We start from the raw sequence: 55676 nt of genomic DNA on the forward strand, positions 1-55676 counted from the left end.
ATTTTCAGCCCGGAACGGGCCGCCCGCCAGAGGCGACAGGGACTAGATCCGGCAGCTCGCCGCGCCGGCGTGCAGCCTGATGGCCGGACCTCCACCTCGAAAGCTCACCACAGACCTTTCGGGGTCGAGGTCTGAGTGGATCGCACAGCGTCCGCGCGCGCGTCGGATCAGCAGTGGATCGTGGTATGGAACCGCCCCAGCTCCATACCACGATCCACCGAAACTAGGTGCCGTCGAGCGCCCATGTGTCTCCTGCAGGGAAGCGGGAACCGCTCACAAGCGGGGCTTGAATCGTCTAGCGCGGGGCGCCGGGAGCGGGCAGGCGCGCTCGGTGGCATCCGCTACGTGTCGCGCCCTCCCGCCCGGCGCCGCAGGGCCTCCGGCTTGTGCACCGCCTCGCCACCGTTGTCGCTGCGCACCAGGTACTGCGGCGCCTCCGCCGAGGCCGCGACGGTACGCCCGGCCGCCTCCGTCCGAGACGTGATCTTCCGGATCACCTCACCGCGCGCCGTGCCGCCGTGGCTGCTCCACTCGACCCGGTCACCGCTACGAAACTCGTCACGCATCGCGCACCCCCGACGCCATCTACCCGCGATCCACGCGGGCACACCTCCACCAATGCGGAGCTGACGGCAGCGGCACATCACATCGCACGGCGCCGAGGCTGGCGGCGCCGTGCGGTACAGTGGCCTGGTGCATTTGTACTTCCTGTGACGGCTGACCAGGCCGCCCGCGCTCGTCGAGACCACTCCGAGCGTGCGGCGGTCGTGTTGTCCTGACCCCTGCCGGGTCGCCGTCATCTCACGCGCCCCGCCCCTCCCGGGCGGCGTTGGCGCGTACGCCTCGAAGGAGCCAAGTGCTCACACCAACAGTTCTGCCCGCGCGCGCACGCGCACAGATCGTTCTCTCCGGGGCCTCTGTCGCGCTGGGCGCGGTTCCCGTTCTCACCGCGGTGGATCTGACCGTGACCCCCGCCTCACGAATCGCGATCGTGGGCGAGAACGGTCGCGGCAAGTCGACCCTGCTGCACCTGCTCGCCGGCCGGCTGGCACCGGACGAAGGCTCCGTCTCTCGCATCGGCACGCTCGGGCTCGCCGAGCAGGAGATGTCGACGGCGGACGAACGCACGGTCGGCGAGGCCGTCGCCGACGCTGTGGCCGACTCGCTCGCCGCGCTCAGCGCACTCGACGCGGCGAGCATCGCCCTCGCGGACGGCGACGAGACCGCGGACGAGCGCTACGCCGCCGCACTGGAACGCGCCGAGATCCTCGACGCCTGGGACGCGGAACGCAGGGTCCGCGTCGCTCTCGACGCGCTGGAGGCCGAGTCCGACTGGTCGCGGCGCCTGTCGGAGCTGTCAGTGGGTCAGCGGTACCGGGTACGTCTGGCCTGCCTGCTCGGCGGTGACGCCGATTTCCTGCTGCTCGACGAGCCCACCAACCACCTGGACCGCAACGGGCTGGAGTTTCTGACCGAGCGCCTCCGCGCCCGTACCGGTGGAGTCGTGGTGGTGAGCCACGATCGAGCGCTGCTGGCGGACGTCGCGCAGACCATCGTCGACCTCGATCCGACGCCTGACGACCGGCCCCGCGTCCACAGTGGCGGGTACGACGGCTACCGGGAGGGCCGCCGCGCCGAGCGCGAGCGCTGGGAACAGGAATACGACCGGCAGCAGTCGGAGAGGGCTCGGCTGCGGGACGACCTCAGTGCCGCGCAGAACCGGCTGGTCACCGGATGGCGTCCCGACAAGGGCACCGGCAAGCACCAGCGAGCGACCCGGGCGGCCGGGCTCGTGCAGAGTGTCCATCGCAGGCGGGCGGCTCTGGAGGCGCACGCGGTGACGATGCCGGAGCCGCCGCAGCCGCTGCGTTTCCCCGAGCTCGCGACGCGAGCCGGAGCGACTCTGCTCACCGCCGAGAAGGTGACAGTGGACGGACGGCTCTCCTCGCCCACGTCGGTCACCCTGCGGGGCGGGTCCCGGCTCGTCGTGACCGGACCGAACGGCGCCGGCAAGTCCACATTGCTCGCCGTACTGGCCGGCGAGCTGCCGGCCACGGGAGGGCGGGTCCACCGGTCGCACACAGCGCGCATCGTGCTGCTCCACCAGGAGGTGGCGCTTCCGCTTCAGCGGCGCGCCAGCGACGTCTACGCGACGCACGTGGACAAGCTCGTCTCCGCGGGCCTGATCCCGCCCGGAGAAGCCATCGGGCTGTCGTCGCTCGGGCTCCTGCGCCCGCGCGAGGCGAGCAAGCGCGTCGGAACGCTGTCGGTGGGTCAGCAGCGACGGCTGGACCTCGCCCTGGCACTCGCCTCGCGACCGCACCTGCTCCTGCTGGACGAGCCGACGAACCATCTCTCGATCGCACTTGTCGACGAGCTCACGGAGGCGTTGCGCGGTACGCGGGCCGCGGTGGTGCTGTCGAGCCACGATCGCCAACTGCTCCGGGACGTCAAGGAGTGGCCGAGGCTCACGCTCTAGGGAATCGGCAAGGCTGCGTCGCGCCGCGCGATCCCGCCGGGTGACGGCAGCCGGTTCTCCCCGCCGGTGCGCGTGGTCGCGGCCCGTGGTGAGCGGGAGAGCCTGTACGCCGGCCGGACGGCGCGGAGCTGCGCCGGCACCGCCCCGCGTACGACGGACACGACTGGCGCCTGCTTCGGGAGACGGCCGCCCGCACCGGACGCCACGGTCGCGACCGCGAACGGCTCCACGCGTACCGGTCCGCGCAGCCCGTACGAGAATGTCCGCGTGCCGGCCGGCGCGTACATCTTCAACTGATCGGTTGGTTGGTTTCGGCTGCGTGTGCCCAACCTGGCGAGGCACACGCACCGGCCCGGACCGGGACAACCGGCGCGAGTGGCGGTCAGACGACGTCGGGCTCGGTCAGCTCGGCCAGCCACTCCGCCGGGGCGGAGCGCCACTCGTCGGCGACCGGCAGCGCGGAGCGGTCCAGCGCCCGCCACCACGACAGCGCCCGGCTCAACCGGGTCACCCGGCACGCCAGCGTCGCCGATCGCCGCAGCGCCGCCGCCCCGCCGGACCAGCCCGACAGGTACGCGTCGCGCAGCCGCAGGAGCTCCGCGTCGCCGGGAGCGAGCCCAAACCGGTACGTCGCCGACGACAGCGTCACCAGCAGCGTCCCGAAGGGATGCGCCACGCTCGCGTCGCCCCAGTCGAAGAAGCGGTACGGTCCGGCGAACACGTTGCCGTCGTGCAGGTCGTCGTGTTGCAGCGACGCGGCCACCCCGTCGGCGGCCAGCTCGGCGCACCACTCGGCCACGTCGGGCACCACGGCCTCGACGGCGGCCACCCGCTCGGTGCCGAGGCCGGCCCGCACCACGGGATCCTCCAGCAGCCCGCCGAGCAGCTCAGGCAGGAGCGAGGGGCGCTGATCGGGTACGCCCAGCGCGACCATCGCCTCCGCCTTGTGCGCCAGCGCCCGTTGCAGCTCGGCGTACTCCTCGACGAACGCCGCCCAGTCTTCGAGCCGGCCCGTCTCGCGCAGGATGGCGCCCGCGTCGGCGGTGAGCAGCCAGCCCCGCGCGGCGTGCACCGCGACCGGCGGCAGCACCGCCTCCGGCGCCCAGGCGGCCAGCGCCTCCGCGAGCGGCGCCTCGTACCGGCAGCCGAACGTGTTGGCCTTGAACCAGTGCCATCCGGCCGTGGTCGGCGCGCGGTGGGTCACCGACCACGGGCGCACCCGGTGCTGCTCGATCGGCCCGGTGACCGGCGTGCCCCGCGCGGCGAGGCGCTCGCTGACCCACTGGTCAGCCGCGGCCCGCCACGCCGGCGACGTCCAGTCATTGCCATCCACGATGGACTCTTCGGTCGGCGCTCGCACGCCGTGACCCTAGCGCCACGGCCAGGTCAGCCGCATCCAGGTTTACGGCAGGTGCCACCGCGAGCCGTGGCCGTGGGGGCGGAACCAACCGTCGCCCGCTCGGGGAAGGTGGCACCGCGCGGGTTTGCCGCCCCCGGCGGCGGGTAGCCGCCGCAGGGTGGAGAAGGAAGGGGGGTGAGCCCGGTGCGTGGGAGCTTCCGGGTCGGACGGATCGCCGGCGTCCCGATCCGCGTCAACTGGAGTGTCCTGGTCATTTTTGTGCTCATCACGGTGGGATTGGCCGCCGGAAGCCTTCCCGCGGGCTACCCCGGACATCCCCGGTGGGCGTACGCGGTCGCGGGTCTGTGCGCCGCCACGGTCTTCTTCGCCGGCCTGCTCGCCCACGAGCTGTCCCACGCGATCGTGGCGAAGCGAAACGGGCTGGAGGTCAAGCAGATCACGCTCTGGCTGCTCGGGGGCATAGCCGAGATACGCGGCGAGGCCCGCGATCCGGGCACCGAGGCACGAATCGCCGGCATCGGCCCGCTCGTGAGCCTGCTGATCGGTGTGGTGTTCGGGGCCGTCGCGATCGCCATACGGATGGGCGGCACGGGCCTGGTCGGCGGTGTGTTCGTCTGGCTGGCCGTCATCAACCTGGCCCTCGCGGTGTTCAACGTGCTGCCGGCGGCACCGCTCGACGGCGGCCGCCTGCTTCGCGCCGGCCTGTGGAAACTGTTGGGTGACAAGACCCGGGCGGCGATCGCCGCAGCGCGGGCCGGGCGGATCCTCGGGGCCGCACTGATCGCGTTGGGCTTCTTGGAGCTGTTTCTGCGCGGATACCTCGGTGGTCTGTGGCTGGCGTTGCTGGGCTGGTTCGTGCTGGGCGCGGCGGGCGCCGAAGAGGCCCAGACCCGGGTCACCGGGGCGCTGTCCGGGGTACGCGTCGGCGATGTGATGTCCGCGCGGCCGCAGACCGTGGCGCCCGACGTCTCGGTCGCCGAGTTCGTCGACGACGTCCTCATGCGTCACCGGCACACCGCCTTCCCGGTCACCGACCAGGGCCGGCCGGTCGGGATGGTGACGCTGGACCGGGTGCGGCAGGTGCCGCTGGAACAGCGTGGCTACACCAGGCTGTCCGACGTGTCCTGCCCGGCCGACCAACTCACGCTGACGACACCGCAGGAGCCGGTCAACGACCTGCTCCCGCGGCTGAACGGATGCGCCGACGGACGCGCCCTGGTGGTCGAGGACGACCGCCTTGTCGGGATCGTCTCTCCCCGTGACATCAGCCGCGCCGTGGAACACCTCAACCTGAGCGGGCGAGGGCGAGCGCGCGAATGGGAGACCGCTGGGCCGGTCGGTGAAGTCGGCAGGCCGGGCTGGCATGGCGGCGGCGAGCGCGGGTAACCACGCCGGATCGAAAGGGGACAAATGGGCGATCCGCGAACGGACGGCGAGAAGCCGATCGAGCCCGACGAACTCCAGAGACGTGTGGCGCGGCAGGAGGGCGCGGGCTACGAGCCCACGGACGCGGACGCCGCCGCACGACGCCACGACGAACACACTCGGCGGGTCGGGTCCGCTGGCGGCGGCCAGTACGGCGCCGGGCGCGAGGATGGCTAGCGCATGCCGGTCCGTGGCCGCGCGGACCGGTCGACGTTCCGCCTCCTCGCGGTCCTCGCCCTGGTCTGGGCCGCCATCAGCGGCTGTACCGGCCCGGTGGTGACCGAGGCCGGCTACCGCGAGAAGGTGGCCAGCACGGCCCGGCAGCTCTCCTCCGCCATCGCCTCGGCCGATCTCGCCGTGCGGCTGCGACTGGACGGCAAGGCGATCTTCGCGTTCACGGACGCGACGGTGAGCCAGGCCGAGTCGGACGCGGAATCCGCCACCACCGCCCTCTTCAGCCGCCAGCCGCCCAACCGGGAGGCGATCGCGCTGTACCAGCGGGTACGGCAACCCTTCCAGGACGCCGTCGACGCGTTGCGGGCCGTGCGGATCGCGGTCCGGCGCGAGGACCGTGCGGGCATGCGGACAGGGTTGGCCGGATTGGCGGGGCCGGCTCAGCAGGTCGCCGCGATCCAGTAGGCCCGCCAGATGAGTCGACTCTTCCGGCTGTCCCTGGGGATCATGACCTCGATCGGTGGCTTCGTCGACATCGGCAACCTGGTCACCAGCGGAATCTCCGGCGCGCGGTTCGGCATGTCACTGACCTGGGCGATCATCGCCGGCACGATCGCCATGACGCTGTACGGCGAAATGGCCGGCCGGGTGGCGTCGGTGGCCCGGCGACCGGTCTTCCACGTCATCCGCGAACGCCTCGGCGTGCGTACGGCGATGCTCAACCTGGTCGCGTTCGTGCTGCTCGCCGTGCTGACCCTGGCCGCGGAGATCGGTGGGCTGGCGCTCGTCCTCGAGTTGGTGACCGGTGTCAACTACCTCGTGTGGGTACCGTGGATCGGCGCGGCGATGTGGCTCGTCGTGTGGTGGTGGCGGATCTCCGTACTGGAAAACCTGTTCGGGATGCTCGGCCTCACCCTCCTCGTCTTCGTCGTGGCCCTGTTCGCGCTGCCCACCGACTGGGGCGCGATCGGGCACGGCGTGACGCATCCCTGGGTCCCCGCTCAGGAGGGCCATCCGATGTACCTCTTCTACGCGATATCGCTCTTCGGCGCCTGCGTCACCCCGTACCAGGTGGTGTTCTTCGCGTCAGGCGGCCGGGAGGAGCACTGGACCGCCAAGGACCTCCGCGAGATGCGGCTCAATGCCCTGATCGGCTTTCCGCTCGGCGGCCTGCTCTCCGTCGCGATCATGGCGGCCGCGGTCGTGGTGCTGCGACCGGCCCAGATCGACGTCAGCCACCTTGGTCAGGTGGCCCTGCCGGTCGTCGAGGCACTCGGGCCGGTCGGCCTGGTGCTCGCCCTCACCGGCTTCACCGCGGCGATCTTCGCGGCCGGGGTCGAGTGCACCCTCTCCATCGGCTACAGCGTCGCCCAGTTCTTCGGCTGGGGGTGGGGCAAGGACCGGCCGCCTCGCGACGCGCCCCGGTTTCACCTCGCCTGCCTGGTCGCGGTTGTCGTCGCGACGGCGTTCATCCTGACCAGCATCGATCCGATCACCCTCACCGTCGTCTCCGTCGTGCTCGGCGCCGCCGCCGTCCCGCTGACCTACTTCCCGGTCCTGACCGTGGCGAACGACCGTAGGTACATGGGCCGGTACGTCAATCGCCGCTGGGTGAACGGCCTCGCGGTGACCTTCCTGCTCGGCATGACGGTCGTCTCGGTCGTCGCGCTACCGTTGATCTTCATTACGAAAGCGGGCCAGTGATGCGGACGCCGCACCGGTTCACCGCCGATGAACTGCTGCTCGACCGGCAGATCTACGACGTCGACGGCGCGGCCGTCGGCAAGGTCGACGACCTGGAGCTGACCGAGCCGGACGACGGCGGCGAGCCCTACATCTCCGCGCTCCTGTGCGGACCGACCGCCCTGGGCCCGCGTATCGGCGGCCGCCTCGGCATCTGGTGGGCGGCGATCGGGCGGCGGATGCGGCCGAAGGACGACCCCTACCCGAACCGGATTCCCGCCGAGGACATCGACTACGCCGACCGCCTGCAGCTTCGGCTCAGGGTCTCCCGCGACCAGCTCGACGCCGACCGGTTCCGGGACTGGACCCGCGACCACATCATCGGCCGGCTCCCGGGAGCGGGCTCGTGAGGGCCACCGACCTGCTCGGAGCGACCGTGTACGACGTCGAGGGGAAGCCGGTCGGCGCGGTCCGCGACCTGCGATTCGAGGTCCAGCCGGCCAACGGGTCCGGCGCGGAGGTGCGGCATCGCCTCACCGCGCTGGAGTGCGGCCCCATCGGTCTCGCCCACCGCCTGGGGTATGACCACGGGGACCTGCTGGCCCCATGGCCGTTGACGCCACTGCTGCGCCGCCTGACCGGACGCTCGCTGATCGTCCGTTGGTCCGACGTCACCCGGATCAGCGACGCCCGGGTCGAGATCAGCCGGAAGCGTGCGGAGCTGTCCCACCCGCCGAAGCGGCATCGATGACCCAGACCGGTGGCTTCGCCTTCCTCATCGCGTGGGGCACGTTCTTCCTGCTCTGCGGTTTCCTGGTCTACCTCATCCTGCGCCGGCGAGAATCCGGAGGGCGGCCGCGGCGCGGGCGAGCGCTGTTTCGGCGGCGAGGGCGATCACGGCGATGACGGTGTGGCCGGTGTCCGGCGCGAGGCGCGGCATGCTGCGGCAGGCCCGCTCGGCAGCGCCCAGCCGGCCGGCGGTGCCGGCCCCGGGTCAGATGGCGACAGCCTCAGTCCGAGAGGAACCGGGTGATCCGTTCGTGGTAGACCCGTGGCTGGTCGCGGGCGATGTCGTGCCCGGCGTCGGGCACGTCGACGAGTGTGGTGTTGGGCAGCAGTTGGCCATACTCGGCGGCGACCGCAGGCGCGATGTAGTCGCACTCGCCGCGCAGCACCAGGACCGGTGTCTCCAGGCCGCGCAGGGCTGGGCGCGGGTCCGGAGCCTGTCCGGCGTCACGGACCGTCATCGCGTTGGCCCAGAAGCCGAAGCCGGCGGGCTCGGTGCCAGCGTCGTCGGCGCCGCCCGGTCCGGCGCAGCCGGGGCGCATGTCCAGTCCGCCGACCAGCGCCTCGTACTCGGCGTCCATCCCCCGCTCGGGCAGCAGGGTCCGCGCGGCGCGCGGGCCGGCGACGGCGAGCACGACGTGCGCGATCATGAAGCGGGGATGCGTGTCGACGACATCCTGCTGGTCGCGACGCCCGGCCGGGGTCAGCTGCGTGGAGCTGGGAAACGCCGGGGACCAGATCGTTCCCGGTGAGGTCAGGACGGCGCGGGCCACGCGCTCCGGATGGGCGGCCAGGTAGTTGGCGATGAGCTGGGCACCCCACGAGGCGCCGACGAGGGTGAGCCGCTCGACTCCGATGGCCGCGCGGACGGCGTCCAGGTCGGCGACGTGGCGAGCCACGGTGTACTCGGCGATGTCGGTGGCCCGGCTGGACAGCCCGGCGCCGAACTGGTGGTAGGCGTACACGTCGTATCCGGCGGCGGCCAGCCGAGCGGTGAGCCCCGGGTCGCCCAGCTCGGGCGCACCGGGTCCACCGTGGACGATCACGACCGGCGCGTCCCGGGGCGCGGCCTGCGCCGGCGTGTGGACGTAGGCCAACCGTGAACCGGTCGGCAGTTGCCAGTGGCGCACGCCGGGCGGCTCGGTGAGCACATTGGACGAACCGGAAGGCAGGACCAGCACCGCCGCCAGGGCGAGGAAAACGCTGGTGACCGCCCCGGTGACACCGACCGTCGTCCACCGCCGCGCACGATGCGGTGGCGGCTGTCCGGGCGTCAGCAACCTGGCCGCCGGCAGGGCGAGAGCGGCGGCGCCCGTAGCCGTGGCGAGCACGGCGAGGAGCACCGCCGCGACGCGGCTTCCAGTCAGCGCCGCGGCGGCCAGCAGCACCACCAGGCCGGCGACGACCCCGACGGGCAGGGCCGCCAGCACCAGCACCGCACCGCCCAGTCTCCGCATCACGGCTCCCTTCACGACGCCACGGGCGCGACGATCACGCGCGTACGGGCGAGGTACTCCATCACGCGGCGCCGGCGGCTGAGCAGAAGCGGCGTCCAGTCGAGCCAGGCGAGCGGCCCGACGAGGAAGCTGAGCCGCCGCAGGACGCCCACCGCCGGCCGGATCCGCAGCCCGTCCTCGGTGACCACGCGCAGGTTGAACAGCAGCTTGCCCGGCGACCCGCCCAGCCGGCTCTCCATGACCCCCAGTCCGAGGATCGACCAGGCCAGCGCGAGCGGGAGAGCGAGCGTGTACAGAAGGCCCGGGTCGTCGTAGACGCAGCCGCCGCCGGGCGTCAGCGCGACGCAGGCACCACCGGCCTCGAAGTAGACATGCGGCGGGAACGCCAGGACCGTCGTCGCCCCGGACAGCCCCCGCACCGCGAGCGCGACGCTGACCAGGACGAGCGGGAGATTGTCCAGCAACGCCGCCCCAAACCGCCGCGCGAGCGGGGCATCCGACGCCGACCGCTCCCGGGCGAACGCCGCCGCGGCCTGCTCAGCCGACCCAAGGCCGTGAAATGCCTCGTCGAGCGCCCCGGCGTCGGCCGCGTCGCGCAGGTGCTCCACCAGCTCTTGGCCGCGCGCCTCCGCCTCGGCCGGTGGGCAGGCCAGCTGGCGCCGCACCACGCCGGCGTACTGGACGATGCGCTCGTCGTCGGTCATCGACCACTCCCGTCGAGTGCCTCCAGCAGAGCCCGCATCCCGTCGACCACGCTGTTCCACTCCTTACGCAGCATCGCCAACCGGTCCCTTCCATCGGGCGTGATGGCGTAGTACTTCCGGGGCCGCACCCGGCCTGCCGCCTCCCACTCCGCGGTGATGTGACCGCCGTCCTCGAGCCGGTGCAGCAACGGATAGAGCGTGCCCTCCTTGACCTCCAGCACCCCGTCGGCGGTGCCTTGCAGCAGCTTCAGCAGCTCGTATCCGTAGCGGCGGCCGGTGTCGAGGACAGACAGGACGGCCAGCTCCGCCGTGCCCCGGGCCAGCTCCCGCCGGAGCCGGTCGAGCGCCCCCGGCTCCGGCTGCCCCAGGTCCCGTGTCACGGAAGCATGGTATGACCCGATGCCTCGGACGACAAGGCATGGAGGCGGCATGGCGAGGGCTTGATCAGGTCAACGTCCAAGGAGCCGTGCCGCCTGGCCGTCCTGGCCCCGCTGGCACTGGTACGGAGGCGGAGGCGAGATGGGCCATCGACTTCGCCCGTACCCCCGGGATGAACATCTACGTCCTCGGCTACTACCACGGCTGGCGGCTGCTGCGCCCCTGGCTCGACCACCCCGATCGGGCCGCGCGCGTGCGCCGCCTGCTCACCGAGCCGGTTCTCCCCGCCGATCTGGAAGGTCAGCCGAGTCCGATGTAGACGCTGGCTTCGGTCGCGTGTCGCGAACCGCCTTCGGCGGGCGCTTCGGCCAGACGGCGTCCATCTCGAGTATCCGCCGAGGGAGGATCAGCAGCGCCTCACCTTCGACGGTGAGATTGCCGTCGGCGTCCTCGCAGCGTGCCTTCACGACGCGCTTGCGGCCGTCCACCTTCTCGACCCAGGCGCTGACGCGGACCGTGCCGAGCGGCGTCGGCCGGCGGTACGTCAACGTCAGCCCGGCGGTCATCCCGGGATGGCCCGCGGCCGCGGCGGCCTCGGCGAACAACTGGTCCAGGACAAGGGCGATCACGCCGCCGTGTACACAGCCGGACGGCCCCTCGTAAACCGGCCCGAGCGCCAAGGTGGCGGAAGCGCCGTTGCCGTCCCAGAACATCGAATGTGGCCCGACCGCCATCGCGATGGGGTTTCGCAGGCCAAGGACGGCGTTGCCGTGCTCGCGCCCCCCGCCGTCGTGGTCCAGCTCCATTCCCAGCGCGCCCGGACGGGCGTCCGCGAGCAGCCGGCGCGTGAGTGCTTGGATCTCCTCGGTCACGGCACCGGCCTCGTCGAGGCTCACCCGCGTCCTCAGTTGGGCGTCGCACAGCTCCCGTACGGCCTCGGTGAGCGCGCCGTACGCGTCGTCGTGCCGTTGGAGATCCTCCGCGCTGAGTTGGGTCCTCGAAAACGACACCGAGGTCGCGAGCGGATCCGGCGCCATTCCGCCTCCCTTTGTCCGGTGGGACCCCGCCGGGCAGGGCGAGGACGCACCCTCAGCATAACCAACCATCTGGTTGGCTATCGTGTGACGGGAGCCACGGGAAACCGGTGCTGGCGGAACGGACCTGGTGATGTCTTCGGGGGCGGGCTCGTCGCCGAGCCCGCCCCCGATGGTGCTTTGCTACTCGACTGTCAGGTGGACGCGCCGGCGTCGGGCGAGCAGGAACACCCCGACCCCGACGGCGAGCAGGCCGACACCGGCACCGGCGACGACGGCGGCGTTGGCGCCGGTCACCGGCAACGTGCCGCCGCCCTGGCCACTACCGGGCTCCTCGGTCGGCGGCTCGACCGGAGGTACCCGCATCACCGGCGCCGAGGCGTTGACCGACAGGTGCCCGATGGCCACGTCGAGCAGGTGGGACCGGCCGACCATCACCTCGAGGCGGAGGCTGGCCGCCTCGGCGCTGACCTGGCGGTCGGTGATCTGCTGCTCCAGCCCGCCCAGCGACAGCCGTACGGTCAGCAGCGAGTTGCCCTTGCGGACGGTGGTCTCACCCGGTGCCAGCCGCCCGAAGAGGTTCAGCGAGACGCTGGTACCGGCGGCTTCGAGGTTTGCCACCGGCTTGCCGGCGGCGGTGACCTCGAGGACCGCGGGCTGGTAGCTGACGACGGAGTCCCGCGCCGTTCCACCGGCGATCGCGATCAGCTTCGGCTGCGTGACGACCTTGATCGAGATCTCCTGCGCGGTGCCGTCGAACAGCGACAGGTCGGTCAGCGCCGCGCCGGCGGCGGCGGCCACACCGACCCGCTCACCGCCGAGCGGTACGACGTCGGTCGCGGTCTGGGCGGCGATGGTGGGGCCGAGCCGGGCCAGGCTGGTCTGCTTGGCCGCGCCGGTCGCCTTCGTCACCGCCTGGATCGCCGGGAGCGGACCCTCACCGTTGAGCACGGCGACATCGGCGAGCGTGGTCGACGACCGGGTCAGTGGCCCGGTCTTGCCGCACCGGTACGCGTCTTCCCAATGGGCCTCCGCCGTCGACTTGCCGAGGGTCACGCCGAGGAGCCCGTTCGCGTTCAGCGAGCCGAGCGTCACCTCGTGCGGGCCGACGACCTCGGCGGCGGTGTCCCCGACCTCCCTCGGCGCGTGCTGGCTGGCCACCGCGCCCTGGGCCGGCAGGCCGGGCAGTTGGAGGCCGAGCAGCTTGGCATCGGCGTACGTGGCCGTGGCGGACGACTTGTGGGGCTCGCCGTCGCTGTCGACCGTGCCCGCCGCGGTGGCGAGGCGCACGTCTGCCAACGCGGGCAGGTCCAGCCCGAGCAGGTCGATGTCCAGGACGCTGAGCTTGAGCAGATCCGCCGTGGATCGGGCGGTGAACGCCACGTCAGCGCAGTCGGCCGGCGCCTGGGCGGGAGCCGCCGAGGCGGGCCCGCCGAGTGGCAACGGCGCGACCACGGCCAGGAGCGTGGCAACCGCGGCGCCGATACGGCGGCTTGCGGGCGAGGTACGGCGGCGGGGGACCGTCGTCATCGAATTGAACCTCCGAATGGTTGCGCAGTGGGAAGCGTTTGACCTCCAGAGCGCAACCAGCACCGTCCGCCGCCGGATACGGCGACAAAGAATCTTCATGCTTTGTGGTTAACCGCTTCGGCCAGTTCTTGACACTGGACGCGGTGGTGCACCCTTGCCGTGCCGGTCAACCGCGTGGGGTCTCCGCCCGGCGGCTCGCCCGGTAGGCGCGGGTGCGGTGGCGGCTCTGGCAGGTCAGCGAGCAGTACTGGCGGCGGCCGGCCGGGGACTGGTCGACATAGACGTCGACACAGGCGTCGCCTTCGCACGTGCTCAACCGGCTGGCGTCCGGCTCGTGGCGCAACTGGTCGATCAACGTGAGCGTGGCCGCGGCGAGCAGCGCCCGATCCGGGCGGTCGGTGTGCCAGACCTCGTGCACCGACCATCCCTCCGACGCCAGCGACGGCGCCATCCCCGCCTCGGCCACGAGCGCGTTGAGGCGGGCGGAGCACTCGTCTCCCGAGGCCGCCTCGAACACCGGATGCAGGAGGTTGGCGACCCTCCTGAGCAGCGGCGTGTCGATCGGCCCGAACCGGCTCCAGAACTCCGGGCTCTCCGCCCGAAGGGTCTCGACATCCGGGTACGGGCTCCGCGACTCGCCCGCCTCCTCGCGAGGTGCGTCGGCCCACTCGTTGACGAGGTAGACCAGCAGCGAGATCGGCAGTGGACGCACTTCGACTCGGGTCCGCCGGCCCATCTCAACACCCCGCTCTGACCACATGACCGGATGTCACGCATAATTACTATACATCGCGTGACGGTTACGTCCGGTCATTCGGTGAGATCGCGCAGCGAAGGGATCGGCGAGAAGACGATCCACAGCGTCGCCACGGTCGTGCCGGCCGCGCCGACGAGGATGGCGGCGAAGGGACCCCACACGGTGGTGACGACGCCCGCGAGGGATGCGCCAACCGCGACCATTCCCCAGCTGACGAAGCGATAGGCACCGTTGACGCGGCCCCGCAGGGGCGCCGGTGTGATGAGCTGGCGGACCGTCACGGCCTGGGCGTTCGCGAGCCCGACCGCGAATCCCGAGGTCGTCAGCACCACCGCGTACAGCAGCAGTGCCGCCACCGAGCCGTCCTGGGCGAGGCCGAGCGCGAGCGGGATCGTGTTGCCCACGGCCAGCGTGGCGACCAGGGAGCGGCCGTACCCGAAGCGCCTGGTGGCGTGACCGCTGAGCCAGGCGCCCAGAAACCCGCCGAGGCCGGCGACCATCAGCAGGCCGCCGAGGGCCGCCGCCCCGTACTCGAAGGTCCGCACCACGTGCAGCGTGAGGCCGAGCAGCAGGATCTCGTTGAAGAGATTCCAGGTGCCGGCCTCGCCCGCCAGCGCGCGCAGGACCCGGTCGCGGACCAGGAACTCGATCCCCTCTCGCGTCTGCCGCCACGCGCCCCGCGGCTGTCCCGCCTCGGCCACGGGGGCCGGATCGTCGACCCGTACCCGCCGGAGCAGCAGCGCCGACAGCAGGTAGCTTCCCGCGGTGGCCAGGATCGCGAAGGGTGCGGTCAGCACCTGGACCGCCACTCCCCCGGCGCCGTTGCCGGCCAGCGACATCGCCGACTGTGTGGCCGACAGCTTCGCGTTCGCGTCGGCCAGGGCCTCGCGGGGAACGACCTGCGGGAGGAACGAGAAGTCCGCGAGCTGGTAGAGCACCGTCAGCGTGCCCAGTGCGAAGGCGGCGACCACCAGCCAGCCGACGGGCAGCGTCCACCACAGCACGGCCGCCGCCACGGTCAGCAGCACGAGTCCCCGGCCCAGGTCGGCGGTGATCATGAGGCGGCGCCGGCCCATGCGGTCGACGAGTACCCCGAAGGCGAGGGTCAGCAGCAGGAAGGGAGCGAACTGCGCCAGGCGCAGCGACGCGATCTCGCCGGGACTGGCGTCCAATGTGAGCAGTGCGAGCAGCGGGATCGCCAGGTCCCCGATCTCGGAGCCGAGCAGCGACAGGCCGGATGCCGCCCATACCCACCGGAACGGCCGGGCGGACCACGCGCGCGCCGCGGTCATGACGCACCGACCCAGGCGCTCGCGTCCGCCGCCAGGGACAGCAGGATCACCGTGCCCAGCAGGAGGTAGACGACCCCGCTGACGATCTCGAGGGTTCGGGGCCGGATCCCGCGCGCGGCGAGGAAGCGGCCGAGCGCGCCGCCGGCCATCGCGTAGACCACGTCGACGAGGAAGCCGACCACGACGAAGGACAGGCCGAGCACCAGCAGTTGCGGAGCGGTGGAGCCGGCGTGCGGGTCGACGAACTGGGGCAGGAAGGCCAGGAAGAACAGCACGATCTTCGGATTGGTCAGGTTGACCACGACGGCACGCCAGAACACTCGTCCCTTGTGGATCGACTCGCCGGAGGCCGCGTCCCCCCGGCTGCGCAGCGCGCTGACGCCGAGGGCGATCAGGTACGCGACGCCGGCCAGGCGGACCAGGCCGAGGGCGGCCGGCATCGCCGCGAGCAGCGCGCCGATACCGGTGACCGCGACGAGCGTGTGCACGGTCATGGACAGCGCCATCCCGGAGGCGGCGACCACGCCGGCGCGGCGCCCGTCGCGGAGCGCGACCGCGCCCAGGTAGACGTGGTCGGGGCCGGGAACGATCGCGATGAGCGCGGTCGCCGCGAGGAACGCCAGGTAGGTGCCGGCCGAGATGTCCACCATCAGAACACCAGCCGCCACAGCACCGTGGCCGCGAGCCCGGCGAGCACGGTGACGAACTGCCCGCCCCTGAGCGCCCATACCGCCGCCACGACGGCGAGCCCGGCGAGCACGGACGGGTCGACGGCGCTCCCCCGGTAGCCGACCACGCTGGAGACCAGCATCCCCGCCAGCAGCGCCGGCGGCAGCGCGTCGACGACCGCGCGTGCCGGGGAGGGGATCGAATCGGGGATGACCAGTACCGGCCCGGCGGCCTTGAGCATGTAGTTGATGACCGCGAACAGGACGACGGTCGCGAGCATCGCGCTCACGACGCGGCCCTGCTGCCACGCACCGCCAGCACCGCCGCCACGCCCGCGCACAACAGCGCCACTCCCGGCGGGACGATCCAGCACATCGCCGCCGCGAGCAGGGCCGCCACCGTGATCGTGGTCCGATGCCCCGGCTCGTTCCGGAGCGAGTCGAGGACGAAGACCAGGAAGAACGCGGGGAAGATCACGTCCAGCCCGAGCGTGCGGGCCACCTCGGTGTCAGGAGTCAGGTACGCGCCGATCGCGGTACCGGCGACCCACGCCGGCCACTGCGCCAGCGACGCCGCGATCATCTTCTCCCGGTCGACCGTGCCGTCACCGCGCCGGGCGGCCACCCATGACCCGTCGACGACCGCCTGCGCCTCCAGCGACCGGCGCAGTCGTCCGCCCCGCAACGACCCCGCGACCGTCAGCGCCATCGGCACGAACCGCAGGTTGATCAACATTGCCGCCGCCAGGGCCGCCACGATCCCGCCGCCGGCGGCGAACGCCACCACCAGGGCGAACTGCGCGGCCCCGGCGAAGACCACCGCCGACATGAGGACCACCAACCACGCCGGCCACCCCGCGGCCACCGCCGCCGCGCCGAAGCTGACCGCGAGCGCGAACGCGGCCGCCCCCAGTCCGGCGCCGACCGACAAACCACCTCGCCAGCCGGAGGCACGGCTTTGCGCAGAAGTCGAGCTCATGACGTTTCCCATCGACCGACAACGTGACACGCGTACACGCGCGCCATCACGTGACACGCATGTCACGTGATCATAGCCTTATTCGCGTGACGATCAACTTCGAGTGGGCAGCGCCGAACGGCCGGCACGACCGCTGGCGGGTCGCGACCGGCTCGTGGTCGAGGTGCGGCGGGCTACGGCTCCATGGCCAGGATGGCGTCGAGGCCGCGCTCGAACAGCTCGTCGTCGCCCCACCGAGTGGCGTCGAGATGGCCGGAGGCGTTGAGCGTCGGATAGGCGTCCGGGCTCGCCGCGATGAGCTGCCGGGCCGTCGCCCGCACCGCCGACCCCTCGACCAGGCGCCAGGTGGCCTCGGTGAGCGCGGCACCGATCACGTAGTTGGCCAGCAGGCGCGTGGCGACCGCGAGCCGGAGGTCGGTGAAGCCGCCGCGGACGAGGGCCGACTGCAGGTACTCCGTGCGCGCGAGGACGTTGGGGCCGAGCATCGGCCGGCCGATCAGGCCTGGCGACCAGGGGTGGCGCAGCATGACCGCGCGCCAGTCGCGGACGAGCGCCCGGGCGTCGGCGCGCCAGTCGTCGGTGGGCTCCGGGAACGGTACGTCGCCGAAAACGTGGTCGACGGCCAGGTCGAGGACGTCTTCCTTCGTCTTGACATGCCAGTACAGCGCGGTGGAGGTGACGTCGAGCGACTGGGCGAGACGGCGCATCGTGAGGCCGTCGATGCCGTGCTGGTCGAGCAGGGTCACGGCGGCGTCGACGATGCGCGCCCGGCTGAGCGGGGCCGGGCGCGACCGCGCCGACTCCTCACGCAGCCACACCGAGCCCGGCTCACCGCCGCGGGAGCCGCCCGGAGTCTGGCGCTGTGGCTGGTCGAACTCGGTTTCCCGCACACCGAGACTCTAGTACAGTGCACAGACAACTTAACGTCGGTAAGGTGGATTACCGCCGTTAAGCAGTGGTCAGGGAGGAGGCGTCACACATGCCGTCGATCCGGATCCAGCTGGACACCGACCGGAGCACCGCCCGCCACGTCCTGGAGTTGCATCGCGCGGGCAAGCACCACCGCGAGTCCCGCGACGCCGCGCGGGAGGAGGTCTGGCGGCTGGGGCGCACCCCGGCCGGTGAGCCGGTCTTCGTCGGCGTCAGCAACGGCGATCCGGTCCGGCTGCTCTACGACGTGGAGGTCAACCTGGACACGGCCCGGTAGGAGCCGGTGCCCCCGCACGCGGTCAGGGCGCCGGCTCCGGAAACTCGACCGTCTCGCCCGGGCGCAGCAGCACCTCCCGGCCCCGGCAGGAGAGGCGGATCGGCGGCTGGTGCCCCACGCAGGCGGAGACCTGGACGCCGGCCCCGCTGATCCGCAGGGTCAGCGAGTGCTCGCGATAGCGGATGTCGAACTCGATCGTGCCCAGCTCGCGTGGCCAGTACGGATTGAGCCACAGCGCGTCGTCGCGGGTCTCCAGGCCGGCGAAACAGCGTTGCAGCACGTCGACCGAGCCGGCCATGGCCGCCAGGTGCACCCCTTCGGCGGTGGTGCCGCGCTGCACGTCGGCGATGTCGCTGCGCAACGCTTCGAGGAAGTACTCGACCGCCTGCTCGCGGTGGTTTCGGGCGAGTACCCAGGCGTGCACGACCGCGCTGAGCGTCGAGCCGTGCGCCGTCCGCCGCATGTAGTAGTCGACGGTCCGGTCGATGGTGTCCGGCCCGAGTTCGTAGCCGAGCCGTCCGAACATCTCGGCGAGTTCGTCGGCCGAGAAGAGGTAGAGCAGCATCAGCACGTCCGCCTGCTTGGACACCTGGTAGCGGTTGGGACTGTCCCCTTCGGACTCCAGGATCCGGTCCAGCCGACGGATGTCGCCGTATCGGCTCCGGTAGCCGGACCAGTCGAACTCGGCCAGCCGCTCGTACCCCTCGAACTGGCTGATGACCGGGCCGTGCATCGGCACGAACATCCGGCGGGAGATCTCGTCCCACCGCTCCGGCTCCTCCGGGCGCAGCCCCAACGTCTCGGTCAGCTCGGCGCGGCTCTGCTCGTTGAGCAGGCGCAGGACGTCGAGCGCGCGCGCGAGTACCCAGGCGGTGAGCAGGTTGGTGTAGGCGTTGTTGTCGACACCGCGCTCCGGCGCGTCCGGGTAGCCGGTGTGGAACTCGTCCGGCCCCATCACCCCACGGATGACGTAGCGGTCGCGCTCGTGCTCGTACACGGCCAGGCCGGCGAAGAACCGGGCGACCTCGATGATCATCTCGGCTCCGTACTCGCCGAGGAACTCCCGGTCGCCGGTGACCTGGTAGTACTGCCAGACGTTGTACGCCACGGCGAGCCCGACGTGCCGCTGGAGGTACGTGGGATCGACGATCCACCGGCCGGACGCGGGGTTGAGGTGCAGCCGCTGGCTGTCCTCCCGCCCGTCGCTGCCCGACTGCCACGGGTACATCGCGCCGCTGTGGCCGGCCTCCCATGCCGCGCGCCGGGCCCAGGGCAGGCGCCGGTGCCGGTACCGCAGCAGGGCCCGGGTCAGCAGGGGCACGCGCAGGTTGAAGATGGGGAACACGAACAGCTCGTCCCACAGCACGTGGCCCCGGTACGCCTCGCCGTGCAGCCCGCGGGACGGCACACCGGCGTCGAGGTCGACGGTGTGCCCCGACATCGTCTGCAACAGGTGGAAGAGGTGCAGGCGGATCGTTCGCAGCGCGCGCGGCTCCGCGTCCCGCATCGACACGCGGAACCGGCGCCACAGCTGGCGCCAGGCCAGTTCGTGCTCGGCCAGCAGCTCGTCGAAGTCGCCGCACCAGGCCAGCCGGTTCAGCGCCGCCGTGTCCGGGTCGGAGATGGCCCGGTCGCGGGACGTGTAGACGGCCACCAGCTTCTCGACCGTCACCTCCTCGCCGGCGGTCACGTCGACGGCGAACTCGTGCCCGAGCCGGCTGGGCTCGCGCACCGTCTCGCGTGGCACGTCGAGTTCCGCGCCGGCGCGGAACAGCCTCGTGCGCTGCGCCTCGGCGACCCGGATCTGCGACTGGTTCGTCGCGACGACGACCAGCACGCACCGCTCGCCGACAAGCTCCGCGGACAGCGGCCGCAGATGCGTGTCGGCCAGCTTCCCGTAGCGGGCCACGCCGTGGTTGCGCGCCATCGTGTCCAGCGACGACCGCACCAGCAGGCGGCCCGACCAGTTCTCCGGCGTGAACGTGGTCTGGAGGCCGCAGAGGTGCTCGTGTCGCATGTGGACGAAGCGGCGCTGGGTCACCGCGGTCGTGCGGCCCGCGGCGTCCCGTACGCGCCACCGCCGGACCAGCACTCCCCGCCGCATGTCCAGCTCCAGCCGCTGGTCGAGCCCTTCGGCGTCCTCGCACCACGCGCCGCCCTCCGCGGCGAAGGTGAGCGGCAGCCAGCTGGGCAGGTTGACCAGGCTCTCGTTCTCGACGGTCCGGCCGCCGACCGTGTCGGTGAGCCGGTTGTAGACGCCCGCCGCGTACGTCCCCGGGTAGTGCACGCCGTCGGCCGTCGACTCCGGGGCCGCGCCACGAGTGGCGAGGTAGCCGTTGCCGAGCGTGCACAGCGCCTCCCGGCGCCCCTCCTCGCCCGGGTCGAAGCCGTCGTAGGACAGCGTCCAGGAGTTCACGCTCCGCACGCCTTCGTCGTCATGTGCCCTGGTTGCCCGCCAGCGGCAGCGGTATTCGGAGCTGCGCCGTATGCAAGATCGATAACGGCCGGACGGACCGGCCAAGCCCGTTAGGCCGCCTCCGGCGCGGGTACGCGATAGGGATGAAACTTGGAATCGTCGGTGCCGGCCGCGTCGGCGGTACCCTGGCCAAGAAGCTCACGAACGCCGGCCATGACGTGGCCATCGCCAACGCCCGGGGGCCGGACACGCTGCGGCGGCTGGAGAGCCAGCTCGGCCCGCATGCCCGCGCCTGCACCCCCGAACAGGCGGCCGCCTTCGGGGACATCGTGATCGTGTCGGTCCCGTTCGGCCACTACCGCGAACTTCCCGTCGCGGGCACCGCCGGCAAGACCGTCATCGACGCCAGCAACTACCAACCCACGCGCGACGGCCACATCGCCGAACTCGATGACAACAGCACCACCTCCAGTGAACTCCTGCAGCGGCACCTGCCCCAGGCCAAAGTGGTCAAGGCGTTCAACGCGATGCGCTGGGACCACCTGCGCGACTACGGCCACACGGGCGGCCCGGCCATGCGGTACGGCATCCCCATCTCCGGCGACGACCCGACGGCCAAACGTGACGTCGCCGACCTGGTCGAGCAGTTGGGCTTCGAACCGGTCGACGCCGGCGACCTGGCGCACGGCGGCCGTAAGCACCAGCCCGGCACACCTTTGTTCACGGCCGACCTCACCGACGAGGAACTGCACAGACGCCTCGACCCGGCCGTGTACCGGCCGCCGACCGCGCAGGACTGGACGGCCGCCGCCGCGCAGGCGCACACGCCCGGCGGCCCCTACGACCAGAGCGCGGTCCTGACCAGGGACGGCAGACCGGGCAGCGGACGCTGAACCGCCCGGACCACGAAGCGTGGCCCGGGCGGCGGTGGCACGGCGGCCGACCGGTCGCGGTACGGGTCCGTGTCCGGTCGCGTCGGCGCGCGCGGACACGGACCCAGCCTGCGGTCAGCCGATGCGCAGCAGGTAGCGGAACGGCACGCTCCCGCCGATGTAGACGCGCTGGCCCGAGGGGGTCAGGCTGCCGCTGAGGTGCGTGTACTTCTCGCCGGCGCCGAGGCTGGTCGACGTCGGACCGTTGCCCGGCCCGAAGGTGATGACGTCGTCGCCGACGGTGTAGGTCCCCTCGCCCTCCACGAGCTGGTAGGCGCCGCCGCTGCCGACCACGCCATCGAGCGTGCCGCCGCTGCGGAAGGCGAGCTCGATGCCGAGCGAGGTCTTCGGCCCGTTGACCTCGAACTCGATCTCGAAGACGCCCGGCCGGACCTCCCGGATCGTGATCTTCGTTTCCAGCACCTTGAACTGCTTGGGCCGGTTCGCGAAGTCCATCTTGGAGTAGAACCGGCCCTCGGAGGTCAGCGCGTAGTCGCCGTTTCCACGGCGGTGCTTCTGTGGCAGCGGCAGGTGGTACGGCACCTTGACGGTGTCGGTGAGCCGCCAGCCGCCCTGGAAGGGCTTCAGGCCGTTGCTGCGGAAGTGGCCGGTGCTGAAGAAGCTCGGCGACATCCGCACCGAGTCGAGGATCGCGGCGCCCTTGCGGAACTTGAAGAACGTCGGGTTGGTGGAGAGACCGGACGCGATCTCCCGGATCGTGGTCTCCTGCCCGGCGGAGTCCCGGCGCTCGTTGTGGTAGTCGGTACCGCCGAAGATGCGGGCGGTGGTGTCGCCACGGCGGATGCACACCAGGTGCGAGTTGTGCGTGCGCTTCTCGTAGTTGGTCGACAGCTGCGCCGGGCGCGGAAGCTCACCGGCCAGGTCCGGATAGGCGAGCGCCTCGGCGAGGAACTCACCGACGGAGTAGCCGCTGGAGGCGAACGACTGGGGGTTGGCCGCGACCTGGTCGCCGATCTGCTCGGCGACGGCGGCGAACCGCCGGTCGTTGTAGACGATGGCCATCTCGCGGAAGTGGGTCCAGTACTTCCACACCTCCTGGACACCGGTCTGGTCCTGGCGGCGCGAGTGCACCGTCTCGACCTCGCCGTTGGGCTGGAGCCGGAACAGCGTCATCTCCAGGTTCTGCCGGACGTTCTCCCGCAGCTTCGGCCGGTCGGCCAGCCGCGCGACGATCACCAGCGAACGGTTGGTGACCTCGGACGCGTAGTTGGGGCTGCGCTCGCTGTACTCGCCCTCGTTGTCCTGGTCGATGCCCTCACCGAGCCAGTCGTCGATGCGGGCGAGCACGTTCTTCTTCTTCGTGATGTCGTAGATGTACGACAGCGCCTTGCAGATCTCCCAGCGGTGGTTGGGCGTGTGCACGCCGCCCTTGACCAGCGCGTCGGTCGCCTTCTGCATGATGGCCAGGTACTTGTCGCGGATGGCCACCGTGGTCGGCGAGCCATCCTTCTCCAGCAGCTTGTAGGTCAGGCCGATGTCCGCCATCGCGAACGAGGTGTCCGGCGGGCTGTCGAGGTTGCCGACGTCGTAGAGGCCGCTCGGATTCTGCCGGGCGCGGAGGGCGTCGGCGAGGGCGGCGACCGGCGGCAGCAGGGACTCCTGGTGGTAGTACGCGCCGCGCTGGTTGGCGTACGCGGCCACGAGCCGCAGGGCGTTCCGGGCGAGGTTGCGCGGGCTGGTGCCGGACGCGATCTGGTTCTCGTAGCCCGAGAGGACGCCCGGGACCTGGAGGTTGTTGATCGTCGTGAGCGTGTCGAGGAAGCGGTCGTCGACCTTGGGGGCCTTCGCGGTGGCCGGCCCGGCCAGGGCCGGATCCGCCACCACAGCGGTGGTCGCCGCAGCCGCCGAGGCCGCGCCGACGGTGGAGATGAACCCGCGTCGGTCCATGCTGATTGACTCCTTTGTCAGTAGAGCCTACAGAAATTAGGGGGTTTGGTGGACAGGCCACGGCCCGTCGATGGGGAGCGGGGAGTGCGGGAGGAGTCCGTTACCCCTTCACGCCCTGGGTCGCGATCCCTTCGACCAGCAGGCGCTGGAACACCACGAAGAAGACGAGGATCGGGACCAGGGAAAGTACGGCCATCGCGAACATCGGGCCCAGTTGTGCCTGACCCGCCGAGTCGATGAACGCGTTCAAGGCGACCGGCACCGTGTACATCGCCGGGTCGTTGATGAAGATCAACTGGGCGAAGAAGTCGTTCCAGGCCCAGATGAACGAGAAGATCGCGGCCGTGACGAGAGCCGGGCGGGAGAGCGGCAGGATGATCGAGAAGAACAGCCGGAACCGCCCGCAGCCATCGATCGCGGCGGCCTCGTCCAGCTCGCGCGGCAGCCCGCGCATGAACTGCACCATGAGGAAGACGAAGAACGCCTCGGTGGCGAGGAACTTGGGGACGACCAGGGGCAGGTACGTGCCGACCCAGTCGAGCTCGTTGAAGATCACGTAGTGCGGCACGATCAGGACGTGGTACGGCAGCAGCAGCGTGCCGATCATCAACGCGAACCAGAACGCCCGCATCCGGAACTGGATCCGGGTGAACGCGAACGCAGCCACCGCGCTGGACAGTACGGTGCCGATCGCGGTCAGCCCGGCCACCAGCAGCGAGTTGAGGAAGAAGCGTCCGAACGGCACGCCGGGGATGGCCGACCAGCCCTCGGCGTAGTTGCTCGGCGTGAAGATCTCCGGCAGCAGCCCCAGGTTGGAGCTGATCTCGCCGGGAGACTTGAACGACGTGGCGACCGCCCACACGACCGGGTAGATCAGCACCACCAGGCCGATGACGAGAAACACGATGGCCAGTGCGCGAAACACTGCCCGACCGGCCGTCAGCGAGCGACGGGCGACGTTGACCGTGGGGTTTGCGGTCGTCACGACGGATCCCTTCCGGAGTCCTGGTAGAAGACCCAGGAGCGCGAGCTGCGGAACAGCAGGACGGTGATGACGCCGAGTGCCAGCAACATGGCCCAGGCCATGGCCGAGGCGTAGCCCATCTGGAAGTTCCCGAAGCCGCGTTGGTACAGGTAGACGGTGTAGAAGAGGGTGGAGTCGCTGGGGCCGCCCTGGCCGTCGCCGATGACGAGCGCCGGCGTGAACGCCTGGAAGGCGTTGACGATCTCCAGCAGGAGGTTGAAGAACAGGACCGGGGTCAGCAGCGGCAGCACCACCTGGAAGAACCGGCGGACCGGTCCCGCGCCGTCGATGTCGGCCGCCTCCAGGATCTCCCCCGGGATCTGCTTCAGGCCCGCCAGGAAGATCACCATGGGGGCGCCGAACTGCCACACCGCGAGCAGGATGATGGCGTACAGCACGAACGAGGGGTCGTTGACCCAGTCCCGGCCGGTGATCCCGATGTTCTCCAGGAAGCCGTTGACACCACCGCGACCGCTGAAGAGGGCCTGCCAGGTGACCGCGACCGCCACGGTGGCGCCCAGCAGCGACGGCAGGTAGAAGAGCGCGCGGAGCAGCCCCGAGCCGCGCCGGATGCGGTTGAGGATCACCGCGACGCCCAGCGCCACGGCCAGTTTCAGCGGCACGCTGATCGCCACGTACATCGCGGTGACGACGACCGAGTGCATCCAGCGCGGGTCGTCGATCATCCGCTTGTAGTTGGCCAGGCCGACCCACTCCGGCGAGGTGAAGAGGTTGTAGTCGGTGAACGAGAGATAGAGCGACACAGCCATCGGCACCAGCGTGATCAGGCCGAACCCGATCAGCCACGGGCTGAGGAAGACGTGGCCGGCGAGGTCGGCGCCGGCTCCCATCGGGCTCCGCCGCCGGGCCGACCGTTTCGCGGCCGGCCCGGGGCGGTTCGGCGTACGCACCTCGGTGTCCTCATCGGACAGATCCGCCTGGATCCCCACCGGTGTGCCGCTCGCGCTCTTCGTCACCACTTCTCCTCGACGCGGTGCTGGGACCGCAGTCCCGGAGAACCGTGTTCCTTACTGAAGTTCGGTCTCGGCCTGGCTGAAGAACGCCTTGGCCGCCGCTGCCGGCTGCTGCCTGCCGAACCAGACGTCCTGCGTGATCCGGACGAGCAACTGCTGGATCTGCCCGTCACCGGCCGGCGGCGGTACCGGAGGCGGTCCGACCTTGGGGGTCATCTCCGTGATGTACGCCAGGATCTGCTGGTCGATCGGCTTGAGCGACGAGCTGATGGACTGCGCGATCGTGCTGTTCGGCGGGACACCGCGGCTGACGCCGAGGATCTTGCCCGCGTCCGGGTCGTTGATCAGGAAGTTGATCAGCGCGGCGGCTTCCTTCGGATGCTTGCCGCGGGCGTACGCGCTCAGCAGCATCGAGGGCTTGATGTACTGGCCCGCCTTGGCCGCCTCACCGGGGTAGTTGATGAGACCGATGTCGGTGCCGTACGCGGACGCGTTGCTGCTCGTGCCGAAGTCCATCGCCGCGACCTTGCGGATCAGGCCGTTCTTCGTCACGTCGCCGGTCGCGCCGGGCACGGTCACGGTCGGCTCGGTGACCGCCTTCGAGGCACGCAGCTTGGCCCACAGGTCCCACCACTGCACCAGGTCGGCCTCGGTGAAGGCCAGCTTGCCCTCGGCGTTGTAGAGAGCCTTGCCCTGCTGCCGCAGCCAGATCTCGAAGCCGTCCTCGAGGTAGCTGGCGTCGACGCTGCCGGCGACCTTCCCGCCGCCCTTGGCGCTCAACTGGCCGGCGAGCGCCCCGAAGGCGTCCCAGGTCCAGCTCGCCTCGGGCGGGTTGATGCCGGCCGAGGTGAAGAACGCCTTGTCGTAGACGACCACGCCGGTGGTCTGTCCGAACGGGATCGCGTAGCGCTTGCCGTCCCACTTGCCGGTGTCGGCCAGGACCTCCGGGACGTTGGCGAGGTCGAGCGTGCCCTGCCCGGTCTGGTCCAGATCGGCGAGGACGCCGCGGCTGCCGTACTCCGACAGGTAGCGGTAGTCCATCTGGAACACGTCCGGCGCGTCACCGCCCGCGGTCTGGGTCGCGAGCTTGGTGAAGTAGTCGGCGTAGCCGGTGTACGTCGTGGTGACCTTGATGTTGGGGTTCTTCCGCTCGAACGCCGCGACCGCGTCCTGCGTCACCTTGGCCCGGTTGGGGTCGCCCCACCAGGTGAAGGCGAGCGTGACCTGGCCGCCACCTTCCGAGCCGGAGGAGTCGTCGTCGGATCCACACGCGGCGGTGGTCGCCACCAGGGCGACGGAGATGGCCGCTACGGCCATGTGGCGCAAGCCGAAGCCGGTGCGCCTGGGTCGGTTGTCCTTGTCCTGCCTATGAAAATCAACCACGGCTCTCATCAACCTCCGCAGCCTCATCTGGTTGAGATCGTTAGCTCGGCACAGCATCGGGCCACACACGTTTAATTGTCAAGACATTCGGTTGTAACGGTAAGCGCTTTCACCAGGGGCGCAGGCTCGCGGAGGAGCGGCACGCTGCGACATTTAGGGACAAGATCCTCTGTCCATATCGGGCGATCAACCGCGCCTCAACGAGAAGCTGGACAGGTCCGACAAAGTACCGATGGCGGCGCGGCTCAGCGCACGACAAAGGCCGCCAGGTGCGTCACCGGACGGCCTGTGTGCCAGACGAGCGCGGTCAGCGGGACATGAGGCTGACCTCGAAGGAGTAGCGGGCGGCACGGTACACATGCGACCCGTGCTCGATCGCGCGACCGGCGTGGTCGTAGGCGGTGCGCTGCATCGTCAGCAACGGCGCGCCCCGCGTCTCGCTCAGCAGCCGCGCCTCGATCGCCGTGGCCTTGCGCGCGCCGATGGTCTGGTCGGCGACCCGCAACTGCACGCCGAACTCCCGGAGCACGTCGTAGAGCCCGCGCTCGCGCAACTGCTCCTCCCGGATCGGCGCCACCCTCGCCGGGATGTAGTTGTGCATCAGGGCCAGCGGCTCGTCCTCGGCGTATCGCAGCCGCTCGACCGAGATGACCTGCTCGCCCTCCTCGAGGTGGAGCAGGGCCGCGATCTCGCCGGGCGCCGGCTCGACGTCGAACGCGAGCACGTCGGTGCGGGGCCGGCGGTGCGCGCGGCGCAGGTCGTCATGGAGGCTGGTCAGCTCGACCTTGCGCCGGACCGCACTGTGCACGATCTCGGTGCCGACACCGCGCTTGCGGATCAGCAGGCCCTTGTCGACCAGGTGCTGGATCGCCTGACGCATCGTCGGCCGGGAGAGCCCGAGCTGGTCGGCCAGCGTCACCTCCGTGTCGAGCCGCGTGCCTGGCTGGAGCTGGCCGGACACGATCAGGCCCTCCAGGCTCGTCGCGACCTGGAAGTAGAGCGGCACCGGACTGAACCGGTCGATCGTGATGAGGCTGGCGATGCCCTCCACGTCGGCCTCCTCGGGGGCGTCATGCGGCATCCATGATAAGCCATGTAGCCGTTTCATTCGCACGTCAGTATGTCATAACAAACACTTGACACCGTCTGAGCAGCCCGGACACACTCCTGGCCATGCGCTTCGGACTCATCGGTGCGGGCCGGATCGGCGCGCTGCACGCGACGACGCTCGCCTCGCTGCCCGCGGTCAACGGTTTGGTCGTCTGCGATATCGATCGCGGTCAGGCCCGGGCGGTGGCCGACCGGGTCGGTGCGGTCGCCGTGGACACATTGGACGAAATGCTCGCCGCCGGCATCGACGCGGCGGTGGTCACCACGTCCACCTCGACTCACGCCTCCCTGATCCAGCAGATCGCGGCGGCCGGCAAGCCGGTCTTCTGCGAGAAGCCGATCGCGCCGGACGTCGCCGGGACGCGCGCGGTGCTCGCCGCCGTCCAGCAGGCGGGGGTCGCGCTCCAGGTCGGCTTCCAGCGGCGGCACGACCCGGGCATCGCGGCGATCCGCGCGGCGGTCGTCGAAGGCCGCCTCGGCGACCTGCACCTGTTGAGATCATGCACACATGACCCGGCCCCACCACCGGCCACGTACGTCGCCACCTCCGGCGGCATCTTCCGGGACTGCGCGGTGCACGACTTCGACATCGTCCGGTGGGTCACCGGGCGCGAAGTGGTCGAGGTCAGCGCCACCGGCACCAACCGGGGCGCGCCCTACTTCGCCGAGGCGAGCGACGTCGACACCGCGGCGGCCACACTGACCCTCGACGACGGCACGCTCGCGATCTGCACGGCGACCCGCTACAACGGCGCCGGATACGACGTCCGGCTGGAGGCGCACGGTTCGGCCGGCGCGCTGACGGCCGGGCTCGACGCACGCGCACCGCTGCCGCCGGCCGCGACCGGCGAGCCGTACACGGGCTTCGGCGAGCGGTTCCACGACGCGTACGCCGCCGAGCTGGCGGCCTTCTGCGACCTGGTCACCGGCACCGGCACCAACTCCTGCACCGGCGAGGAGGCGCTCGCCGCACTGCTCGTGGCCGAGGCGGCCGAACTCTCGCGTCGCAAGGGTCGTCCAGTTCTCGTCGAGGAGGTGCCGCGATGATGCGAGTGGCGGGTGCGCCGATCTCGTGGGGCGTCTGCGAGGTGCCGGGCTGGGGATACTGCATCCCCGCGGAGCGGGTCCTGGCCGAGATGTCCTCCCTCGGGCTGGCCGCGACCGAGCTGGGGCCCGACGGCTACCTGCCGGCCGACGCCGCCGCGCGGGCCGACCTGCTGGCGCGCCACGGCCTCGATGTCGCCGGCGGCTTCGTACCGGTCGTGCTGCACGACCCGGCGGTGGACCCGCTGCCCGGCCTGCTGCCCGCGCTGCCCGGCTGGTCCGGCGCGCTGGTGCTGGCGGCCGCCACCGGCGCCGACGGGTACGACGACCGGCCCGACCTGGACGAGGCGGGCTGGCGCACGCTGCTGTCCAATCTGGACCGGCTGCGCGCGGCGGCAGCGGAGCACGGCGTGCTCGCCACGCTGCACCCCCACGTCGGCACGATGGTCGAGCGGGAGGCCGAGGTGCACCGGGTCCTCGACGGCTCGGACATCCCGCTCTGCCTGGACACCGGGCACCTGCTCGCCGGCGGCACCGACCCCGCCGCGCTCGCCCGGCAGGCGCCGGAACGGGTCGCGCACGTCCACCTCAAGGACGTCGACGCGGCCGCGGCGGCCCGCGTGCGCACCGGCGAGATCAGCTACACCGACGCGGTGCGCGCCGGGATGTACCGCCCGCTCGGCGACGGCGACGTGGACGTCGCCGGCATCGTCGCCGCGCTGACCGCCGCGGGATACACCGGCTGGTACGTGCTGGAGCAGGACACCATGCTGGACGCCGCGCCGGCGGACGGCGCGGGCCCGATCGGCGACGTGCGCGCGAGCCTGGCCTACCTGCGGCAGGTCTCGGCATGACCGGGTTCGACGTGGTGGCGCTCGGCCGGCTCGGGGTCGACCTCTATCCCGAGCAGGTCGGCGTCGCGCTGGCCGACGTGCGGTCGTTCGCCAAGTCGCTGGGCGGCACCGCGGCGAACGTGACGGTCGCCGCCGCCCGCCACGGCCGGCGGGTCGCCCTGGTCAGCCACGTCGGCGCCGACCCGTTCGGCGAGTACCTGCGGGCCGAGCTGCGACGGTACGGAGTGGACGGTCGGTGGGTCACCCCCGTGCCGGACCTGCCGACGCCGGTCACGTTCTGCGAGATCTTCCCGCCGGACCACTTCCCCATCTACTTCTACCGGTATCCGGTCGCGCCGGACCTGCGCATCACGGCGGACGAGCTCGACCTCGACGCGCTGCGTACCGCCGGCGTGCTGTGGCTCACCGGCACCGGGCTCTCCGCCGAGCCGAGCCGCGCGGCGCATCTGGCCGCGCTCCGGGCGCGTGCGCGGGCCCCGCTGACGATTCTCGACCTCGACTACCGGGCGCGGTTCTGGCGTACGCCGGAGGACGCCGGCGAGGCGTACCGCGCCGCGCTGCCGATGGTCAGCGTGGCGGTCGGCAACGCCGAGGAGTGCGCGGTCGCCACCGGCGAGCGCGACCCGGAGAAGGCCGGCGCGGCGCTCCTCGCCCAGGGCGTGGAGCTGGCGATCGTCAAGCTCGGCGGCGACGGCGTCCTCGCGATGACCGCGACCGACCGGGTCCAGGTGTCGCCGATCCGGGTCGAGGTGGTCAACGGACTCGGCGCGGGCGACGCCTTCGGCGGTGCGCTCTGCCACGGGCTGCTCGCCGGATGGCCGCTGTCCCGGGTGATGTCGTTCGCCAACGCGGCCGGCGCGATCGTCGCCGGCCGGCTCGCCTGCGCCCCCGACATGCCAACGACAGATGAGGTGGAGGAGCTGGTGACGGCGATGACGACCGATGCGTGACGATGCGCTGCGCGACCTGGTGAGGGCGCGCGCGGAGCGTCCGGAGAGTATCGCCGCCGCGGCCGCCGCGCGCCGCCGCCGCCCGCTGGTCGGGCCGACCGGACGGCTGATGCTGATCGCCGCCGACCACCCCGCCCGCGGCGCGCTCGGCGTCGGCGACCGGCGGATGGCGATGGCCAGCCGCACCGACCTGCTGGACCGGCTGCTCGTCGCGCTCTCCCGACCGGGCGTGGACGGTGTGCTCGTCACCGCCGAACTCGCCGAGGACCTGATGCTGCTCGGCGCGCTCGACGACAAGGTGGTCATCGGCTCGATGAACCGGGGCGGCATCCCCGGCACCGCGTTCGAGTTCGACGACCGGTTCACGGCCTACAGCGCGGACGCGCTCGCGGCGGCCAACCTCGACGGCGGCAAGCTGCTGCTACGCATCGATCCGAGCGACCGCGCCAGCGCGGACACGCTGGAGGCGAGCAGCCGCGCGGTGAGCGGCCTCGCCGCGCGCGGGCTCATGGCGATGGTCGAGCCGTTCTGGGTACGGCGGGACTCGTCCGGCAAGCCCGTCAACGACCTCAGCCCGGACGCGATGATCCGGACGATCTCGATCGCCCAGGGGCTCGGCACCACCTCGGCGCACACCTGGCTCAAGGTCCCGGTCGTCGCCGAGATGGAACGGGTGATGGAGGCGAGCACGCTGCCCGCGCTGCTGCTCGGTGGCGACCCGACCCAGGCGCCCGAGGAGACGTACGCGGCGTGGCAGAAGGCGTTGCAACTGCCGACCGTACTCGGCCTCGTGGTCGGACGGACCCTGCTCTACCCGCCCGGCGACGACGTGGCCGCCGCGGTCGACACAGCGGTGAGTCTGCTGTGAAGTGGATACGGCGGCAGTGCGCCGAGGTCGCGCCGGACGGTGACCGGTGGCGGCACGCGGGGTTGCGCGTCGTCACGCTCCGACCGGGCGAGTCCATCAGTTGGCGTACGGACGGGACCGAGGCGATGGTCGTGCCGCTGGCCGGGGCCGCCGAGGTGACCTGCGACGGCGTGGAGTTCACGCTGAGCGGCCGCACCGATGTCTTCACCGCCCCCACCGACCTGTGCTACCTGCCGCCGGCCAGCCAGGTGAGCCTCGGCAGCGCCGGCGGCGGCCGGTTCGCGGTGGCGTACACCGAGGCCGAGCCCGGACTGGCGCCCCGGTACCGCGCGAGCGCCGACGTGCCGGTCGAGGTACGCGGCGCCGGGTCTGCGACCCGCCAGGTGAACAACCTCGCCGACGCGGAGACGTTCCCGTGCCAGCGGCTCATCGTGGTGGAGGTGCTCACGCCCGGCGGAAACTGGTCCAGCTACCCGCCGCACAAGCACGACGAGCACCGTCCAGATGAGACGGAGCTGGAGGAGATCTACTACTTCGAGGTACGCCGGGGCGGCGCCGGATACCAGCGGGTCTACGGCAGCTCGCCGGAGCGCCCGATCGACGTGCTCGCCGAGGTGCGCACCGGCGACGTCGTACTCGTGCCGCACGGCTGGCACGGCCCGTCGATGGCGGCTCCCGGCTACGACCTCTACTACCTGAACGTGATGGCCGGGCCCGGTGAGCGGGCCTGGCGGGTCCGCGACGACCCGGAGCACGCCTGGATCCGCGACACGTGGGCGGACCAGCCCGTCGATCCCCGCGTCCCGTTCTACCGGAGGCCCGCATGACCCGACTGACGGTGGCCCAGGCCCTGATCCGGTTTCTCGCCGCGCAGCAGACCGAACGTGACGGCCAGGTCCGGCGCCTCGTCCCCGGCTGCTTCGGCATCTTCGGCCACGGCAACCTCGCCGGGATCGGGCAGGCGCTGCGCGAGCAGACCGAGGCGATGCCGTACCACCTGTCCCGCAACGAGCAGGCGATGGTGCACACCGCCGCCGCGTACGCCCGGATGACCAACCGTCTCGCCACGTTCGCCTGTACGACCTCGATCGGGCCCGGCGCGACGAACATGGTCACCGGCGCCGCCGGGGCGACCATCAACCGGCTGCCCGTACTTCTGCTGCCCGGCGACGTCTTCGCGACCCGGGTCGCCGACCCCGTGCTCCAGCAGTTGGAGGCGCCCTACGCCGGCGACGTGTCGGTCAACGACGCGCTCCGCCCGGTGAGCCGCTACTTCGACCGGATCAGCCGGCCCGAGCAGCTCGTCGAGGCGGCGCTGCGCGCGACGCGGGTCCTCACCGACCCGGTCGAGACCGGCTCGGTGACGCTGGCCCTCCCCCAGGACGTGCAGGCCGAGGCGTACGACTGGCCGGAGGAGTTCCTCGCCCCCCGCATCTGGCACATCCCCCGGCCGGTGCCGGAGCCGGCCGCGCTCGCCCGGGCGGTCGAGGCGATCCGGTCGGCCCGGCGCCCGCTCATCGTCGCCGGCGGCGGGGTCGTCTACGCCGAGGCGACCGAGGCGCTCGCGGCGTTCGCCGGACGCACCGGCATCCCGGTCGGCGAGACCCAGGCCGGCAAGGGCTCGCTGCACCACGAGCATCCGTGCGCCGTCGGGGCGATCGGGGCCACCGGCACCACCGCGGCCAACCGGCTCGCCGCCAGCGCCGACCTGGTGATCGGCATCGGCACGCGGTACTCCGACTTCACCACCGCGTCCCGTACGCTCTTCGCCGCGCCGGGCGTGCGCTTCGTCAACCTCAACATCGCCTCGTTCGACGCGGCCAAGCACGCCGGGGACGCGATCGTCGCCGACGCCCGCACCGGGCTGGAGGCGCTCGACGCCGCGCTGGCCGGCTGGCGGGTCGACGACGCGTACCGCGCCGAGGCCGCCGAGCTGACCAGCGCCTGGAACGCCACCGTCGACCGGGCCTACGGCCTGGACCACAAGCCGCTGCCGGCGCAGAGCGCGGTGATCGGCGCGGTCAACGACGCCGCCGGCGAGCGGGGCGTCGTGGTCTGCGCCGCCGGCTCGATGCCCGGCGACCTGCACAAGCTGTGGCGCCCCCGGGACCCGAAGCAGTACCACGTCGAGTACGGGTACTCGTGCATGGGCTACGAGATCGCCGGCGGCCTCGGCGTGAAGCTCGCCGAGCCGGACCGCGACGTCTTCGTCCTGGTCGGCGACGGCTCGTACCTGATGATGTCCACCGAGCTGGTCACCGCCGTCGCGGAGGGCGTCAAGCTCATCGTGGTGCTGGTGGTGAACCACGGCTTCGCCTCGATCGGCGCGCTGTCCGAGACGGTCGGGGTCAACCGGTTCGGCACCTGGTACCGCGACCGCGACGGCGCCAACCTCCCCACCGACCTGGCCGCGAACGCCGCGAGCCTGGGCGCCGACACGGTCACCGTGCACGACATCGACGGCCTGCGCGCCGCGCTCGCCGACGCGAAGGCGTCCGACCGGACCACCGTGATCAAGATCGAGACCGACCCGCTCGTCCCCGCGCCCGACTCGGAGACCTGGTGGGACGTCCCGGTCGCCGAGGTCTCCGCCACTCCCGGCACCGACGCGGCCCGCGCCGCGTACGAGAAGGCGAAGCAGTCGCAACGCCCCTACCTGTGAGAGATCGAATGCGTACCCTCGAACACGTCATCGGCGGCGCGCGCCGCGCGTCCGCCACCACCCTCCCCATCTACGATCCCGCCACCGGCGAGGCGACCGGCGCGGTCAGCGTCGCCACCGCGGCCGACGTCGACGACGCGGTGACCGCGGCTGGCAAGGCGTTCGAGGAGTGGGGCGACGTCTCGTTGGCGCGGCGCAGCGCCGTCATGTTCGCCATGCGCGACCTGGTCGAGCGGCACACCGACGAGCTGGCCGGGCTCATCACCGACGAGCACGGCAAGACGCTCGACGACGCGCGCGCCGAGGTCGCCCGGGGCCGCGAGGTCATCGACTTCGCCTGCGGCGTGCCCAGCCTGCTCAAGGGCGCGTACACCGACCAGGCGTCCACGAACGTCGACGCGTACACGTTCCGCCAGCCGCTGGGGGTCTGCGCCGGCATCACGCCGTTCAACTTCCCGGTGATGGTTCCACTGTGGATGCATCCGCTCGCGATCGCCTGCGGCAACACGTTCGTACTCAAGCCGAGCGAGCGGGACCCCTCCGCGTCCGGGCTGATCGCGTCGCTCTACGCCGACGCGGGGCTTCCCGACGGCGTGTTCAACGTGGTCCACGGCGACAAGGTGGCGGTGGACGCGCTGCTCGACCATCCGGACGTCGCGGCGGTCTCGTTCGTCGGCTCCACGCCGGTGGCCCGCTACGTCCACCAGCGGGCCAGCGCGGCCGGCAAGCGGGTCCAGGCGCTCGGCGGCGCGAAGAACCACGCGGTCGTACTCCCGGACGCCGACCTCGACGACGCGGCCCGGCAGATCACCGCGGCGGCGTACGGTTCGGCCGGGCAGCGCTGCATGGCGATCTCCGCGGTCGTCGCGGTCGGCGCCGCCGCCGATCCGCTCGTGGAACGGCTCGCCGCGCACGCCCGGGACATCACCGTCGGCGCGGGCCGGGACGGGACGAGCCAGATGGGCCCGGTCGTGACCCGTCAGGCCCGCGACCGTATCCTCTCCTATGTGGACGGCGGTGAGGCCGGCGGCGCCACGCTGCTGGTGGACGGCCGGGATCTCGTGGAGCGACCCGGCTTCTACATCGGACCGTCCCTCTTCGACAACGTCGTCCCGGGGATGCCGCTCTACGATGAGGAGATCTTCGGACCGGTCCTCGTCGTGCTCCGGGTCTCCACACTGGACGAGGCGATCGACCTCGTCAACGCCAACCCCTACGGCAACGGCGTGGCCGTCTTCACCGACTCCGGCGTGACCGCCCGTCGCTTCCAGCGGGCCGTACGCGTCGGCATGGTCGGCGTCAACGTCCCGGTGCCGGTCCCGATGGCCTACCACTCCTTCGGCGGTTGGAAGGCGTCCCTCTTCGGCGACACACACGTCCACGGGCCGGAGGGCGTGGCCTTCTACACGCGGGCGAAGGCGGTCACCGTCCGCTGGCCGGGCAACTCCCCGCAGGCGGCGCCCGACCTGCGCTTCCCCACGGCGCACTGAGATCCCGCCGTGAGCCGCCCCATCCGCACCGCCATCGTCGGCGCCGGCAAGGTCGCGCGTGACTCCCACCTGCCGGCACTCGCCCAGCTCGCGCGGGAGGGCGAGGTCGAGGTGGTCGCCGCCGTCGACGTCGACGCGGCCGCCGTCGCCGCGGTACGCGCCGAGGCCGGGATACCGCACGGGTACACCGATCTGGAGCGCATGCTCGCGGACGCCTGCCCGGACCTGGTGGTCATCGGCACGCCGCCGGGCGTACACCGGGAGCAGGTGACCGGCGCGCTGCGGGCCGGCGCCTGGGTCTGGTGCGAGAAGCCACCGGTGCCGTCGCTCGCCGACTACGACGCGATCCTGGCCGAGGAGGGACCGGAAGGCGGGCCGTACGCGGCGTACGTGTTCCAGCACCGGTTCGGCTCCGGCGCCGCGCACGTACGGCGGCTGCTCGCGGAGGGGGGCATCGGGCGGCCGCTGGTCGCCCAGTGCGAGACCTCGTGGTACCGCGACGCCGCCTACTACTCCGTCCCGTGGCGCGGCCGGTGGGAGACCGAGGGCGGCGGACCGACGATGGGGCTGGGCATCCACCAGATGGACCTGCTGCTCCACCTGCTCGGTCCGTGGCGGGAGGTACGGGCGATCGCCGCCCGGCTGCGGCACGACGTGCGGACCGAGGACGTCTCGGTCGCCCTCCTGCGCTTCGCCGGCGGCGCCGTGGCCACCGTCGTCAACTCGGTGCACTCGCCGGCGCAGACCAGCCGCATCCGCGTCGACTGCGAACGGGCGACCGCCGAGCTGACCCACCTCTACGGATACCGCAACGCCGACTGGACGGTCACCGCGGCGCCGGAGGTGCCCGAGGCCGAGGCGGCGGCGTGGCGGGACTTCGGCGCCGACGTTCCCAGCTCGCACCTGCCGCAGCTGAGGGCGCTGGTCGCCAGCTTCCGGGCCGGTCGCCGACCACCGGCCAGCGGCGCCGACGGGCGGCACAGCCTGGAACTCGTCGCCGCGATCTACAAGTCGGCCTTCACCGGCGCGCCCGTGCTAGCCGGCGAGATCGCGCCCGGCGACCCGTTCTACACCGCCATGGACGGCGGCGCTCCCGTGCTCGACGCCGCCCCGGTCAGCCGAGGATAGGCAGCCACCGGTCCTCGTCGACCGGGACGGCCACGCGGGCGCGGCCCTCGTCCCGTCGCAGGGTCCGGCGTTGCACCGCGTGGCTGACGTCGGTGGTCGAGACGATCCCGACGAGGCGATCGTCACGGACCACCAGGGCACGCTCGTCCGCGCATCCGTTCAGCCGTGGCAGCAGGTCGTTGACCGCCTCCTGCGGTGTCGTCAGCGGCAGTTGGTCGGTGGGGCAGGCCACGTCCGAGACGCGCGTGCCGGCACGCCGCTCCGGCGGCACCTGCCGCACCCGGTCCAGCGTCACCAGCCCGACCGGCCGCCCCCGCTCGGTGACCGGGAACGCGCTGTGCCGGAACCGCCGGAGAAACTTGTCGTCGAACTCGGCCACGGACATGTCCGGTGGCACGGTCTCCGGCCGCGTGGACATCACCTCGTCCACACGCACCCCGGCCAGCGCCTCGATGACCATGCTCTGGCGCAGCTCGGCACTGGCCGCCACGGAGACGAATCCGCCCAGCAACACCAGCCACACCCCGCTGACGGCCTCGCCGAACAGCACCACCAGCACGCCGAACGCGATCAGGACGGCGCCCAGGACGTGCCCCGCCCGCGCCGCGATGGCCGCCGCCCGCGCCCGGTCACCGAACCGCGTCCACAGTGCCGCCTTGAGCAGGCGGCCGCCGTCGAGCGGGGCCGCCGGCAGCATGTTGAACACGGCGATGGCCAGGTTGATGACGGCCAGCCACAACAGGACGCCGACGAGCAGCCCGCCCACGCCGGCCAACGCGGTGACGAGCACGGCGACCGCGAACGCCACACCGATGAGGAAGCTGACCAGCGGACCGACGCCGACGATCCGCGCCTCCGCGGCGGGATCTCGCGCCTGCCCGCGCACCTCCGCGATCCCGCCCAGCATCCACAGCGTGACCTGCTTGACCCGCAGCCCGTTGCGCGTCGCGACGACCGCGTGGGCCACCTCGTGGGCGAGCAGGCCGGCGAGGAAGACCACCGCGGCGCACAGGCCCGCGAGCAGGTACGCCCACCACGGATAGCCCGGATACGCGCCAGGAAGGCTACTAACGGACAACCCCACCGTGATGAGTAGGAAGACGACCAGGACGCTCCAGTTCACGCCAATCGGCACCCCGGCGATCTGCCCGATCCGAAAACTCAGCCGCACCGGTACACGCACCTCCTTCCGCTCCCGCTGCCGGCTACCCCTGACAAATGCCACGAAACTCCGCCCGGCTGCGGGCCCTGAGGGCTGCGGCGTCCCAGCCATGCTCACGCTTGGTGACGCCGGTTGTGTACCTCGTCCATCAAGCTGTACGTGAAGTGGCAGCAGGCCCGGGCCGCCGACAACCTCGACGCGTACGTGCGGACGATGCTGGTCCGGACGTACGTGGACGAGCGGCGGCCGGCGGACGACGCGGCCGGCACCATCCAGGCGGTGGTGTGGCGCTGCCGGTGACTCCAGCACGTTGAGGGCGGCCGCCGGATCTCGCCCGGCGACCGCCCCTCGGGCCTCTGTCAGACGCGGCCGAAGAACCAGGTGCCGACGGCGTTGTCGTCCGCGCCGACGTAGAACTCGCGGACCGCCTCGATCATCTCGTCCAGCGAGAGCCGGCCGTCGCCGTCCAGGTCGAGCTGGTCGAAGGCGTAGTCGCTCTCGTCCGGCACGGTGCCGAAGGCCCGCTGCATCGTGGCGAACTCGTCCCGCGAGACGTAGCCGTCGCCGTCGGTGTCGGCCAGCTCCAGCACGGCCATCGCGCCTGGGCGGAAGTGCTGGTCGAACCCGCCGTCCGGGCCGCCGAAGCCGGCGAGCATGCCGTCCCGGTACTCCGCCGGGCTCAGCCGCCGGTCGCCGTCGGCGTCGAGGGCGGTGGCGAGCGCGGTCCAGAAGGTGCCGAACCCGTCGGCGATCTTCCGGGCCCGCGGGTCGTCGTGGCCGACGCCGAAGTTGGCCAGGAGCCGGACGCCCAGAGCGGTGAGGTCCTGCTCCTCGACGTAGCCGTTCCGGTTGACGTCCAGGTGGTGGAATGCCTTGTCGAGCTTGCGCTGCTGGAGGATTGTCGCCATGCCGGAAAAATATGGCTTCTGGCACACCTCCGTCGATAGTGGACACCCGTCCGTGTGTCACCCCAAAGGAAGGCGGCGGTTCAGGCGTCGCGGCGGCGGAGCACGAGCCAGCCGCCGAGCAGGGAGGCCGCCATCCAGAGGGCGAGCAGCCCCAGCCCGGTGCAAGGGCCGTAGTCGCGGGCCCAGCGCGGATCGTCCTGCGGGCCGGCCAGGTGCATGATGACCCAGCCGGTCTGGTCGGGCAGGTACTGCGTCACCGAGCGGATCGCCGGGATGTTGCCCAGCCCCTTACGCGACGCCGGCACGCTCCGCTGACCCGCGTGTGCGGCGGATCGCCCTCCGATGTGGTGCAGAGTGGAGACCATGAGTGTCGAGGTAGCGCCCCCGCGCAGCGGCCCGGACCGCAAGCGCGACACCCTGGCCCGGCTGGCCAACGACATCGACGTGTGGGTCTCCACCGCCGGCCCGGACGGCGTGCCGTACCTGGTGCCGCTCTCGTTCAGCTGGATCGCCGGCGGGCTGCTGCTCGCCACCCCAGAGAAGAGCGTCACCGGCCGCAACCTGCGCGCCTCCGGCGTCGCCCACCTCGCGCTCGGCCCCACTCGCGACGTGGTGCTGGTCGAGGGCACGGTGACCGCGTACAGCCGCGAGGAGGTTCCGGCCGAGCTGGCCGAGCGGTTCGCCCGCGAGCACTGGGACGCCCGCGAGAGCAAGCCGCCGTACGGCTACTTCCTGGTCACGCCGCGTCGCATCCGGGCCTGGCGGGAGGAGAACGAACTCACCGGCCGCGAGATCATGCGCGACGGCGAGTGGCTGGTGTGAGCGTGCGGGCCGGGATCGTCATCCTGCCGGACCAGCGGTGGGCCGACTCGGTGGGGCGGTGGCGGCGGGCCGAGGAGTACGGCTTCGCGCACGCCTGGACGTACGACCACATCGGCTGGCGCGACCTGGTCGAGGGGCCGTGGTTCGACGCGGTGCCCACGCTCACCGCGGCCGCGGCGGTGACTTCGCGGATCCGGCTCGGCACGATGGTCGCCTCGCCCAACTTCCGGCATCCGGTGCACTTCGCCCGCGAGGTGACCGCGCTGGACGACATCTCCGGCGGCCGCATGGTGCTCGGCGTCGGCGCGGGCGGCGTGGCCGGCTTCGACAACACGGTGCTCGGTGGCGAGGCGCTGCCGCCGCGGGCGCGGGTCGACCGGTTCACCGAGTTCCTGGAGGTGCTCGACCCGCTGCTCCGCGACGAGCGGGTCACCTATCGGGGGCGCTACTACACCGCCGTCGACGCGCGCGGCACGCCCGGCTGCGTCCAGGCGCCCCGCGTGCCGTTCGTGGTCGCCGCGCTCGGGCCCCGCTCGATGCGGCTCGCCGCCCGCTTCGGCACCGGCTGGGTCACCACCGTCGGCCGGCACGCCTCGCCGGACGCGTGGTGGCGGGCGGCCGGGGAGGCGTGCCGGCGCTTCGCGGAGACACTCGCCGCCACCGGACGAGATCCGTCCACAGTAGACCGGATGGTGTCGCTGGACAGCGGTCCGGTCTACGGCCTCTCCAGCGCGGCCTACTTCGCCGACGCGGTGGGCCGGGCACGCGAGTGCGGCTTCACCGACGTGCTGGTGCACTGGCCGCGCGCGGAGGGCTGGTACGCCGGCGACGAGGCGGTGCTGGAGGAGGTCGCCGCGACGGTACTCCCGACGCTCTGAGCCGCTCGGCGGTTACGCGGCGTCGACCGGGGACGGGCGCCGGCGCCACCGGGCCGGGAGCGTGACCCGCCGGTTGACCAGCCGCATGCAGGGCACCTCGACCCACCGGTGCAGGGCGTAGGCGAGCACGTACGACACCAGCAGCATCCCGGCGGCGATGCCCAGCGCCGGCCAGAGCGCCCACGGGCCGCGCAGGTCGAACAGCTCGGTCGCGGTGACGACGATCGTGAGGTGGACGAGGAAGAACGCGTACGACACCTCGCCCAGGTGCACCGCGATCGGATGGCGCCACGGGGACCGCTCGCCACGCAGGTCGGCACGGGCGGCGGCGGGGATGAGCAGCGCCGTGCCGACGATGACGGCGGCGGTGTCCCGGGTCACCGCGGGCGCCAGGCCCACCGCGAGGTAGTTGGCCGCGAAGAGCACCGTGGCCACGCGCAGCCCGGGCCCGCGCCAGGCGCCGGCGAGCACCAGCCTGGCCAGCACGATGCCGAGCGCGAACTCGGTCATCCGGGTCACCGGGAAGACGTACACGAACCAGCGCTCGTGCTCGGGCGCCACCGCCACCGTGGCGATCCACGGCATCGCCCAGGTGAGCGCGATCAGCGCGGCCCCGGTCGCGTACAGCGCGGCGGGCCCCAGCCGCCGCAGCCCGGCGTACAGCAGCGGGAAGCACAGGTAGAAGAACATCTCGCCGGAGAGCGACCAGCCGACCGGGTTGATCCCCAGGTAGACGAAGTCCTGCGTGTACCAGCCGTGCAGCAGCACCGCGGCCGAGCCGAGCGGCTCCCAGAAGATCGGCGGTATCCGGTCGGTGACGTAGAGCGAGCCCACCGCCAGGGCGAGCGCGACCAGGTACGCCGGGTAGATCCGGGCGACCCGCCCCTGCCACAGACGCAGCGGCCCGCGGTCGGGGCGCGCGGACCAGGCGAGCACGAAGCCGGAGAGCACGAAGAAGAAGGAGACGCCCAGGTCACCGGCGTCGAAGAGCAGCTTGGCGGCGCGCTGCGCGAACGGGTCGGTGAGCTTCACGAACGAGTAGACGTGCAGCCCGAAGACCGCGAACGCCGCCGCGAAACGCAGACCGGTCAGCGAGGGCAGTCGGGACACAACGACCGACCCTACCGAATCCGGCCGGACCCGGCCCGATGGCGGCACACCGTGCACGGCGGGCGGCCCCCAGGCGGAAGGACGTCACACACGCAGAAGGAGAGGCCGCCACGGGGGAAGCGGCCTCTCCAGCTACCAGGTTACCCCGGTTCCGGCCGCCGTGGGGGGCACCGTTTGTTGAGTTACCGCTCAGTTGTCGGTTGCCCGACAGACCGAATGTGACCTGGCCTGTCGGGCATCCCGCCAGGTGACCGGAGTGGCTAGAGTGACACGCCGACACTGCATACGAAGGCGGACAGGAAGGCCGGTCACCGTGTCATACGACACCGCGCCGCCCGGTCCCGCACGGCCGTCGCACGCCGGTGCGGTGGTCAAGCGGTTGAGCCGGGAGTACGGCTGGCTGATCGCCGCCGTCGGGCTCGGCGCGCTGGTGCTGCTCTGTTCGGTGCCCTTCGTCTCCGGCTCGGGACTCACCTGGAACTCGGCCGACCCGCTCGCCGCCCCCGTCGACGTGCCTCGTCCGGCGGGCAGCGCCCCGGCGTTCGTACCCCCTCCTGACGCACCACCGACCAGCGCCGCGCCGACCGCGACGGCCACCACTCCCGCACCGTCGCCCTCCGTGGCCGCGACGACGCGGCGGCCCGCGGTCCGCACGAGCGGCCCCACGCCTCCCCCGCCCACGACGGCGGCGCCGTCCCCGGCGCCGCCGAGGGCACCGGTGGCGCTGGGGCCGGACGGCGGCTGGCTGGGGCTGTGGCAGATGCTGCGGGAGTACTGCGACCGGCAGTACCGCACGCGGGAGGCGCAGTTGCGGCACGGCACCGGTCGGGCGGAGAACAACTGGGAGTGCCGCCGCGAGGGCGCCGACGACCCGCTGATCGACATGAGCGCGGCCTGCAAGCTCAGATACGGCGGTGTGGCCTTCGCCCAGTTCAGCGACCGCGACGACGCCTTCTCCTGGCGCTGCTACCGCAACTGACCTTCGGGGCCGCCCAGCGCGGACGGGCGGCTGGCCGCCACAGGCGGCGTTCCCAGTAACCGTCCACCCTGGACACCGTCCGACGAATGGAGCCGGGCGAGTGGCATCCAGTGCCACCCGCCCGGGAGTCTGTGTCGGGGTGGTGGGCCGGACCGGACCGCTGCGTTGGCCAGTCCGGCCGGCCCACCACTGGCTGGCCTGACCGTGGGAATCAGGCCGCCCGCTGGCCTAACCGTGGGGGAATCAGGCCGTCTTTCCGGCCCGATTGTGGGGATCGGGCCGTCTTTGGGGACCCGGTGGGCGGAAATCTCGTGCCCCCACGATCGGGGAGCGAGGAGCGAGAGGACCGCCCACCGGGTCGCGCTGCCGGGGTTACTCCCCGATCAGCCGGTCGTAGTCGAACAGTGCCATCGCGACGTCGACCTGCGCCCAGAAGCGGTGGTAGTTGAACGTGGGTACCGCGCCACCGTTCAGGTACGCCTCCACCTTCGGCCAGTCCGGGTCGTCCCGCAGGAACGAGCGGATGCTGAGGAAGGTGCTGTTGGAGTTGATCGGGTCACCGTTCGGCATGGTGCCGTTGAAGCCCGGCGGGATGTAGAGGCCCTGGCCGGTCGAGCTGTTGTACGTGTCGTCGAACCGGTTGTAGTCGGCCTTGGTCTCCGGCACCGAGACGCCGCGCGTGTCCTTGCGGGCGAGCAGGGCGTCAAGCAGACCCTTCGCCGTGGCCTGGGCCTGGGCGTTGCCGGACTTGGCGGCGTAGTAGACCAGCGTGCGGGCGTAGGCGCCGGCGACCCCGACATCCTGCGTGTGGTCCACGACGGACACTCGCAGGTTGCTGTTGTTGACCGAGGTCGTGGTGCTGGTCCAGTTGCCGCCGGGCTGGCCGCTCCAGCTCAGCGTCGACGGGATCTGGTACGTGGTACCGGTGATCGTCGTGTTGGCGATGGCCCACGCGACCCACTTGTCCAGCAGCGCCTTGGCCTGCGCGTTGCCGGTCTCGTGGTAGTACTCCGCGACCCGCTCCATGCTCCACGCCTGGAAGCCGAACCACTGGTTGGACGGCGGGTCGTGGTAGACGGGCTTGTCGTCGTAGACCATGCCGTAGAACGTCGGCCGGCCGGCCGGGCGGGCGCTGTAGTCGCCGTTCCAGCTGTTGGTCGCGCCGCCGGCGATCGCACCGTCGGCCGACTGGAGCCAGGTGTAGAACTGGATCTGCCGGGTGAGGCTCGTCGCCCAGTCGGCCTGGGCGGACGAGGACCGCGGGATCAGCTCGGTGGTGTTGGACAGCGCCCAGGCCGCGAACGGGTTCTGGTAGCCGCCGTGGTTGTGGCTGGAGCCGATCCGCCAGGCCCAGTCGCTGCTGCCCTGCGGGCCGCCCCACGCGGAGTACCAGGAGAGCAGGTACGTCGCGCTGCTCTTGCCGGTGCCGGCGGTGCAGGACGGCGAGGCGCAACCGGGGTTCTTGAAGTACTTGTCGTACATCGCGTACCGCAGGTAGTCACCCATCTGCGCGGCCTTGGTGATGGTGGCCGAGATGTCCGCCTGCTTGCCCTGCTCCTTGGCCCACTTCAGCGCCCAGTACGCGGCCTGGACGGCACGCGCGTCGGCGTCGGGGGCGCTGGTGTAGCGCCACTGCCGGGCGTACGTGCTGTCCCCGATGAAGATCGGCAGGTAGCCGTTGGTGCCGCCGAAGTTGAACGTCTCGCACGACGGGTGCGGGACGGTCTCGAAGACGCTCTCCTGCGGGCCGCGCTGGTAGGTGTTGATGTACGCCGGCTTGGTGGTGCCGTCGCCGCACTTGCCGTAGCCGTACACGTTGTCCACGTCGAGCAGCCAGTGCATGACGTACATGCGGTTGTTGCCGTACGTCTGGGTCAGCTCGTTGTAGAGCGGGTCCTGGCCCACGCGCACCGAGGAGTCCAGCTTGCCGCCCTGCTGCGGGTACAGGTCAGGACGGTTGGCCTCGGGCGCGTAGTCGGCCGGGTCGTTCGGGTTGTAGCCGCCCTGCGTCTCCGACGGGATGATGTACCGGTCCATGATGTTCCAGGCGTTGTTGAACGGCGCCCAGTTGCCGGTGGCGCGGCCGTACATCGCCTCGAGCGAGAGCCAGTAGCTGAACGCCTCGGACGTGGTCTCGTGACCGTGGTCGGGCGCCTCGACAAGAAGCGTCTCCACCGAGTGGTAGGGGACGCCCTCGGGGCTGAAGTAGCCGTTCGCCGGAGCCTTGATCTTGTTGTACAGCTCCAGGAACTCCTCGCCGTACCGGCCGGGCTCGGTGGTGTTCTCGTCGTCCGTCACCGTCACAGCGGTCTGCGCGGAGGTGTAGTTCGTCGCGCTCGCGGTGATCGTGGCGGTGTCGTTGTTGGCGTCCGCGTCGTGGGCCGCGTTGACGGCCACGTTGACGCCGGTGCTCCAGTTGGTCGAGTTGAGCGTCACGCTGGTGGCCCCGAGCGTCACGTCCGCGTCACCGGTCTTGCTCAGGCTGACCGGCACGCTGCCGCTCGGCGCGGCGCTGAGCTTGACGTTCAGCTGCGAGCTGCTGCCCTCGGCGACGTTGAGCGTGGCCGGGGTGACGATGCTGGCCTGGCCGCTGCCGGTGACCGTGAAGGCGCGCTCGGCCGTCGCCGTCAGCGCCGGCGAGCCGTTGTCGTAGGCCCGGGCCTGGACGGTGTACGAGCCGGCCGGCAGCCCGCTCATCACGTAGCTGTAGGGCGCCGTGGTGTCCTCGTTGACCAGCAGGCCGTTGCGGTAGAACTCGACCTTGGTGATCGAGCCGTCGGCGTCGCTGGCGTTGGCGCTGACCGTCACGTTGGCCGGCGCGGCGAACGAGGCGCCGGCGGCCGGGCTGGTGAGCGAGACGGTGGGCGCCTGGTTGGAGGACGCGCCGTTGCAGGCGGTGCCGTTGATCGTGAACGCCGTCGGCCTGGCGTTGGTGCCCGAGTACGAGCCGTTGAAGCCGATGGAGATCGAGGCGCCGGTGGCCAGGTTGCCGTTCCAGGACATGTTCGTGGCGGTGACGTTGGCGCCGGACTGCGTCCAGTTCGCCGACCAGCCCTGCGTCACGCGCTGGTTGCCGGGGAAGGCGAACCCGAGGTTCCAACTGGTCAGCGGGTCGCCGAGGTTGCGGATCGTCACGCTGGCGGTGAACCCGTTGTTCCAGTCGTTGGTCGTATAGACCACGTCGCAGGCGGTCGCGGCGTAGGCCATGCCGACCGGCACGCCCACCATCCCTCCCGCGACCAGCGCGCCGGCGGCGACCATCGCCACCCGGCGTTTTCTTGCGGTGAGCTTCATCGTGGAGTGTCTCCTCGCGGACCTGGCCGATTGGCTCGGCCGGCGCCTTCTACGCGATGGTGGAAGCAGCGCGCAGGGCGGAAGGCGCTGGTGACGTGGGGCGTCCCGGCCCGGACCGGGTAGCGAGCCAGGCGCCGAGAGGTGCCGGGCCACAGCTCGATCCGTTCACATTCCTGGGCGCCGGTTTCCACAGTGGATGCCCTCGGCGGCCCGCGGTCGCGCGGTGTTGGCTCCCTCACGCGATGTTTCGACAGTCTTGCATGGGAGCGCTCCCGCAGCAAGTGGGGGCGTTTTTGTCTTCACCCCGGGGCGCTCAAACAGGCCCTGACCTGCCGATCTAGCGGCATCGCGGGGTTTCGGCGCCGTTGGCTCGGTGTTTCGATCTCGTTTTGGGTCTTTCACAAAGGCGTAACGAGTACTACAGTCCCAACCAACGTCGATGGGAGCGCTTCCATTGATGTCGATGCAAGTACGCGGGGGACAACTCTACAGGGTCACCGCCGGCACCATCGGCGGCCCCACAACCGCTCAGCCGCAGAGCTGGCGGCGGGCCAGCCCGGACTCCGCCGCCAGCGTCTCACCCCCGGTCGAGAGGAGGTGGAACCAGAGCCACTCGCGTGGCCCGGCTCCCGCGCGACATGCGCGACGAGGAGGGAAGATCCTCTCGCGCGTGTGTAACTGATGGTGGGGACGGGGGTTGCCCTCCCCGTCCCCACACCCACTCCAATAGAAGATAAACCCCACCACCAAATGGGGTAATCGGTCGTCGGGACAGGCGCCACGCGCCCGACCGGTCGACCAGCTCACCAGACTCTCCCCCATCCGCACCACGCGACCCGACCGGCGACGGCGGACCGCGGGCACGGTTGGAAACGCTTCACAGGACGGCATCGGACCCAACGGACCCATCCGCTTCCACCGCACCGCCGTTCGCGCACCACCCCGATAGCCGTCGCGTCCGTCCACACCGGCCGGTCAGCGCGGACCGGCTCGGCCGACCCGCTCGTGCCAAGGTGCATCTGGCGGATCCATGCGGGGCCGCGGCGGGCCAGACGACGACCGCCTGGACCTCGCCCCGCACCCGCAGGACCCACCTGATACGCCCTGGACCGACCCTCTCAGCCAGCCTCCGCCCGACACGCTCGGCACCGACCGCGAGCGGGAGGCCGTCAGCGCCCTGCACCTTCCCACGACGGTCCGCCACTCGGCGTGCGCGGACCTGGTCGGGGCGGCCACCCGAGTCCACAAACCGGGCGGCACGACTTCGGCCGGGCGATATGGACGATCCTTCGGCCGCATCGCCACCCGATCACCCCATTTCCATCCGCCACGATCCGGGTTAGCCTGGGAGCGCTCCCAGACCAAGGGGGATGGGCCACCACCGAGGAGACCCGAACATGTCCGTACCGACGAGGACCACCGCTGGCGCTACCCCGACCGCCGACTCGGCCAGATCGGCCCTGCTCAGCGGCGTCGAGCCCGACGATCTCTCCCGGGACCCAGCGGTCGACGCTCCGCTCGGCCTGACGTTCCCGGACGGCTTCGTGTGGGGCGCCGCGACGTCGGCGTATCAGATCGAAGGAGCCGCGAAGGACGACGGCCGAGGCGAGTCGGTGTGGGACACGTACAGCCACACCCCCGGCCGCACCCGCAACGGCGACACCGGTGACGTGGCGGTCGACCACTACCACCGCTACCCCGAAGACCTCGATCTGATGCGCGAGTTGGGCCTGGGGTCCTACCGGTTCTCCATCTCATGGCCCCGCATCCAGGCCGACGGCACCGGCGAGCCCAACCAGCGCGGCCTCGACTTCTACCGCCGCATCGTCGACGGCCTGCTGGAGCGGGGCATCGAGCCGATGGCCACGCTCTTCCACTGGGACACGCCGCAGGCACTTCAGGACCAGGGGGGCTGGGAGGCGCGGGACACCGCGTACCGGTTCGCCGAGTACGCCGAGCACGTCTTCGCCGCCCTCGGCGACACCGTGCCGGTCTGGCTCACCGTCAACGAGCCCAAGACCGTGGTGCAAAACGGCTACATCACCGGTCACCACGCGCCGGGCACGCGCGACGAGCCGCTGGCCTACCAGGTCGCCCACCACCTCCAGCTCGGGCACGGCCTGGCGGTGCAGGCGCTGCGCGCCAGCGGCGGCGCCTCCCGGATCGGGCCGGCCTTCAATCTGCACCCCTGCTACCCGGCTGACGACTCGGCCGCCGCGGCCGCCGCCGCCCACCTCTACGACGGCTATGAGAACCGGCTCTACCTCGACTCCGCGCTGCGCGGCCACTACCCGGAGGACGTGCTGGCCGACCAGGGTCCGGACAGCCCGCTGGCCCGCTCGATCCGGGACGGCGATCTGGCCATCATCGCCCAGCCGATCGACCTGCTCGCGGTGCAGTACTACACGCCCTACTACGTGACCGGCGACGGCAGCATCGAGAGCGAGCGGCGGCACGCCACCTCGGAGGCGTTCTGGCAGCAGATCTACCCCGACGGGATGTACGACATCCTGACCAGGGTCACCCGCGAGTACGGACCACTGCCGCTCACCGTCACCGAAAACGGGCTGCCCTGCCCCGACGTGCTCGGCCCGGAAGACGACATCGACGACGTGGAGCGGGTCTCCTTCCTGCGCGACCACTTCGCCGCGGCGCACCGCGCGATCGCCGACGGAGTGCCGCTGGAGAGCTACCACGTGTGGTCACTGCTCGACAACTTCGAGTGGGACCAGGGCTACGAGGAGCGGTGGGGCCTGGTGTACGTCGACTACGCCACGCAGCGGCGCATCTTCAAGCGCAGCGCGCACTGGTACAAGCGGGTCATCGCCGACAACACTGTCTGAGTGTCGTCCGGGGCGCGCCGGCCCGGGTCGGCGCCCCCGACGGACCCGGGAGGTCGGATGCGCGACAGCCTCACCAAACGGCGGGTCAGCGAAGACGAGCTGGCCCGCCTGGTGCTGCGGGCGTTCGGCCCCGGCGCGGGGGTCAGCGCGTGGCGCGAGCTTTCGGGCGGCACCTACAACGCGGCCTACGCGGTCACGCTCGGCGGCGGGCGCCTCGGCGGCAGGCGCGAGGTGGTGCTCAAGGTCGCCCCGCCGCCCGACCTCAAGCTGCTCAGCCACGAGGTCGACCTGATGCGCACCGAGGTCGACTTCTACCGGCGGGCCGCCACCGTCGGCGTGCCGGTGCCCGAGGTGCTCTTCGCCGGCTTCGAGCGCGACCTGATCGGCACCGACTTCGTCTTTCTCAGCCTGGTGCCCGGCACCGACCTGCACTCGCTCGCCGGCGGCCGGCCGCCGGCCGAGTTCGCCGCCGTGCGCGGGCAGGTCGCCGGCCTCACCGCCCGCCTCCACAGCATCACCGGCAGCGGATACGGGTATCCACTGCGCGGCAGCCGCACCTGGCAGCCGACCTGGCGGGGCGCGTTCGGCGCGATGGTCGACGACCTGGTGGCCGACGCGGAGCGCCTCGCCCCGGCCAAGCCGCTGCCGGCCGCGCCCGCGTGGATCGGTGCGCTGATGCGCCGCCATGCCGACGTACTCGACGATGTGACCCGGCCGGCACTGGTCCACTTCGACCTCTGGGACGGCAACGTCTTCGTCGCCCCGGACGACACGGCGGCACCGGCCGGCTGGCGGGTCACCGGCTTCATCGACGGCGAGCGGGCGTTCTACGGCGACCCGGCCGCCGAGCTGGTCAGCCTCGCGCTGTTTCGCGAGCCGGAGCCCGAGCTGCTGAGCGGATACTCGGCCGGCGGCGGGGCACCGATCGCGCTGACCGGGAGCGTGGCGCGGCGGCTCGACCTCTACCGCACGTACCTCTATCTGATCATGGCGATCGAGGGCGCGACCCGCGGCTGGCACGACGAGGAGCGGGTCCGGTTCGAGACCTGGCTCGCCGCCCGTATCGACGCACAGTTGGCGTTGCTCTGACGATCGACCAGACTGGTCGCCATGACGTTCGCCCCGGGGCTGCTCCTGCACGACCGGTACGCCATCGTCGAACAGATCGGCGTCGGTGGGATGTCCGAGGTCTGGCTCGCCGTTGACCAGGTGCTCGACCGCCCGGTCGCGGTCAAGGCGCTGACCGCCGCCCTCGACGACGACCCCGACCTGTTCGCCGCGACCTGGCGCGAGGCCCGGGCCACCGCGAAGCTCACGCACCCCCACGTCACCCAGGTTTACGACTACGGAGAGCAACGACTCGGCAGCGGCGCGGTGGTGCCCTACCTCGTCATGGAGCTGCTCGACGGCCGCAACCTCGCCGACCGGCTCGCCGCCGGGCCACTCCCCTGGCCCGAGGCGGTCCGCACCGCCGCGCAGGTGGCCAGCGGCCTCGCGGCGGCCCACCGCATGGGCGTGGTGCACCGCGACGTCAAGCCGGGCAACGTGATGCTCACCCCCACCGGCGCCAAGGTGCTCGACTTCGGCATCGCCGCGCTCACCGGCTCGCGGCCGGAGGGCGACGGCGGCTGGCTGGTGGGCACTCCGGCGTACGCGGCACCGGAGCGGCTGGACGCCGGGCCGCCCGACCCCGCCGCCGACGTGTACGCGCTGGGCGCCCTCCTCTACGAGGCGCTCGCCGGCAGGCCCCCGCTGCCCGTGGCGACCTGGGACGAGGCGGAGGAGGCACACCGCCGCTCGCCGTCGGTGGCGCCGCCCGCGGTGCCCGGCCTGCCGCCCGCGGTCACCGCGCTGGTGCTCGCCTGCCTATCCCGCGACCCGGCACGCCGCCCGCGGGCACAGGACGTCGCCGAGGCGCTCGACGCGGCCGCTCCACCCGAGCGCGAGCGGATCGCCCCGGCCGCCGGACCGGCCGACGCCCGGCGGCCCACGCCGCAGTACGTACGGGGCGTGGCGGCGGCCGCCCCGATGCCCATGGCCGCCCCCGCCGGCCCGCGGACGTCGGTGGGGCGCCCCGGTGCCGACCCGCGCCCCGAGCGCCGCCGCCGGTTGCGCCCCGCCCTCATGATCACGACGGGCCTGCTGCTGGCCGCCGGGCTGACCGCGGCCGCGCTCGCCGCGTTCGTCCCGAGCGACAACCCCGGCGCGGCCGCCCGCCCGCCCGGCGGCGGCCAGACCAGCACCACCGCGCCAGCGACGACCGCACCCCCCGCCAACCCCTCCCCCGCCGACCTGGTGGCGCAGGTCGACCGCACGCTGGAGGGCGCGATCGCGGCCGGCCGCATCGACGACGACGCGGCCGAAGACCTCCGCGACGGTGTGGACGACCTGAAACGCAGCGTGGCCGACGGCGACCTGGAAGAGCTGCGCGACGGGGCGGCCGAGCTCCTGGAGCAGATCAACGACTTCAACGAGCGGTCGGTCGCCCAGGAGGCCCGCTTCGACCTGACGCTGGCGCTCGACCCCCTGCTCCGCAACAACTGACGCGCCTCGCCGGCGCGCGAGGGGTCAGGCGGTCACGGCCGCCTTCAGGTCGTCGGCGCGGTCGGTGCGTTCCCAGGTCAGGTCGGGCAGTTCACGGCCGAAGTGGCCGTACGCCGCGGTCTGCCGGTAGATCGGCCGCAGCAGGTGCAGGTCGCGGATGATCGCCGCCGGCCGCAGGTCGAAGACCTCGTTGATGGCCTTCTCGATCCGGTCGACCGGCACGGCCTCGGTGCCGAACGTCTCCACGAACAGGCTCACCGGATGCGCCTTGCCGATCGCGTACGCCACCTGGGCCTCGCAGCGCTCGGCCAGCCCCGCCGCCACCACGTTCTTGGCGACCCAGCGCATCGCGTACGCCGCGGAACGGTCCACCTTGGACGGATCCTTGCCGGAGAAGGCGCCACCACCGTGACGCGCGTAGCCACCGTAGGTGTCCACAATGATCTTCCGGCCGGTCAGACCCGCGTCGCCCATCGGGCCACCGATCTCGAAACGACCGGTCGGGTTGACCAGCAACCGGTAGCCCCCGGTCTCCAGGCCCAGCCCCTCCAGCTCAGGGGAGATCACGTGCTCGCGCACATCCGGGGTCAGCAGCGACTCCAGCGAGATGTCGGCCGCGTGCTGGCTGGAGACCACGACCGTGTCGAGACGGACCGGGCGCAGCCCTTCGTACTCCACCGTCACCTGCGTCTTGCCGTCCGGACGCAGGTAGGGAATCGTGCCGTCCTTACGCGCCGCGGACAGGCGGCGGGCCAGGCGGTGGGCCAGCGCGATCGGCAGCGGCATCAGCTCAGGGGTCTCCGAACAGGCGAAGCCGAACATCATGCCCTGGTCGCCGGCGCCCTGCGCGTCCAGCGCGCTCTCCGAGCCCTCCGCCCGCAACTCGAAGGCGTTGTCGACGCCCTGCGCGATGTCCGGCGACTGCGAACCGATCGAGACACTCACGCCGCACGAGGTGCCGTCGAAGCCCTTCTTCGACGAGTCGTACCCGATCCCCAAGATCGTCTCCCGCACGATCGCCGGGATGTCCGCGTAGGCCTTGGTGGTGACCTCACCGGCCACATGCACCTGGCCGGTCGTGATCAGCGTCTCCACCGCGACCCGGCTGCGCGGATCCTGGGTGAGGAGGGCGTCCAGCACACCATCGCTGATCTGGTCAGCGATCTTGTCTGGATGCCCCTCGGTAACCGACTCGGACGTGAACAGACGACGTGCCACGGCACCTACCCTCTCCCTCGACCCTCCCCAGCCTAGAGGCAGGCGAGGCCGCGGAGAGCCGGAGCCAGGCAGCCGTCCGGGAGTCTCAGCGCGGCAGCGCCTGCTGGAGCTCGGCCCGCAGCGCCGGCGTGAGCATCTCCCCCGCCTGCTTGGCCAGCCGCGCCATCTCGTAGCCGACCACGCCGATGTCGGCGTCACCCGCGGCGAGTGTGGCCAGGATCGAGCCGTCCCGGATGGCCATCACCAGGAAGTAGCCGCGCCCCAGCTCGACCACGGTCTGCTTGACCACGTCGTTGTCGAACATCTGGGCCGCGCCGGTGGTGATGCTCATCAGCCCGGACGTCACGGCGGCCAGCTTGTCGGCGTGGTCGCGGGGCAGGTGGTCGGAGACCGCGACGAGCAGTCCGTCGGAGGAGACCACGATCGCGTGCGCCACGCCGGGCGTGCGATCGGCGAACGCGCTGACCAGCCAGCTCAGGTCACGGGCATCTTGACTGAGCTCACTCACGGTGGTTTCGCCTCCTGGTTCCGTCGCTGCGCGGCTTGCGGGCGCCGCTTTCCCGCTCGGGCGCCCGCCGAGGTCACCGACGGCCGGCGCCGGGACGACCCCGCCGCGCCGCACCGCGGCGCTCACGGCCGCGCCTCCTGGTTGATCGTTTGTCGCAGGTCGCCGCTGTCTTCCGCCTCAGCCCGGCGAACACCGGTGTAGTAGCGGGACAGCATGCTTCCCACCGCCTCGGGATCCGGTTCGATCCGGGAGGTCGGTATCGCCGCCGCCGGCCGCGGCGGCTCGTCGCCCACCGGCGGGAGCTGCGCCATCGGTACGCGCAGCGGCAGCCCGTTGGCCATCGTGCCGCCGGTGATCGGCACGGACGGCGGTGTCGGGCCGCCCGGACCGGTGCCGCCCGGACCAGTGGCCGGCGGCGTGGCCACGGAACCGCCGGCGAGCCCGCCGGCACGCCCGGTGCCCTGCCGCGACCACCACGTGCTGCCGGTCTCGGTCGAGGTGGCGCCGGCCGACTTCAGCACGTCTTCGGCGCGGGTCGGCCCCCGGCGGACGCGGGTCGCGACACCGGCGCCGGCGGCGGGCAGAGCCGGCATCGCGACGGCCGGTACGCGTGCGGGCGCCACCGCCGGCGCGGCGGTCAGGCGCAGCTCGCGGCTGACCGAGTCGGGTACGGCGGCGATCGCGGCCAGCACCGGACGGGCCGCCGGCTCGGGCACCACGCGGGCCGGCGGGGCGGGCGCGAGCAGGCCCGGCGGCAGCCAGACGGTGGCGATGATGCCCCGCTCGGTGGCGAGCAGGCGTACCCGGATCGAGTGCCGCGCGGCGAGGTGGCTGACCACGAAGAGCCCCATCCGCTCGGACGCCGCGACGTCGGCGGCGGGCGGCTCGGCGAGCAGCGCGTTGGCGTCTTCGAGGGCGGCCTCGCTCATGCCGAGGCCCTCGTCGACGATCTCGATGGTGCCGGTGCGCCCGCTCGACGACCGCGTGGTCATCTTGACCTGCGTGAACGGCGCGGAGAAGTTGGTCGCGTTTTCCAGCAGCTCGGCGAGCAGGTGCACGACGTCGGCGACCGCGTGGCCGACCAGGTACAGGTTGTCGACCGCCTCGCTCCGCACGCGCGGGTACTGCTCGATCTCGGCCGCGGCGGCCATCGCGACGGCGGAGAGGGCGACCGGCTCGTTCCATCGGCGGCTGGACTCGGTGCCGGCGAGCACCAGCAGGCTCTCGTCGTTTCGCCGCATGCGGGCGGCGAGGTGGTCGAGCTTGAAGAGATTGGCGAGCTGGTCGGGGTCGCTCTCCTCGCGCTCCAGCTCGTCGAGCAGCTCCAACTGCCGCTCGACCAGCACCTGGCTGCGGCGGGCCAGGTTGACGAACATCGCGTTGACGTTGCGCCGCATGACCGCCTGCTCGACGGCGAGCTCGACCGCGCTGCGGTGCACGGCCACGAACGCCTCGGCCACCTCGCCGACCTCGTCCATCGACCGCACCGTCGAGGGGGGCACTTCGATCTTGGGTACGCCGTGGCCGACCCCGCGCAGCCGCTCGATCGCGTCGGGCAGCTCGTCCTGGGCCACCTGTAGCGCGTGGCGGCGCAGCTCGCGCAGCGAACGCGCCACCGACCGGCCGATGAGGACGGAGATGACCAGAGCGATCAGGAGTACGGCGAGCACCGAGCCGGCGACCAGCAGCGTGCGCTGAAGCTGGCTGGTGCTGCGCGCACCGGCCTCGTCGACCGCGTCGCGGAGCACCTCGGACTCGACCTGGCGGAGCAGGTCGTGGCGGTCCTGGCTGATCGACCACCAGCGGAACGGCTCGAGCACCTTCGCCTCGCCGCTGCCGGTGGCGATCGTGGTCTGCTCCATCGCGACCGCCGCGCCGAACTTGGGGTCGGCGGCGGCCTGCTCGTATCGCAGCACCTGCGCGTTCGTCGCGGCGACCCGGAAGTCGGCGAGCGCGGTGAGCTGCTGCGCCCGCAGGTCGGTGAGTTCGACCAGGTCGGTGGGACCGTACTGCCCGGCGCTGGCCGCGGCGTAGAGGCGGGCGCGCAGCCGGGAGCCGATCTCCTTGATCCGGGCCAGCTCGACGTAGCGCAGCACCATCTCGGTCAGCTCGGGCCGCTCGACGCCGGGCGAGGGCTGGGCGAGCAGCGTGAGGAGCGCGTCGATCGTGCGCGAGTAGTTGCCGAGCACGGTGTCCGCGCCGACCGCGCCGCTGGCCGCCGCCGCGCGGAGCGTGGGCAGGTCGTCGACCGCGTCCCGGGCCCGGTTGAACGCCACGCGCCACGCCGCGTCACCGCCGGCGAGCGGCTCGGCCGCCTCCCGGAAGTCGGCGACGGAGCGGTCGACCGCCACGTAGTACTGCCGGATGTCGGCGGTGGCCTGGTTTCCGGTGGTCCTGCTGGCCTGGAGCGCGGCGAGGTTGCCCGCGGTGCGGTCGCGCTCGCTCTGCAGGTCGTGCACCAGCGTGGTGATCTGCTGGCCGAGCGCCACCTCGTCGGCGAACTCGTCGAGCACGGTCGCCTGCCCGATCAGCGCGCTGGTCTGCACGCCGGCCACGACCATGAAGGCCACGGAGGGGATGACGAGCACGGTGGCGAGCTTCGTGCGCATCCGCCAGTCCCGGACGCGCAACCGCGAACGCCGCCGATGTGGGATAACCCGGACATCAAGCCGCCGACGATGACGCGAAACCGTCCGGTCCGACGGCTCCGGGGCAGCAGCGCCCACGCCTCCCCCTTACCTCGTACCCGGCCTG

The 55676-nt window shown here is 71.8% G+C and carries 54 protein-coding genes; 27 read left to right on the forward strand and 27 right to left on the reverse strand.

Annotated features, from left to right (window positions below):
- Window positions 1-341: 341 nt before the first annotated feature.
- Entirely contained in the window at window positions 342-566 is a 225-nt protein-coding gene (locus tag ACFFIA_RS30275) for a hypervirulence associated TUDOR domain-containing protein (RefSeq protein ID WP_377257307.1), read from the reverse strand.
- A gap of 290 nt (window positions 567-856) precedes the next feature.
- Here ACFFIA_RS30275 and ACFFIA_RS30280 point away from each other — a divergent pair, with 290 nt between their 5' ends.
- Together ACFFIA_RS30280 and ACFFIA_RS30285 are read left to right on the forward strand one after the other, a co-directional pair.
- The gene (locus tag ACFFIA_RS30280; protein WP_377257310.1) at window positions 857-2479 is read left to right on the forward strand and encodes an ABC-F family ATP-binding cassette domain-containing protein; all 1623 of its coding nucleotides are present in this window, start codon (window positions 857-859) and stop codon (window positions 2477-2479) included.
- Between the two features lie 66 nt (window positions 2480-2545).
- Complete coding sequence (locus ACFFIA_RS30285; protein ID WP_377257313.1) at window positions 2546-2776, forward strand: hypothetical protein; 231 nt, start codon at window positions 2546-2548, stop codon at window positions 2774-2776.
- A gap of 85 nt (window positions 2777-2861) precedes the next feature.
- Here the strand turns inward: ACFFIA_RS30285 and ACFFIA_RS30290 are convergent, their stop codons facing one another.
- The gene (locus ACFFIA_RS30290) at window positions 2862-3839 is read right to left on the reverse strand and encodes a phosphotransferase (RefSeq protein ID WP_377257316.1); all 978 of its coding nucleotides are present in this window, start codon (window positions 3837-3839) and stop codon (window positions 2862-2864) included.
- 183 nt (window positions 3840-4022) lie between these two features.
- On the opposite strand from ACFFIA_RS30290, the gene ACFFIA_RS30295 reads away from it, so the two are divergent.
- From ACFFIA_RS30295 to ACFFIA_RS30325, 7 genes are read left to right on the forward strand one after another with little or no spacing between them, the layout of a single operon-like run.
- Window positions 4023-5225, forward strand: a complete 1203-nt coding sequence (locus ACFFIA_RS30295; protein ID WP_377257452.1) for a site-2 protease family protein — start codon at window positions 4023-4025, stop codon at window positions 5223-5225.
- A gap of 24 nt (window positions 5226-5249) precedes the next feature.
- Window positions 5250-5441 (forward strand): hypothetical protein, encoded by a 192-nt coding sequence (locus ACFFIA_RS30300; protein ID WP_377257319.1) that lies wholly within the window; start codon window positions 5250-5252, stop codon window positions 5439-5441.
- A 3-nt stretch (window positions 5442-5444) separates the two neighbouring features.
- Entirely contained in the window at window positions 5445-5903 is a 459-nt protein-coding gene (locus ACFFIA_RS30305; protein WP_377257322.1) for a hypothetical protein, read from the forward strand.
- Window positions 5904-5912: 9 nt separating this feature from the next.
- Window positions 5913-7142: an NRAMP family divalent metal transporter gene (locus ACFFIA_RS30310; protein WP_377257325.1), complete on the forward strand. Its 1230-nt coding sequence runs from the start codon at window positions 5913-5915 to the stop codon at window positions 7140-7142.
- A complete protein-coding gene (locus tag ACFFIA_RS30315) occupies window positions 7142-7531 on the forward strand; it encodes a hypothetical protein (protein ID WP_377257328.1) in 390 nt (129 codons plus the stop codon). The genes ACFFIA_RS30310 and ACFFIA_RS30315 overlap by 1 nt, the downstream gene beginning before the upstream one ends.
- Window positions 7528-7872, forward strand: a complete 345-nt coding sequence (locus tag ACFFIA_RS30320) for a PRC-barrel domain-containing protein (protein ID WP_377257331.1) — start codon at window positions 7528-7530, stop codon at window positions 7870-7872. Before ACFFIA_RS30315 ends, ACFFIA_RS30320 begins: the two co-directional genes overlap by 4 nt.
- Window positions 7869-8027 (forward strand): hypothetical protein, encoded by a 159-nt coding sequence (locus ACFFIA_RS30325; protein WP_377257334.1) that lies wholly within the window; start codon window positions 7869-7871, stop codon window positions 8025-8027. Before ACFFIA_RS30320 ends, ACFFIA_RS30325 begins: the two co-directional genes overlap by 4 nt.
- A 104-nt stretch (window positions 8028-8131) precedes the next feature.
- Here the strand turns inward: ACFFIA_RS30325 and ACFFIA_RS30330 are convergent, their stop codons facing one another.
- The 3 genes from ACFFIA_RS30330 to ACFFIA_RS30340 are packed head-to-tail and all read right to left on the reverse strand — an operon-like array spanning window position 8132 to window position 10448.
- A complete protein-coding gene (locus ACFFIA_RS30330; RefSeq protein WP_377257337.1) occupies window positions 8132-9364 on the reverse strand; it encodes an alpha/beta fold hydrolase in 1233 nt (410 codons plus the stop codon).
- An 11-nt stretch (window positions 9365-9375) separates the two neighbouring features.
- On the reverse strand, window positions 9376-10068 hold the full coding sequence (locus tag ACFFIA_RS30335) for an RDD family protein (protein WP_377257340.1): 693 nt from the start codon (window positions 10066-10068) through the stop codon (window positions 9376-9378).
- Entirely contained in the window at window positions 10065-10448 is a 384-nt protein-coding gene (locus ACFFIA_RS30340; protein WP_377257342.1) for a PadR family transcriptional regulator, read from the reverse strand. Before ACFFIA_RS30340 ends, ACFFIA_RS30335 begins: the two co-directional genes overlap by 4 nt.
- Before the next feature lie 86 nt (window positions 10449-10534).
- Between ACFFIA_RS30340 and ACFFIA_RS30345 the strand changes: the two genes are divergently transcribed.
- Window positions 10535-10765 carry a hypothetical protein gene (locus tag ACFFIA_RS30345; protein ID WP_377257345.1) on the forward strand — a complete coding sequence of 77 codons (231 nt, stop codon included), beginning with the start codon at window positions 10535-10537 and terminating at the stop codon, window positions 10763-10765.
- Here ACFFIA_RS30345 and ACFFIA_RS30350 read toward each other — a convergent pair.
- The 8 genes from ACFFIA_RS30350 to ACFFIA_RS30385 form a co-directional block, all read right to left on the reverse strand.
- Window positions 10713-11483 (reverse strand): PaaI family thioesterase, encoded by a 771-nt coding sequence (locus tag ACFFIA_RS30350; protein WP_377257348.1) that lies wholly within the window; start codon window positions 11481-11483, stop codon window positions 10713-10715. The two genes, ACFFIA_RS30345 and ACFFIA_RS30350, sit on opposite strands and share 53 nt — an antisense overlap.
- Before the next feature lie 180 nt (window positions 11484-11663).
- Window positions 11664-13010, reverse strand: coding sequence for an LPXTG cell wall anchor domain-containing protein (locus ACFFIA_RS30355; RefSeq protein ID WP_377257351.1), 1347 nt, complete (start codon window positions 13008-13010; stop codon window positions 11664-11666).
- A 166-nt stretch (window positions 13011-13176) separates the two neighbouring features.
- Window positions 13177-13746 carry a CGNR zinc finger domain-containing protein gene (locus ACFFIA_RS30360; protein ID WP_377257354.1) on the reverse strand — a complete coding sequence of 190 codons (570 nt, stop codon included), beginning with the start codon at window positions 13744-13746 and terminating at the stop codon, window positions 13177-13179.
- Between the two features lie 74 nt (window positions 13747-13820).
- Window positions 13821-15059 (reverse strand): MFS transporter, encoded by a 1239-nt coding sequence (locus ACFFIA_RS30365; RefSeq protein ID WP_377257357.1) that lies wholly within the window; start codon window positions 15057-15059, stop codon window positions 13821-13823.
- Window positions 15056-15709, reverse strand: coding sequence for a LysE family translocator (locus tag ACFFIA_RS30370; protein ID WP_377257360.1), 654 nt, complete (start codon window positions 15707-15709; stop codon window positions 15056-15058). Before ACFFIA_RS30370 ends, ACFFIA_RS30365 begins: the two co-directional genes overlap by 4 nt.
- Complete coding sequence (locus ACFFIA_RS30375; protein ID WP_377257454.1) at window positions 15709-16008, reverse strand: AzlD domain-containing protein; 300 nt, start codon at window positions 16006-16008, stop codon at window positions 15709-15711. Before ACFFIA_RS30375 ends, ACFFIA_RS30370 begins: the two co-directional genes overlap by 1 nt.
- A gap of 5 nt (window positions 16009-16013) precedes the next feature.
- Window positions 16014-16706: an AzlC family ABC transporter permease gene (locus ACFFIA_RS30380; RefSeq protein WP_377257363.1), complete on the reverse strand. Its 693-nt coding sequence runs from the start codon at window positions 16704-16706 to the stop codon at window positions 16014-16016.
- Between the two features lie 173 nt (window positions 16707-16879).
- Window positions 16880-17596, reverse strand: coding sequence for a TetR/AcrR family transcriptional regulator (locus ACFFIA_RS30385; protein WP_377257366.1), 717 nt, complete (start codon window positions 17594-17596; stop codon window positions 16880-16882).
- Between the two features lie 89 nt (window positions 17597-17685).
- Between ACFFIA_RS30385 and ACFFIA_RS30390 the strand changes: the two genes are divergently transcribed.
- Window positions 17686-17913 (forward strand): hypothetical protein, encoded by a 228-nt coding sequence (locus ACFFIA_RS30390; protein ID WP_377257369.1) that lies wholly within the window; start codon window positions 17686-17688, stop codon window positions 17911-17913.
- A 22-nt stretch (window positions 17914-17935) separates the two neighbouring features.
- On the opposite strand, the gene ACFFIA_RS30395 is transcribed toward ACFFIA_RS30390, so the two are convergent.
- A complete protein-coding gene (locus ACFFIA_RS30395; RefSeq protein WP_377257371.1) occupies window positions 17936-20329 on the reverse strand; it encodes a glycoside hydrolase family 65 protein in 2394 nt (797 codons plus the stop codon).
- A gap of 143 nt (window positions 20330-20472) precedes the next feature.
- Between ACFFIA_RS30395 and ACFFIA_RS30400 the strand changes: the two genes are divergently transcribed.
- Window positions 20473-21222 carry an NADPH-dependent F420 reductase gene (locus ACFFIA_RS30400; RefSeq protein WP_377257374.1) on the forward strand — a complete coding sequence of 250 codons (750 nt, stop codon included), beginning with the start codon at window positions 20473-20475 and terminating at the stop codon, window positions 21220-21222.
- A gap of 114 nt (window positions 21223-21336) precedes the next feature.
- On the opposite strand, the gene ACFFIA_RS30405 is transcribed toward ACFFIA_RS30400, so the two are convergent.
- The 5 genes from ACFFIA_RS30405 to ACFFIA_RS30425 all read right to left on the reverse strand — a co-directional run bounded on the left by ACFFIA_RS30405 (window position 21337) and on the right by ACFFIA_RS30425 (window position 27631).
- Entirely contained in the window at window positions 21337-23169 is a 1833-nt protein-coding gene (locus ACFFIA_RS30405; RefSeq protein WP_377257377.1) for a hypothetical protein, read from the reverse strand.
- A 100-nt stretch (window positions 23170-23269) separates the two neighbouring features.
- Complete coding sequence (locus ACFFIA_RS30410; protein ID WP_377257380.1) at window positions 23270-24154, reverse strand: carbohydrate ABC transporter permease; 885 nt, start codon at window positions 24152-24154, stop codon at window positions 23270-23272.
- Window positions 24151-25170 (reverse strand): carbohydrate ABC transporter permease, encoded by a 1020-nt coding sequence (locus ACFFIA_RS30415; RefSeq protein ID WP_377257383.1) that lies wholly within the window; start codon window positions 25168-25170, stop codon window positions 24151-24153. Before ACFFIA_RS30415 ends, ACFFIA_RS30410 begins: the two co-directional genes overlap by 4 nt.
- A gap of 51 nt (window positions 25171-25221) precedes the next feature.
- Window positions 25222-26484, reverse strand: a complete 1263-nt coding sequence (locus ACFFIA_RS30420; RefSeq protein ID WP_377257385.1) for an ABC transporter substrate-binding protein — start codon at window positions 26482-26484, stop codon at window positions 25222-25224.
- 373 nt (window positions 26485-26857) lie between these two features.
- Window positions 26858-27631, reverse strand: a complete 774-nt coding sequence (locus ACFFIA_RS30425) for a GntR family transcriptional regulator (RefSeq protein ID WP_377257387.1) — start codon at window positions 27629-27631, stop codon at window positions 26858-26860.
- Between the two features lie 92 nt (window positions 27632-27723).
- On the opposite strand from ACFFIA_RS30425, the gene ACFFIA_RS30430 reads away from it, so the two are divergent.
- Genes ACFFIA_RS30430 through ACFFIA_RS30465 form a run of 8 tightly spaced genes read left to right on the forward strand, consistent with a single transcriptional unit; the run spans window position 27724 to window position 36656 of the window.
- Window positions 27724-28707, forward strand: coding sequence for a Gfo/Idh/MocA family protein (locus tag ACFFIA_RS30430; RefSeq protein ID WP_377257389.1), 984 nt, complete (start codon window positions 27724-27726; stop codon window positions 28705-28707).
- Window positions 28704-29558 carry a TIM barrel protein gene (locus ACFFIA_RS30435; RefSeq protein WP_377257391.1) on the forward strand — a complete coding sequence of 285 codons (855 nt, stop codon included), beginning with the start codon at window positions 28704-28706 and terminating at the stop codon, window positions 29556-29558. The genes ACFFIA_RS30430 and ACFFIA_RS30435 overlap by 4 nt, the downstream gene beginning before the upstream one ends.
- Window positions 29555-30508 (forward strand): 5-dehydro-2-deoxygluconokinase, encoded by a 954-nt coding sequence (iolC, locus tag ACFFIA_RS30440; RefSeq protein ID WP_377257393.1) that lies wholly within the window; start codon window positions 29555-29557, stop codon window positions 30506-30508. The genes ACFFIA_RS30435 and iolC overlap by 4 nt, the downstream gene beginning before the upstream one ends.
- The gene (locus ACFFIA_RS30445; protein ID WP_377257395.1) at window positions 30501-31376 is read left to right on the forward strand and encodes a Cgl0159 family (beta/alpha)8-fold protein; all 876 of its coding nucleotides are present in this window, start codon (window positions 30501-30503) and stop codon (window positions 31374-31376) included. The genes iolC and ACFFIA_RS30445 overlap by 8 nt, the downstream gene beginning before the upstream one ends.
- Window positions 31373-32203 carry a 5-deoxy-glucuronate isomerase gene (gene iolB, locus ACFFIA_RS30450; protein ID WP_377257397.1) on the forward strand — a complete coding sequence of 277 codons (831 nt, stop codon included), beginning with the start codon at window positions 31373-31375 and terminating at the stop codon, window positions 32201-32203. The genes ACFFIA_RS30445 and iolB overlap by 4 nt, the downstream gene beginning before the upstream one ends.
- Entirely contained in the window at window positions 32200-34038 is a 1839-nt protein-coding gene (gene iolD / locus ACFFIA_RS30455) for a 3D-(3,5/4)-trihydroxycyclohexane-1,2-dione acylhydrolase (decyclizing) (RefSeq protein ID WP_377257398.1), read from the forward strand. Before iolB ends, iolD begins: the two co-directional genes overlap by 4 nt.
- Window positions 34039-34046: 8 nt before the next feature.
- Window positions 34047-35528 carry a CoA-acylating methylmalonate-semialdehyde dehydrogenase gene (locus tag ACFFIA_RS30460; protein ID WP_377257400.1) on the forward strand — a complete coding sequence of 494 codons (1482 nt, stop codon included), beginning with the start codon at window positions 34047-34049 and terminating at the stop codon, window positions 35526-35528.
- 9 nt (window positions 35529-35537) lie between these two features.
- Complete coding sequence (locus ACFFIA_RS30465) at window positions 35538-36656, forward strand: Gfo/Idh/MocA family protein (RefSeq protein WP_377257402.1); 1119 nt, start codon at window positions 35538-35540, stop codon at window positions 36654-36656.
- On the opposite strand, the gene ACFFIA_RS30470 is transcribed toward ACFFIA_RS30465, so the two are convergent.
- Entirely contained in the window at window positions 36643-37827 is a 1185-nt protein-coding gene (locus ACFFIA_RS30470; protein ID WP_377257404.1) for a site-2 protease family protein, read from the reverse strand. The genes ACFFIA_RS30465 and ACFFIA_RS30470 overlap by 14 nt on opposite strands.
- 123 nt (window positions 37828-37950) lie before the next feature.
- Here ACFFIA_RS30470 and ACFFIA_RS30475 point away from each other — a divergent pair, with 123 nt between their 5' ends.
- Complete coding sequence (locus tag ACFFIA_RS30475; RefSeq protein ID WP_377257406.1) at window positions 37951-38118, forward strand: hypothetical protein; 168 nt, start codon at window positions 37951-37953, stop codon at window positions 38116-38118.
- A 59-nt stretch (window positions 38119-38177) separates the two neighbouring features.
- Here the strand turns inward: ACFFIA_RS30475 and ACFFIA_RS30480 are convergent, their stop codons facing one another.
- Window positions 38178-38726: an EF-hand domain-containing protein gene (locus ACFFIA_RS30480; protein WP_377257408.1), complete on the reverse strand. Its 549-nt coding sequence runs from the start codon at window positions 38724-38726 to the stop codon at window positions 38178-38180.
- An 80-nt stretch (window positions 38727-38806) separates the two neighbouring features.
- Window positions 38807-39031 carry a hypothetical protein gene (locus ACFFIA_RS30485; protein WP_377257410.1) on the reverse strand — a complete coding sequence of 75 codons (225 nt, stop codon included), beginning with the start codon at window positions 39029-39031 and terminating at the stop codon, window positions 38807-38809.
- 58 nt (window positions 39032-39089) lie between these two features.
- Between ACFFIA_RS30485 and ACFFIA_RS30490 the strand changes: the two genes are divergently transcribed.
- Together ACFFIA_RS30490 and ACFFIA_RS30495 are read left to right on the forward strand one after the other, a co-directional pair.
- Window positions 39090-39548 (forward strand): pyridoxamine 5'-phosphate oxidase family protein, encoded by a 459-nt coding sequence (locus tag ACFFIA_RS30490; protein ID WP_377257412.1) that lies wholly within the window; start codon window positions 39090-39092, stop codon window positions 39546-39548.
- Window positions 39545-40426 carry an LLM class flavin-dependent oxidoreductase gene (locus tag ACFFIA_RS30495; RefSeq protein WP_377257456.1) on the forward strand — a complete coding sequence of 294 codons (882 nt, stop codon included), beginning with the start codon at window positions 39545-39547 and terminating at the stop codon, window positions 40424-40426. Before ACFFIA_RS30490 ends, ACFFIA_RS30495 begins: the two co-directional genes overlap by 4 nt.
- A gap of 12 nt (window positions 40427-40438) precedes the next feature.
- On the opposite strand, the gene ACFFIA_RS30500 is transcribed toward ACFFIA_RS30495, so the two are convergent.
- Entirely contained in the window at window positions 40439-41536 is a 1098-nt protein-coding gene (locus ACFFIA_RS30500; RefSeq protein ID WP_377257414.1) for an acyltransferase family protein, read from the reverse strand.
- A gap of 313 nt (window positions 41537-41849) precedes the next feature.
- On the opposite strand from ACFFIA_RS30500, the gene ACFFIA_RS30505 reads away from it, so the two are divergent.
- Window positions 41850-42515 (forward strand): hypothetical protein, encoded by a 666-nt coding sequence (locus tag ACFFIA_RS30505; protein ID WP_377257416.1) that lies wholly within the window; start codon window positions 41850-41852, stop codon window positions 42513-42515.
- A 372-nt stretch (window positions 42516-42887) separates the two neighbouring features.
- Here ACFFIA_RS30505 and ACFFIA_RS30510 read toward each other — a convergent pair whose 3' ends face one another.
- A complete protein-coding gene (locus ACFFIA_RS30510) occupies window positions 42888-45809 on the reverse strand; it encodes a glycoside hydrolase family 48 protein (RefSeq protein ID WP_377257418.1) in 2922 nt (973 codons plus the stop codon).
- A gap of 1397 nt (window positions 45810-47206) precedes the next feature.
- Here ACFFIA_RS30510 and ACFFIA_RS30515 point away from each other — a divergent pair.
- Genes ACFFIA_RS30515 through ACFFIA_RS30525 form a run of 3 tightly spaced genes read left to right on the forward strand, consistent with a single transcriptional unit; the run spans window position 47207 to window position 51196 of the window.
- A complete protein-coding gene (locus ACFFIA_RS30515) occupies window positions 47207-48652 on the forward strand; it encodes a GH1 family beta-glucosidase (protein WP_377257420.1) in 1446 nt (481 codons plus the stop codon).
- Window positions 48653-48709: 57 nt separating this feature from the next.
- Entirely contained in the window at window positions 48710-49741 is a 1032-nt protein-coding gene (locus ACFFIA_RS30520) for a phosphotransferase family protein (RefSeq protein WP_377257422.1), read from the forward strand.
- A gap of 21 nt (window positions 49742-49762) precedes the next feature.
- On the forward strand, window positions 49763-51196 hold the full coding sequence (locus ACFFIA_RS30525) for a serine/threonine-protein kinase (protein ID WP_377257424.1): 1434 nt from the start codon (window positions 49763-49765) through the stop codon (window positions 51194-51196).
- Between the two features lie 24 nt (window positions 51197-51220).
- Here the strand turns inward: ACFFIA_RS30525 and metK are convergent, their stop codons facing one another.
- From metK to ACFFIA_RS30540, 3 genes are all read right to left on the reverse strand, one after another.
- On the reverse strand, window positions 51221-52414 hold the full coding sequence (metK, locus tag ACFFIA_RS30530) for a methionine adenosyltransferase (RefSeq protein WP_377257426.1): 1194 nt from the start codon (window positions 52412-52414) through the stop codon (window positions 51221-51223).
- 85 nt (window positions 52415-52499) lie between these two features.
- A complete protein-coding gene (locus ACFFIA_RS30535; protein WP_173072002.1) occupies window positions 52500-52922 on the reverse strand; it encodes a roadblock/LC7 domain-containing protein in 423 nt (140 codons plus the stop codon).
- A 122-nt stretch (window positions 52923-53044) separates the two neighbouring features.
- Complete coding sequence (locus ACFFIA_RS30540; protein ID WP_377257428.1) at window positions 53045-55531, reverse strand: sensor histidine kinase; 2487 nt, start codon at window positions 55529-55531, stop codon at window positions 53045-53047.
- Between the last annotated feature and the right edge of the window lie 145 nt (window positions 55532-55676).

It is taken from the genome of Phytohabitans kaempferiae, assembly GCF_042433955.1.
GTDB lineage: Bacteria > Actinomycetota > Actinomycetes > Mycobacteriales > Micromonosporaceae > Phytohabitans > Phytohabitans kaempferiae.

Excerpts from the sequence above, each read along its gene's own strand:
- ACFFIA_RS30365 (WP_377257357.1), bottom strand. The coding sequence starts at position 15,059 with ATGACCGCGGCGCGCGCGTGGTCCGCCCGGCCGTTCCGGTGGGTATGG.
- iolD (WP_377257398.1), top strand. The coding sequence starts at position 32,200 with ATGACCCGACTGACGGTGGCCCAGGCCCTGATCCGGTTTCTCGCCGCG.
- ACFFIA_RS30400 (WP_377257374.1), top strand. The coding sequence starts at position 20,473 with ATGAAACTTGGAATCGTCGGTGCCGGCCGCGTCGGCGGTACCCTGGCC.
- ACFFIA_RS30435 (WP_377257391.1), top strand. The coding sequence starts at position 28,704 with ATGATGCGAGTGGCGGGTGCGCCGATCTCGTGGGGCGTCTGCGAGGTG.
- ACFFIA_RS30380 (WP_377257363.1), bottom strand. The coding sequence starts at position 16,706 with ATGAGCTCGACTTCTGCGCAAAGCCGTGCCTCCGGCTGGCGAGGTGGT.
- ACFFIA_RS30405 (WP_377257377.1), bottom strand. The coding sequence starts at position 23,169 with ATGGACCGACGCGGGTTCATCTCCACCGTCGGCGCGGCCTCGGCGGCT.
- ACFFIA_RS30510 (WP_377257418.1), bottom strand. The coding sequence starts at position 45,809 with ATGAAGCTCACCGCAAGAAAACGCCGGGTGGCGATGGTCGCCGCCGGC.
- ACFFIA_RS30330 (WP_377257337.1), bottom strand. The coding sequence starts at position 9,364 with ATGCGGAGACTGGGCGGTGCGGTGCTGGTGCTGGCGGCCCTGCCCGTC.
- ACFFIA_RS30460 (WP_377257400.1), top strand. The coding sequence starts at position 34,047 with ATGCGTACCCTCGAACACGTCATCGGCGGCGCGCGCCGCGCGTCCGCC.
- ACFFIA_RS30480 (WP_377257408.1), bottom strand. The coding sequence starts at position 38,726 with ATGGCGACAATCCTCCAGCAGCGCAAGCTCGACAAGGCATTCCACCAC.
- ACFFIA_RS30445 (WP_377257395.1), top strand. The coding sequence starts at position 30,501 with ATGCGTGACGATGCGCTGCGCGACCTGGTGAGGGCGCGCGCGGAGCGT.
- ACFFIA_RS30315 (WP_377257328.1), top strand. The coding sequence starts at position 7,142 with ATGCGGACGCCGCACCGGTTCACCGCCGATGAACTGCTGCTCGACCGG.
- ACFFIA_RS30390 (WP_377257369.1), top strand. The coding sequence starts at position 17,686 with ATGCCGTCGATCCGGATCCAGCTGGACACCGACCGGAGCACCGCCCGC.
- ACFFIA_RS30425 (WP_377257387.1), bottom strand. The coding sequence starts at position 27,631 with ATGCCGCATGACGCCCCCGAGGAGGCCGACGTGGAGGGCATCGCCAGC.
- iolC (WP_377257393.1), top strand. The coding sequence starts at position 29,555 with ATGACCGGGTTCGACGTGGTGGCGCTCGGCCGGCTCGGGGTCGACCTC.
- ACFFIA_RS30525 (WP_377257424.1), top strand. The coding sequence starts at position 49,763 with ATGACGTTCGCCCCGGGGCTGCTCCTGCACGACCGGTACGCCATCGTC.
- ACFFIA_RS30360 (WP_377257354.1), bottom strand. The coding sequence starts at position 13,746 with ATGGGCCGGCGGACCCGAGTCGAAGTGCGTCCACTGCCGATCTCGCTG.
- ACFFIA_RS30305 (WP_377257322.1), top strand. The coding sequence starts at position 5,445 with ATGCCGGTCCGTGGCCGCGCGGACCGGTCGACGTTCCGCCTCCTCGCG.
- ACFFIA_RS30300 (WP_377257319.1), top strand. The coding sequence starts at position 5,250 with ATGGGCGATCCGCGAACGGACGGCGAGAAGCCGATCGAGCCCGACGAA.
- ACFFIA_RS30520 (WP_377257422.1), top strand. The coding sequence starts at position 48,710 with ATGCGCGACAGCCTCACCAAACGGCGGGTCAGCGAAGACGAGCTGGCC.
- ACFFIA_RS30310 (WP_377257325.1), top strand. The coding sequence starts at position 5,913 with ATGAGTCGACTCTTCCGGCTGTCCCTGGGGATCATGACCTCGATCGGT.
- ACFFIA_RS30350 (WP_377257348.1), bottom strand. The coding sequence starts at position 11,483 with ATGGCGCCGGATCCGCTCGCGACCTCGGTGTCGTTTTCGAGGACCCAA.
- ACFFIA_RS30335 (WP_377257340.1), bottom strand. The coding sequence starts at position 10,068 with ATGACCGACGACGAGCGCATCGTCCAGTACGCCGGCGTGGTGCGGCGC.
- ACFFIA_RS30275 (WP_377257307.1), bottom strand. The coding sequence starts at position 566 with ATGCGTGACGAGTTTCGTAGCGGTGACCGGGTCGAGTGGAGCAGCCAC.
- ACFFIA_RS30420 (WP_377257385.1), bottom strand. The coding sequence starts at position 26,484 with ATGGCCGTAGCGGCCATCTCCGTCGCCCTGGTGGCGACCACCGCCGCG.
- ACFFIA_RS30375 (WP_377257454.1), bottom strand. The coding sequence starts at position 16,008 with ATGCTCGCGACCGTCGTCCTGTTCGCGGTCATCAACTACATGCTCAAG.
- ACFFIA_RS30540 (WP_377257428.1), bottom strand. The coding sequence starts at position 55,531 with ATGCGCACGAAGCTCGCCACCGTGCTCGTCATCCCCTCCGTGGCCTTC.
- ACFFIA_RS30325 (WP_377257334.1), top strand. The coding sequence starts at position 7,869 with ATGACCCAGACCGGTGGCTTCGCCTTCCTCATCGCGTGGGGCACGTTC.
- ACFFIA_RS30515 (WP_377257420.1), top strand. The coding sequence starts at position 47,207 with ATGTCCGTACCGACGAGGACCACCGCTGGCGCTACCCCGACCGCCGAC.
- ACFFIA_RS30355 (WP_377257351.1), bottom strand. The coding sequence starts at position 13,010 with ATGACGACGGTCCCCCGCCGCCGTACCTCGCCCGCAAGCCGCCGTATC.
- ACFFIA_RS30430 (WP_377257389.1), top strand. The coding sequence starts at position 27,724 with ATGCGCTTCGGACTCATCGGTGCGGGCCGGATCGGCGCGCTGCACGCG.
- ACFFIA_RS30370 (WP_377257360.1), bottom strand. The coding sequence starts at position 15,709 with ATGGTGGACATCTCGGCCGGCACCTACCTGGCGTTCCTCGCGGCGACC.
- ACFFIA_RS30490 (WP_377257412.1), top strand. The coding sequence starts at position 39,090 with ATGAGTGTCGAGGTAGCGCCCCCGCGCAGCGGCCCGGACCGCAAGCGC.